This window comes from Acinetobacter sp. YH12151 (assembly GCF_013418355.1).
Classification (GTDB): Bacteria; Pseudomonadota; Gammaproteobacteria; order Pseudomonadales; family Moraxellaceae; genus Acinetobacter; species Acinetobacter pseudolwoffii.
This window is the reverse complement of sequence record NZ_VPCG01000026.1, coordinates 1-47,852: the sequence shown is the minus strand read 5'-3', so window position 1 is coordinate 47,852 and position 47,852 is coordinate 1. Positions and strand designations below refer to the sequence as shown.

Genomic DNA, 47,852 nt, shown 5'->3' with positions numbered 1-47,852 from the left:
CTCGGTTAATTAAGGCTCGGTTATAGGATGACCAATTGGTTGTACGGTAGATTTTAGAGGCAGGCTTATTCATTTTGAAATTATATTGCTGAATAAGCTTTTGATGCTAGGTTTGTGCAACAAAGCCCTTGGCTTACCATTTTTTACATTGAATTAATCTGTAACAGGTTATAGGTTGGAGAATTCTGAAAAATGCGTAGAGTAGATATTAAGTCGAAACTCTATCGGCTTTTAATTAATTTAAAGCAAATAGTAAGGAGTTACACCATGGCTAATAATCAACAGCAAGACCAACAGAAACAGCAACAACAGCAAAACCAACAAGGTACGCAAGATCAACAGCGTCAGCAAAACAACCAGCAAAACCCAAACCAGCAACAAAATAACCAGCAGCAACAACAGCCGCAGGGACAGAATAACTAACAACAGCGCGATCAGCAACAACAACAGCAGCCACAGCGTAATCAGCAAAAAAACCAGCAATCTCAACAAGATCTGGAATAATCAACAGAACTAGCAGCCATAATAGAATTAACTAGCAGCGTGGGTATGATTCATAAGATCTGCCAAAACTGTAGCGTTAATTCTGTTTAAGCTGTACGTTCATAAAAAAACCGCCTGAATCAGGCAGTTTTTTTAGGGTAAAAATTTGGTTATAGACGTTAATCAGTATGAATTAACACTGGATATTGGCTTTCTGCTTATAAAAGCTTAAGGCATTGTCTAAATCTGTAAGCAGTCCTTTTTCTGTATATTCCTGAGGCATAAGTTTTAATAAAGCCGGCATATAACGAGTTTTATATTCTTTAGGATATTGTTCACAGAGTATGCGTGTTCTTTCTTCTGGACTAATACTGGAAGAATCTAGTTTGTCCAGATAAGCACTGAGTTGATTATCTGATTGTTCAAATTGGGCTTTGAGGGCTTGATCAGGTTCCGCTGAACTGTCGGCTTGCTGCTTTTGGCAGCCACTTATTGTCAGACTTATCAATAAAGTAATCAGTATACGATTTATCATGATGTCAAAATCTTGTTATTTGTCATATCAAAAATTATAGAGAGAAATAGCCAAAAAGAAAGCAGTCATCTACCAACTTTAGAAGAAGTCAAAAATTCCTGATATTCACATACAGTACAGCAACAGGGAATTTTATCCTAAAAAATGAACAAATTTATTGTTATGCATATTGATCTAAAGTGTCCATCTGTTTTCTCTTAAGCATAAAATTTAACGAATAAAATATATTTTGCCTAAATTAAAGCCATTCAATTAAGAAAAGTAACGCTTATTGCACATTTAGAAACATAGCCTCTATATATCACACACAGATTGACTGCTGGGCCAGTGATATCTTGGCTTCATTCCAAGAACTTAATGAAAATAATTAGAAAATCAGCACATTATAAAGCCTGCTTAATTTAGGAGAGTTAAGCAGGCTTTTTCTTGTTTATAAACACGGATTGCTCAATGAGAGCTTTTTACTTTAATTATTCTCTTTCACATAAGTTTTCATATACAACATAAAGCCTGAAAATTCTCTCAAGAGTGAAACATGAATAGATGGTATTTATATATCTCTTTTTATAAAAAGACAGGGCAAAGCTATGATGAGATGTATATGTGCATTTGGCATGGGCGTGATGGTAGGTTGTTGTTTTAAATCTTGCAAAGAAAAAATGTGTCATATGATGGGCAATGATCATTGTAAGAAGGATCAAAAGACTAAAAGTGAAGAGCCTGCACGAACTTAAATGCCAAAAACTTAACTTTGCTTGAATTGTGAAATGTATTCAGGCGGTTAAGTTATTACTCAGGTCGTGATCCGATTATTCCGTATCGAGTTATTGAGTCTTAAAATCAATACAAGCTTAATCACTGATTAAGCTTGTTACATTCAGGAGAAAAGCATGATCCAGTTTATATTTTGTTTATTTGGCCTTCATGGTGCGACTGAAATCAATTACACCTGTGATCATGAAGAGGTGAAAGAGTGTCGTGATTGCTTGAAAGATATTGAATAATGTTCCAATTCACCGGATGTATTAATGAAGCTCAATCCCCGTTCAATCATCACTTGGCGGGGGGGTTGTTTGTGGGTGAAATTTTTATAATAAAAATCCAAGATAACGATTGAACTCAACTGGATTTAAATGATACGGGTCACAATCTATACTTTATAAGATTATGATTTAAATAGGATTACATGACGATAAATGATTAAAATTGAGAACTAAAATAGCCGGATAAGAATATATTGCAAAATGCGATAATTTATATATACTAGAAATATAGCAAAATGCGATAAAATATATGCATGTGATCACCCACGCTCGAATTCTTGAAGCAACGCAAAAGTGGCCACAGGCTGGAACGGCATTAGATGGTTGGTATCGACTGATGAAGGCCAATCATCCTAAGGATTTTGCTGAAATGAAGAGACTCTTTCCCGCAGTAGATAAGGTTGGAAAGTTTCATGTATTCGATATCGGTGGAAACAAGCTTCGGCTGATTGCTGTGGTGATGTATCAGGCAAAACGCGTTTATATTCGCCATGTCTTGTCTCACCATGAATATGATAAAGGTCATTGGAAGGAAGGTTAGAATGAATGCAATGATTAAACAGGCCGTTGATCACTGGCGTTATGTTGCACCATTGCTCAGCAAGCCGGAAAATGAGGATGACTTTCATACACTAACTGAAGCCCTAGATGAGCTTTTGGACATTGTCGGTGATGATGAATCACATCCTTTAATGGGGCTTATTCATCAACTGGGTGATCTGGTTTCGGCGTATGAGCATGAACATCTACCCATGCCAGAAGGTGATGGACGAACGGCCTTGGCCTTGTTGATGGAGCAACACGGGCTTAGTCAAGCAGACTTGTCTGATGTCGCGACACAATCAGTAATTTCAGAAATATTGAATGGCAAACGTCAGCTGAATATCCGTCATATCAAGGCCTTGTCTGAGCGCTTTGATGTATCGGCAGATACTTTCTTTTAATCGATGCCCGCCTAAGCTGATATTTCCATGCTGTGCTGTCTAATCAGGTAGCGCTGCTCATTTGATTATTTAAATTTCAAGTGTCGTGAAAGGTGAGAGCGCCTCCAGAAAAGTTTGCTTTTCTAAAAAGTGAATGTGAAACATAAATAATATTGATGTTTAGGATCAGATGTCATATTTATTTCTTAATGGATCGATAAAGGAGATACACATGACCAATAAATCAGAGCAAGAATCAAATCCGCAAAAAGAATCTAATGATGATAAAGGCAATCAGGATTCGTATAAGGGCGTGAAGCCAGAGAAAAAACCCAATGCAGAACCGGAAAATCCATTGAGAGAACAAAAATAGCTCTTTCACATTTTAAAAGCCCTAACTTGCTTTAGGGCTTTTAGTTTTTCGACAACCGGTGATCTCTGGGTTTCGCTCTAAACTCATCTCTCATTTCAAAGAAAAACTCATGAGCTTGTTCATGATCGCAGCATAACCAATCATGGCGTGATTCTTCAGGAATTACAATAATCGAGCGCTTCTCGTCATCTGGATGGTGGAACTGTTTCATCAATAGGTGTTGATCGGAATTTATAGTCAGCATCGAAAAGGACCTGATTTTTTCACCCTCAATGAGCACATCATCATAAATGGCTGCAACGGTAAAAGGGTTGCCATCTTCACGTGAAATACCAAACCAGTGCGGTTTTCCATCGATATATTTAGGTTCATAGAAAGTATCCACGGGCACTAAAGCAAACTGGTTATTTTTCCAGGCATGTCGAAAACTTGGCTTGGACGCTATTGTTTCAGTTCGGGCATTGTAAGTATGTCGACCATATTTTAATTCTTTCGCCCAAAAGGGAATCAGTCCGAAACGTGCAATATCTAACTCAAACCCCTCAGCACCTCGCATCATGATAGGAGCAGGTGCTAAGGGGTAAACATGTGATTTCATGTTCAATTCAAGTTGTTCTGCATGAAGATCTAATAAAGAGAGCTGACTTTTTGAGGGGAATTCATAGTTTGAACACATGACCGACCTCTTTGCTTAGCATTCTGATCTGCGATAACAATTAAACTATAAGAATGATGACCTCAAAACAATTCGAAATCGTAAATGTAGTTGGGTCTGGAAACGGAATTTTTATGGTGAATATGAATGTAATTTTTCGCCAATGGATGAAAAATAATCTTCGATAAAATGAGCGCCCAGATTCCATTGCTATAGTTTTATTTCCAGTTTTGCCTCCTTTGCCTGAAGGAGCTATCTTTTGCGGAGAAAGGTCATGCTGCATTTTATCTTTTGTTTATTCGGTCTTCATGGTGTCACAGAAATCGAATGCCAAGCGGATGGTAAAGAAGTGAAAGTATGTCGTGACTGCTTGAAAGAAGAAAGGGTTACATAAACGGTAAGAAAAGCTTAAACATTCTTATCACTATTAATTCAGAATAGGCATTCACAATAAAACTCATAATTTTAGAGAATACAGAATGCCTAGAAATAATTATTTACCCGCTCTAGAACAAGTTTATGAGTTTTTAAAAGAACGTCCTAGCTTTAAAGAGAAAAGTGAGTTTGATAAGTCAGTAGAGTATTTTAGAACGCTGCACGAAGGAGAGCCTCAGGAATTTAGAGTCCAAGCATTCCATAACATTAGTGGTAAATTTGGAAATAAAGAAATACTGAGCATAAGTTCTGCACCTAAATTTACGGATAAAAACAGCTTCCTTAATTGGGTTGATATGCACATCAACAATTAGACTTTGACGTTCAAACAGCTTATCTAATGGTCAGCTTTGTTATTTTCTACCCATACATTAATTAACATGGAGTACAAAAAACACTCTAAATTGGGTTGGAAAACTACACATTTGAATGCTAATTTTTGTATTCAAATCTGACAGTTAATGAGGTGAGCAATGAAGTTGTTGACTTTGTTTGGTGTAGGCGTAGCCGCAAGCTATTGTTATAAATCTATGAAAAATGGCAAGCTCGCTCTTTCCAGACCAAATTTTGATGAAAGTGTAAAACAATTTGTACTGCAAGAATTCGCAGCTTGTAAGAATTAGATCTATTGGATTAAAGAGCTCATCATAGGATGGGCTTTTTTATTTCTCAGGCTTTTATGGAAAATGTTTATCTTTTGAATGCAAAAAGCCTATCAGGGAGATAGGCTTCTTTTATTAATTCAACATAATATTATGAGTTTTTCTTATCCGCCTGATTTTTTTGATCATTTTGCTCTTTGGTTATAGGAGCTGGCTCTCCTTGATTCGGTTTTTGCTCTTGCTCATTTGGCTTGGGTTTGTTCTCAGTCGCATTATTAGAAAATTGATTGAAAGACGCTTTTTGAGCAGTATTTGTATTAACTAACATAAGTTTCTCAATTTTAATTGTCGAAGATTCGACCTGCCTAAAATGGCATATTAAAAGCACTTACAATGAGATGATTTAGAGATGCGAGTGTAGCGATATGTAGGATTTCGAGATTTATATCTTATTCATATTTCGGCATATTTTTGAATTATGGTGCAGGTAGATGATTTGTCTACTAAAGTGCGAAGTCAATGGAATTATCGGATATTGCTTCGATACCTAAACTCCACAATGAGTATTTTAGTTCTAAAAATAGGCCTCTTAAATAGAGGATTGAAGATTTTAAATCAGTGGCTTAGCTATTTGGAGAGAAGATTTAAAGCGTGTTTTTATTTCAAAAGTATTCAATATTCCCGTAACTTTGCTTTATTAAGTATCAAAGGTGAATTGAAATAACTCCTTCTTAAAAATATTCCCATTTTTATCCGAGGTTGCTCTATAAAAATAGATTCATGTTTTACGCATTGTAAATGCCTTTCAATATTGATTTTTTACTTTAGCCACATTTAGCCATAAACTTACGAAAATTTCGTGCCTTAGGGTGCACTCTACAAATTTTTTTAAAATATATTTTCTGTGGATTTGTAGACCTTTGAACAGCAAGTAAGGGCAATTCAATGCAATATGACGCAACTATTAGTATTTATAAGCCATTGAAGATGCAAGGGAATACAATTTAATGCAAGCACTTGCAATCAGTACCAGACTGGGAGGATTCTATTTTTTCTACTATGCGATTGTGGGCGCATTCATGCCGTTCTGGAGTCTGTATCTGGAAGATCAAGGCTTTAACTATCAGGAAATCGGTATTTTATCTTCTATTGCGATTCTCACTCGGTTTTTTGCGCCTTTTATTTGGGGCTGGATTGCAGATAAATCTGGTAAGCGCATGTTGCTGGTACGGATTGCCACCTGGATGGAAGCCTGTATCTGGTTGATGATGTTTATCATTCCTAACAGCTTTCAGTCAGTGGCTTTACTGATGCTGATTTTCAGCTTTTTTCAAAATGCGATTTTGGCACAATTTGAAGGCGTGACTCTATTCTGGCTCGGGGAAAAAAGAGCAGAACTTTATGGAAAAGTCCGGAAATGGGGTTCGGTTGGATTTATTATCGGTGTATTCGGCTTGGGCGCCATCTTTGAAATTATCAGCATTAGCATGCTTCCAGTTTTATTGCTGTGTATTTCATTTCTGGCTTTTCTCTGGTCTTTTAGCATTAAAGAACCTACGGCGGCGCCTACTACACAGAAAAAGCTGGAAGCCCTCTGGCCGATTTTCAAGCGCCCGGTTGTATACAGTTTTTTTCTGATTGAACTGATCATGCTGTTTTCACATGCGCCGTTTTATAGTTTTTATAGTAATTATCTTAGTCAGGCGGGATTTAGTAGCAGTCAGATCGGATTGCTTTGGTCCATTGGGGTTATTGCCGAAATTATTATGTTTGCTTATGCTACCTTCTTTCTGACACGCTGGTCATGGCGTCATTTGGTGATACTTTGCCTGTTGATGACTGGCTTAAGATGGCTGATTGTAGGCGTATTTCCATCTGCATTTGTGGCACAATTTTTTGCCCAAACGATTCATGCCTTGAGTTTTGGTTTATTTCACATGATCGCCATGCGGGTTATTTTCCAGAACTTCTCTGCTGCACAGCAAGGCCGTGGACAGGCTTTATATAGCACCATGTGGGGCTTAGGCGTAGCAAGTGGCAGCATTCTGGCCGGCTATTATTGGGATAAAATTGGCGGAGAAACCATCTTTATGTTTGCCGCCGCATCGACTTTGTTTGGTTTGTTATTGATTTTTGGGTTGCCCAATACAGTTGAGCAATCAAAGATATCTTCATGATGTCTCTGATGCTTAAAATTTAGATCCGAATTTTGGCGTACTGATGAACCCAAGGCTGTGCCTGTTCCAGTTGAGCAGCTAATTGCAATAGCAGGTCTTCACGGGCAAAGGGTGCAATAAACTGCGAACCGAGCGGCAGGTTTTGTTCATTCCAGTACAACGGCACTGACATGGCTGGAAGCCCGGTAATATTGGCAAGTTGAGTAAAAGGTACCCATTTCAGGTTTTCTTTGACAATCTGATCGACCAGTTTACCTTGTGCCAGCAGATGGGCCTTACCTACACCCAATAAAGCCTTTAAAATTGGCTTCTGCCATGCAGGTGTTTTGACTTCGCCATTTTTCGGTGCGACGGTTGCGGTTGCAGGCGTCAGATACAGATCATAATCATCAAAGAAATGATTCATCTGGGTCACGTACTGGCCCCAGTTATTCAGGTTCTGGATATAATCAAGTGCGCTGGTTTTAGCTCCAAAAGCCGCCAGTGCTAAAGAGTCCAGTTCAAAATCCTTCGCTTTAGACGGGTAGCCTTTCTGGATTTCATCCAGCATAAATGAAAACTGGCTAAACCAGGTGGTAATAAAATCCTTGGCCAGTTGCATGCCATCGATGGCCGGACGGTCTTCAACCACCTCATGTCCCAAAGATTCCAGCAGTTTGGCCGTCTGTTCGATGGCTTTCACAGCATCCGGAGAGACAGGCGTGCCAATGGTAGAATGGGGATTAAAGGCAATTTTCAGTTTTTTCGGTGGTTGCTGAATCACATCCAGATAATGATGCTGTGGACGCTGAATCTTAAATAGCGAGCTGTGATCTTCACCATGCGTGGCATCCAGCATTGCAGCACTGTCCCGCACTGTTTTAGTCAGGACATGCTGAATCGCTGCACCATGCATGGCCTCACTCATTTGCGGCCCCCAGGGGGTACGGCCACGACTTGGTTTTAGACCAAACAGCCCGCAATATGAAGCGGGGATACGTATCGAACCGCCGCCATCGCCTGCACCCGCAATTGGTACAATGCCGGCAGCCACAGCAGAAGCCGAGCCACCCGATGAGCCGCCGCTATTATGTTGTAAATTCCATGGATTTTTACAGCTACCCCAGGCATCTGGTTCGGTAATCCCTTTAATGCCAAATTCAGGCGTATTGGTACGGCCAAAAGTGACAATTCCAGCTTTTTCCCAACGATTGACAATCTCGGCATTGGTTTCGGCAATATAACCGATCCGTTTTAAGCCCTGACAGCCATAAGAGGTTGGATAACCTGCATATTCCTGAAACAGGTCTTTGACCAGAAAAGGCACACCGGCAAAAGGTCCGGATAAATTCTGCTGGGTCCGTTTTAATGCATGCTCATGCATGGGAATAATAATAGCATTCAGTTCGGGATTGGCAATTGAGCTACGCTCTAAGGCAGCGGATAAAAGTTCACTGGAATGTACCTGTTTATTGGCGACCAGTTCAGCCAATCCTAAACCGTCATATTGTAGATATTCTTCTAATTTCATTGCCATTCCCTAGCGTTAATGCTGTTCAAGGTTGTAGATGATTTTAGTTTAAGATGCAAGCACCACCTGATTACGTCCACGATGTTTGGCCTGATATAAGGCCTGATCTGCAATATTGATCAGGTTTTGCAGGTCTTGTGATTGTGGTTCATTTTGATGGGTAATCCCTACACTCACGGTAATGTAGAGGTCTGAACCATCTGATTGATGCATCGGGGTTTTTTCTACACGTTTACGTATGCGTTCTGCAATATCCTGAGCTTCAAAAGGCTCGGTGTTCCAGAGTAACAGCACAAATTCTTCGCCACCAATCCGTGCAAACAGATCTTGAGCACGCAAATTGTTACGTACAATCTGCGCAAAGTGTTGTAAGACTTTATCACCGACATGATGGCCAAAATGATCGTTCAAGCGTTTGAAATAATCGATATCCAGCATGATGACTGAAAATTCCATCGTCTTGGCATATTGCAGTAAATATTCACCCTTCTGAAAGAAAAAATGACGATTCATGGTACGCGTTAGACTGTCGTGATTGGCCAGATACAAGACCCGTTTAAACAGCTCATTGCGGTTTTGGCTGATAATACACAGTATGAGCGGAGATAAGGCCAGCATAAACAGCCCGATCCGGAGCGAAATATAAATCGTAGAGTCTGCCAGGATGGTGTGATTGGTGGCATAAAACTGGGTCAGGCTGTAATAGGTCAGGATAATCACAAAGGCATTGATGATGGTCATGGTAAACAGGCGATAGGTCAATGCAGCCCAAATCAGTGCAGCCAGAGGGTAGAGCATTGCGCCGGGGCCTGCAAAAATATTGGTAATGATGATACAGGCCACGACTGAAGATGCAGGTAAAAAATAGCTGAAGTAATTACGTTTTTGGCGACGGTTTTTAAATAAGTACTGCATGTCTTTTATTCTTGGGAATGCCAAGATTAAAGGGAGAAACACAATATAATTCACCATTTCACCGGTCCACCACAGACCAAAATCAATCCATAAATTTTCTTTGGTCATGAATGAATTGGGTAGATTCGGCAAGGTGAGAACTGCAAAAGCCGCACTGGCCAGACAGCCGGCAAAAGCGAAGATGCCAAATAAATGAACGAAGGTATAACCGGTATTATAGTATTTGTAATTAATCTTGAAATATCGAATAAAGAATATCGAAACAATAGTGCTGATCAGATTAGACAGGGTAAGAAACAGGCTTTGTAATAGGCTGTTTCCGGTGACCAGATCTGCAAACATAAAAGCACTGAATGCACCAAGCCAACCTCCCATATTGTTTAAATGTGGAAAGCGTAAGAACAGGGCTAACAAGGCAGCATTGGCCGGCCACAATAAGGCCAGGTACTCAATCGGTCTGGTTGCGATCCCAATAAAACAACAGACTAAAACAGCGAAAACACTGACAAAATAAGCATAGGTTTCATGATTTAACTGTTGTTCTGTTATTCGAGCTAATTGCAAATTTAAAATCCTATTCAAATTTCTAAGTGTGAATGATCACTTTGTTCAGTAACTAAGTTTGACCCAAAATATAATTTTATTGTTTGATTAATCTGTTATTAATACGAACTATTAAGATTCTTATATACGAAATATATACAAAAAAAGTCAGAAAAGAAATCCATGTTTTTAAACAATGTGATAAATAATTTCTGACTCTGTATTGAAATTGCGTTAGAGCGGGACACGATCCCAAAAAATATGATAATTTAGAATCAATTGTTAACAAGATGCCGGTAAATATGAAAAAAATATGTCTTAGCCTTATCTTACTCATGAGCTCACCTTGGCTAATGGCGACAGAAAATAAAAAACCAGCGAATGTTCCTGCTAAAGCTGCTGAAATCCCAAATACATTTACCGTGAAAACCCGTCCGGAAATTGTCGGATTGTGGGGAATGGAAATCCCGAATAATAAAAAATGTATCGAATATTATAATTTTAAAGGCAATAATAATGTGGTGATTAAAAGTGGCGATGAGTGGACGTCAGGGCTGTATGACTATCAGCCGGCACAGGATCCTTCGCAGCAGATTCCAGCGCTAATTCTGCAAGTAAAATATGACAATAATGAAAAAGACTGTTCAGGCAATCAGATGGATCAGTCTGGTGAAATTTCGCAGTATTTTGTGAAATGGCAAAACCCTTATACTATTAACTTCTGCGCCAATGAAAAAGCCGAGCAATGTTTTGCCGTGCTCAGACGCGTATTGCCTTAAATTGCAAATAATAAAAAAACCGCTGAATGACAGCGGTTTTTTTATGAGCTTTGATTTAAGCTTTGTCTTCAGCGCTTTCAAGCTGCTTTAACAAATGTTTTTCCAGATAATGAATATCCATTGCCTGTTTGCAGAAATTTTTATCCTGAAGGATTAAATCTTTGTGCAAAGGAATATTGGTTTTAACGCCAGTCAAAATCATTTCTTCCAAGGCATTTCTCATGCGAGAAATAGACGTCTCACGGTCCTTGCCATGCGAAATCAGTTTGGCGATCATCGAGTCATAATACGGCGGAATGCTATAGCCTGGGTAGATGTGCGAGTCTAAGCGGATACCTGCGCCGCCTGGTGCATAGAAGCTCTCAATCTTGCCGGGTGAAGGCAAGAAGGTTGATGGATCTTCTGCGTTAATACGGCATTCAATCGCATGTCCTAAAACCTTGACATCTTCTTGCTGAATATCGAGACCTAAGCCACCAGCAATACGCAATTGCTGTTCGATAATATCAATACCGGTCACCATTTCAGTTACCGGATGTTCAACCTGAACACGCGTATTCATTTCAATGAAGAAGAATCCATCATCTTCAAACAGGAATTCGAATGTACCTGCACCACGATATTGCATCAATTTACAGGCATTGACACAGGCTTCTAGAATATCGGCACGTGCTTGCTCTGGTAAGTTCGGTGCTGGCGCTTCTTCCAGTACTTTTTGATGGCGACGCTGTAGCGAGCAGTCACGATCATAGAGATGAATCGCATGACCATTACCATCAGCCAGTACCTGTACTTCAACGTGACGTGGTTTTTGCAGGAAACGCTCCATATAGACCGTATCATCACCAAACCACATTTCCGCATCACGCTGTGCAGCCTGAACAGATTCCAGCAGGGTATCGACATTTTCGACGATACGCATACCACGACCACCACCACCAGAAGCAGCTTTGACAATCAGCGGGAAACCGATCTCTTTCGCTTCAGCGAGTGCATTGTGAATGGTTACGGCATGGTCGCAGCCCGGTACAGTTGGTACACCCGCTTTTTTCATGGCAATAATGGCAGAAACCTTGTTCCCCATTAAGCGAATATGTTCTGGACGTGGACCGATAAAGATAAAACCAGAATTTTCTACGATTTCTGCAAATTCAGCATTTTCAGCGAGAAAACCATAACCAGGATGGATGGCATCTGCGCCAGTAATTTCAGCAGCTGTAATAATCGCAGGAATATTCAGATAGCTGTCACTGCTCGCACCCGGACCGATACACACGGCTTCATCACAGAAACGCAAATGCATCAGGTCTTTGTCTGCGTCAGAATAGACACCTACGGTTTTGATCCCTAAAGTTCTGCAAGCCCGGGTGATGCGTAAAGCAATTTCACCACGGTTTGCAATTAAAACTTTTTGCAACATTATAAATCCCCGGGGTGATTAAGCGCGGTAGCGGAAAAGTGGTTGGCCGAATTGAATCACTTCACCATTTTTCACTAGAATTTCTTCGATCACACCACTTTGAGTTGCTTCAATCGGGTTCATGATTTTCATGGCTTCGATAATACCTAAGGTATCACCCGCAGAAACGGTTTGACCCACTTTGACAAATGTCGCTTCGCCTGGGCTTGGTGCAGAGTAAAACACCCCAACCATTGGAGAGGTTTCAACAGCACCGCGCGGAGACTTCGCCGCAGGTACTTCAGCTGCAGGTGCAGGCATTGCAGGAACAGCCGCTGCAACCACTGGATTACGACGAGTTAATGCAATCGATTGATCGCCTTCTTTAACTTCGATCGCCTGTAAGTCAGATTCAATCATCAAGTCGATGAGTTTCTTGATTTTACGGATATCCATGAGACAGTATTCCTAATTAAGATTTTGTAGAAGATTGTATTTTTTCAATGACATAGTCGAGCGCAGCAGCATAGCCTTTTGCACCCAGACCACAGATCACGCCGATGGCTTTATCGGACAAGTACGAATGATGTCGAAATGCCTCGCGTGCATGGACGTTTGACAAATGGACTTCAATAAAAGGAATGGCGACACCAAGCAGGGCATCGCGAATCGCAACAGAGCTATGTGTCAATGCTGCCGGATTGATAATTATATATTGCACGCCGTCGAGTTGGGCTTGATGAATTCGGTCAACGATTGCGCCTTCCCAGTTGCTTTGGAAGGTATCGAGCTGTAATGTGGCCTGTTGAGCCTGAGCAGTCAGTTGCTGATTAATATCGCCAAGCGTAAGATGACCATAAACTTCTGGTTCGCGCTTTCCAAGCAAATTTAAATTCGGTCCATGAATAACCAAAATGGTCGAACTCATCCAGCATGCTCCAATTAAAAAGTATCGAGGTTTGTTTGCAAGATAGCTGCAAACTCTGCTTATTATTGCATGATTTTCTACATGACTATTTATAATTTCTTTGAATTGACGTAGAAAGCATATCCTAAACAGTGGCGCTATAATGAAAACTTTGCAGAGATTTGGCAATGTTAAAAAATTACAATTCGCAGGGTATTCAGATTGTTTTCATTGTAAACCCAATTGGCAAAAACAGTTAATATCCTTTATGTAACTGTATCTTCATGTTAAGGATCAGCTCTGCTGTTTGATCATATTTTAATCTTGCAAAAATTCATGTCTGGCCTAAACGATTAGGACATTCAATCGAGAGATCCTTGACTTGCGTGAGAGGATGACTAGCCTAACTTTGCCTTTAACCGTGCTTCCCTTAATGTCAAAATCTCATCTTGAAAAGATGGAGAAATACTTAAAAAGGCAAGATAAGACAATATGTTAATAAGCTTATTTTAATATTTTAGTCTGTGTTTTTATATGCATTTTATTACAAAATACCAGATAAAAATGAGTTACTTCAATTTAGAGATCAGTTTTATGTTCTGTTTCTAAATTTATAAAGCTGACTAAGAAACAGACATCGAATTTAAAGAGATTTATAGCGAAGGGTTTGGAAAAATTTAGATTGTCGATATCTTGATGAAATGACGAATATGTTCATTTCAAAGCATTCTAAATCGCTAGGCACAGGCGCATCTGATATCTAGATAGTGGCAAAAACGCATATCTTTGTTGGTATTTTGCACGTCACTCTCTTTGTAAAAAATCTCAGAAACAGCTTGTAGTCATGCATATGGAGCAGAGGTATGGGGCAAAAACATTAACTTCTTGAGCGAATATTTATATACTAAGGCGATCAGACTTGAGCCAGAAGTATTATGACACCTGCATGTAAACTCTTAAAAACTCAAAAAATTGAATATAGTATTCATGAATATGAACATGATGCCAATGCGAAAAGCTTTGGTTTAGAGGCTGCAGAAAAATTAGGATTACAAGTCGAAGAAGTTTTTAAAACGCTATTGGTAACGGATGAAAAACAGTATTTTGTTGCCGTGTTACCAGTCAATCATCAGCTTAATCTAAAAAAAGTAGCGGCAGCTTGTGGTTGTAAGAAACTGCAAATGGCAGATCCGAAACATGCAGAACGTTTAACCGGTTATCTGGTCGGTGGAATCAGTCCAATCGGACAAAAGAAGCGTTTAAAAACAGTCATTGATGTATCAGCAGAAAAGCTCAATAAAATATATGTGAGTGGCGGTAAAAGAGGCTTGGATATCGGACTGAAACCGGCTGATCTTGCCAAAGTGCTGAATGCACAGTTTGTCGATGTGCTGGATGTATAAGGTCAAATTCCCCTGAAGATTTATATGAATAGCGTTTGAAGTGATCTTTTTTTGGTCGGAAAAATCAGCAAATCATTTTATACCTTTGTATATTAGGTCACGAATAAGCACAGCGGAAATGTGCGCAATAAAGAATTAAAAATAATAAAAATGATTATGCGGAGCATAAAGGATGAAAGTTCAAAATAAAAAATGGCCACGATTCTATCTGACCTTATCTGCAATGGCGATGCTGTCTGCGTTTCCGAGTGTACAGGCCGCTTCTGCGCCTTCAGCTGCACCTGTCAATTCACAGCAGGTTTTCTTTGTCGGAAACAACTGGGATGGCACAGTGACTGTGATTCGTCCATCGGGTGATTTTGGCAAAATTGGCGTCATTAACATGATTCCTGACCGTAAAGAGCGTCTCAAAGAAATTCATCTCAATCCAATCAAGCTGATTGCCTATACCTATATTCAGGCCACAGCGGGTGAAGGTAATGATCAGTTGGTAGATGATATGTACTCGACGCCAGATGGTCAGTCCATCGTGGCATCGCGTCCAAGTTTCGCCGATGTGGTCTCTATTAATATCAAAACAGGCAAGATGAACTGGCGTACACCAGTTGAAGGTTTTCGCGCCGATCACATGGCGGTTTCGCCAGATGGTCAACGCGTGGCGGTGTCAGCATCTTCAGGCAATGTGGTACATGTCCTGGATATTCACACTGGCAAAGAGTTAGGGCGTTTTGCTACGGGTGATAAACCGCATGAAAATATCTACTTCGATGATGGTAACAAAATCCTGAACTCCGCGATTGGCAATGTTGAAACGTCAATGGATGCACAGTGGCAGGATTTCACCAAAGGAAAACGCTACATTAGTATCGCGGATGCCAATACCCATCAAGTGCTGAGAAAAATTGATTTCAGACCTGCACTCGATGCATTTGGTCGCAAGGATTTATCCAATTCAGTTCGCCCAATGGTATTTAGCAAGGATGAAACGAAACTTTATGCCCAGGTTTCATTCTTTAATGGTCTGATTGAATACGATCTGAATCAGAACAAGATTAGCCGGATCGGACAGCTCCCTGGTAGTGATAGTATCCCGAAAGACCGGACAAAATGGGTCAATGATTCGCGTCATCATGGTTTGTCAATCAGTGCTGATGGTGAAAAGCTCTGTGTTGCAGGAACCATGGATGATTATGCCACGATTGTAAATCGTAAGACGCTGACTGCCGGCAAACTGATTCCTGCCGGCAAACCCTATTGGGCAACGCGTAGTCCAGATGGTAAAAGCTGTGTGATTTCCGAAAGTGAAACCGATGTGGTGACCGTGATTGATTTTGCCACAGGGGATAAAGTGCTCAGTGTACCAGTTGGGAATCATCCACAACGTGTTCGGATCGGCTATGCACCAATAGACTGGTCAACGCCGTAGTCGAGCAACGATATAGGCAGCGTTTTGATAAGAGCTGTCTTTATTGGGTTGAGGAGATCAAGATGAAAGATAAGACCGTTCTTTTATATCTCATCATCGGATTACTCTTGTTCGGCATTTTGGTGGCTATTGCTTACCAGATACGACAAGACATCTATCGGACTGATTTTGCCAATCAAGTCCAAGCCCATCGTGATCAGGTTGCCCGACTTGAAAAATCACCCAGCTATATGTCTCTGAGTTTTAAGAGCAATAGCCAAAATACACAGGCTGAACCAAATAATGTAGCTACAAAGCAAAGCCTATTGTTAAAGCAACAACAACAGTTATATCTAGACTTTGCTCAAATCATCAGTGCTTTAGGTCAGGGGCAACAACCAGATCCTAGACAGGTCAGTTTGCTGGTTAGTCTACAGCAGACGCTGGTAGAAGCTAAACTGGTGACTCGAGACGAGGCGAAAGCACAAATTGAGTTTCTGCTGAAAGTTCTGCCAGAAATGGATCATGAATTGCATCGGGCTTTGCGAACCTTAGAACAAACCCGAAGTTGACGAATTCAAGCCACGAATATCTTTTATTATTTTAGATGTGAAAATTGCTTTCATAAAAAAGCCCAAATGAGAATTCAGGCATTTAGATATAAGTATTGAAGACAGCGTACTTTTATAAACAATTTGCAGGCTTGGGTACGCCGGCCAAACGGCTTAAATGCCGCGCGACCAGACCCGTATTAAACTTTTCCTGAAGCATGGCATTGTTGATGTCAGCACTAACCGTTTTCATTAGGAATTTAATTAAGGGACGTGTGGCCGGTGAATGGCCAAACTGCTGATAGAACTGACGCACTGCTTGCAGAATTTCAAAATGCCACGGGGTTAAGTTCAGTTCCAGGTTATTGGCCAGGACTTGCGCGACTTCTTCATTCCAAATGGTGTAATCGATCAGATGACCATCTTGATCCAGTTCTAAATTCATATTTAACTCATTGATTATTTCATTGAAATACAGCGATTAAACCCGAGGTAAAGATCTGCAAAATCGGCAAAATCGAGAAGCTTGACCTGATCCGACAAAGGCTGTGTCAAAAGCTCTGCATCATTTTCCAGCATGTAAATTTGCGGCAAATTTTGTAGAAATGAATGCTCCAGCTGTAATACGGCTTCACCCATCAGTACGACTTGATCACCGAGGGTATAAATTTGAGCGAGTTGTTCCAGAGTCTGCGCCGTTGCCGCATAGTTCGATTGGATCAGATAAAGTGTGTGATTTGACATTTTATATATCCTTTATTCCTTACCAATACAGCACATGATCAAAGCCTTGAATAAACGCTGGGCTTAGCTCAATAAATTCAATCTCTTGTTCGTTCTGAGCCACAAAGGGCGAGTTCTGGTTTTTCTGTTCAATCAGAATTGGAGTGAGGTCATAAAACTCAAAACTGTCGACCATATTCGAGGCCAGTTTAAAGGCATGTTGTAACTGATCAAACTGCAGTTCTGAGCGTAGAAGACTAAGGCCCGCACCTTGTAGCAGAACTTTCACTTCCGCACCAAATGTCGCCAAAACCATGGTCGCAGACAGGCTTTCATGCACTTGCAGGCTGGTCAGATTGGCTTGGGTTAATATAACAAGTACAGATTTCACACAAGATTCCTTGGAAAAGCAACACATTCTAAAAAATGGAACATCTAGAATTGAATCAGACGTTGTGAGGATTGAACAGCATCGGCAAGTTCACCTAAACCGACCAATTCAAAGGCATCCGCCAGATTATGCTGCTGAATATTGTGACGTTGAGCATTGTCCTGATCTGTAATCCCTCGCGCCAGTGCTGCACTTACACAGACTGGGAGGCGAATATTGAGTGCTTGCCAGGCATGTGTAAGATGACGTTGATCGTCGGGCACCCATTGCAGTGCATTTGCGACCGACACGCCGTCCTGATAAAAGAATACGCGGAATTCTTGGTTTTTGTTGTGTAATGCCTGCGCCAAACCAAGGGCATGCCAGGCATAAATAGAAGTTGGTGCGGAGGTAACAAGAATTAAGGTGCTCATCGAAATTCACTACAGGCTTGATCAATAGCAACAGCTTGATCTGGGCTTCATCAGAAAGTAGGTAGTATACAATGATTTTAGTGACGGGTGGATTAGGCTTTTTAGGCTCACATATTGCTTTAAGTCTGTTAGCACAAGGATTAGAGGTCATTGTGGTCGATAATTTGGCCAATGCCAATTTGCAGACGCTGGAGCGACTTGAATATATTTCCGGGATGTATGTGCCTTTTATCAAAATTGATATTCGCAATACGCCTGCATTAAACAAAGTATTTGAACAGCATTCGATTCAGGCTGTAGTACATGCTGCCAGTTTTAAGTCGCTAGAAGAATCAGTATTAAAACCCCTTGAATATTATAATGATAATGTCAGCTGTATTATGAGCTTAATGCGCGCCATGCAACGTACCGGCGTACGGCATCTGGTGCATTTATCCAGTCTGGCAGTCTATGGACAATCCGGTACGGATCTCAATGAAGATCTACCTTTTAACTATACTTATCCCAATCCCTATATTAAATCGCAACAGATGGTTGAGGAAATTATTCGGGATACTGTCAAAACAGATAACGAGTGGCGCATTGCGATCCTGCGTTTGTCTAATATCGCCGGTGCCTTTGAACACGGTGTGCTGGGGGAAGCAGTGCCACCTTTACCGAAAAATATTGTGCCTTTGGCGATGCAGGTCGCTGCACAGCAACGTGAATATTTGGAATTACGCCGTCAGGCCCATACTGCGGATGGCACAGTAGAACGCAGTTTTCTGCATGTCGCAGATTGTTGTGATGCGGTGATCAAGTCCTTGCAATGGCTGTCACAACAGCAGGAATTAAAATGTGAAGCTTTTAATATTGCCGGTGAATTGATTTCCATACAGGATTTACTGGATCAACTGGCTGAAGTGACTCAGTCTGTAATTAGAACAGTCGATGCCTTGCCTTATCCTCATGCAGAGCTTGACCAGCTAGGCGCGAATATTGAAAAGGCACAGCAGATTTTGCATTGGCAACCGCAGCGTTCACTGAAAAAGATGCTTGAGGATGAATGGCTATTTTATCAAAATATACTGAGAGGACAGTAAATGAGATAAGTAAAAAATATTTGATAATAATTATCATTTACATATTTAATATAATCGATTACTTTTAATTAATCTAGCAAAGTATCGTGATAGATGCTTTTAAAATCAGCGATATGTAAAAAATTGAGGTTGAACATGCAAACACGTATTGAACATGACACCATGGGCGAAGTGGCCGTACCGAGTGAGGCTTTATGGGGCGCTCAGACCCAGCGTAGCTTGCAAAACTTCAAGATCGGCAATGAACGCTTGCCACGAGCAATGATTGGTGCAATGGGACTGGTAAAAAAAGCTGCAGCCTTGACCAATGCTAAACTGGATCAGATTCCTCAAGAGCTGTCGGGCTATATTGTGGATGCAGCAGATGAGGTGATTAGCGGGCAGTGGGATAGCCAGTTTCCACTGGTGGTCTGGCAAACCGGTTCAGGCACGCAAAGTAATATGAACTGTAATGAGGTGATAGCCAATATTGCCAATCAAAAATTGGGCAATCATTTAGGTGCGCAAAAACCGGTTCATCCAAATGATCATGTCAACCGTGCCCAATCGACCAATGACTCTTTCCCGACTGCGATTCATGTCGCAGCGAGTTTGCAGATTAATCAACTTCTTATTCCAGCGCTTACCCGTCTACGCGATACCTTGCATGCAAAATCTTTAGCCTTTGCCGATATTGTCAAAATTGGCCGGACGCATTTACAGGATGCGACACCTTTAACCCTAGGTCAGGAATTTAGTGGTTATGTATCCCAACTTGATCATGGCTTGATTCGCTTACAGCAAGCTTTACTGGGTTTGTATGAGTTGCCATTGGGCGGGACGGCTGTTGGTACAGGTCTAAATGCCCATCCTGATTATGCAGTTCAGGCCGCAGAAACACTGGAGAAGCTGACAGGTCTACCATTTGTCACTGCTCCGAATAAATTTGAAGCTTTGGCCGGCCGTGATGCTGCGGTATTTGCTTCAGGCGCATTAAAAACCCTTGCAGTCAGCCTAAATAAAATTGCCAACGATATTCGTTGGTTAGCCAGTGGGCCTCGTTGTGGATTTGGTGAACTGCGTATTCCTGAAAATGAGCCAGGTTCAAGCATTATGCCGGGTAAGGTCAATCCGACGCAAAGTGAAGCCATGACCATGGTGGTGGCGCAAGTGCTTGGAAATGACACCACGATTAATGTGGCAGGTGCATCGGGTAACTTTGAGCTGAATGTGTTTATGCCTGTGATTGCCTATAACTTACTGCAATCCATCCAGCTTTTGGGCGATGCCTGTAATAGTTTCAATGATCACTGCGCCGTAGGTATTGAGCCGAACCGTGACAAGATTGATCATTTCTTGCATGACTCATTAATGCTGGTCACTGCATTAAACCCGGTGATTGGTTACGAGAATGCAGCCAAGGTTGCCAAAACTGCCTATAAAGAAGCTAAAACCTTAAAGCAGGTGGCTGTTGAACTTGGTTTAGTCACGGCTGAACAGTTTGATGAGGTGGTACGTCCTGAACAGATGGTCTCACCAAATGTAAAATAAAGCGTTTAAGGCTTTTATTTTCAATCTTTCAGCCTGTTTTATCATGGAATCGTCAGCAGTGGTTTTTATCTCAGGCAGAGTTGCGTACAATAGATCTCGATGAGATTAACCACTGATGATTGTTTTATGCTTGATATTTATTTAACAGATGTTCAAAGAAAGGTGCAATTCAAGGATTATCCAGGTGAGCATCCTGTTAAATTTATTCTGAATTTTAAAAAGATTTTTCCAAGTGTCATGGAACTTCTTTTGCCGGTGCTTCCAGATGATGAAAATCTGGAAGAAATGTCTTGGGAGTCGGCCAGCGGTGACTTTGAGACTTTCCAAATGTTGTTAACCGGTTGGGGCATTATTGAACTGCGTTTAAAGGCGATTAGCCAGTTTAAAGATAAAGCATTTGCGGATCGTTTGGTTAAACAAGCCCAGCAAAAGCGTAAGGACTATCAAAAGCAGCAGTCAAAACTAAGTACAGTTGAACTGGACTATCTGTTTATGCACGAAATGCATGCACTGATCGATGCAGAACTGGTTGAACTAGGTGAGAAATTCTATTTACCGACACTACGTGAGCTGTGGAAAAGTAAAGTATCAGCTCAAGTTTTGAATGCAAAATTTTAATTTAAGTTTATAGTTTTCATTGCTAAAAATTAGTCCTCCATTCTTGGGGGATTAATTTTATCTGTAGCCTAAGCTTTCCTTCATGATCGGAGATGCTTGGAAATAGCCTAAGCTATATTATTAGATTCTCTTTAACAGGGATCTTCAAAAAATAAACCTTATAAAAATAATGATTCCTAGAATTTCGCCCGAGAACAGAGCAAGATAGCCCACTATTTATCCTAAAGTATTTTCATTGGGCAGTAATTTTAACCTTTGTTTAAAAAATAGGTGAAAAGAATCAGTTTTAGCTAAAAAATATATAAAAATATCAAGCAAATAGCCTAGTAATTCTGTCTATTATTTTTTAAGGTATATAAGCTTTATTTTTAGATAAGCTAAAAGTTTAATTGATTAGCTATGCTTCACAAAAATAACTAAAGGTTCCAATTTTCCCGAAGATATATCCCAGGATTTTTAAAAATGTCGAATCAGTTTTTAGATTTAATTACTAAACGCCGTACTATTTATGCCATTGGCAAGAATATTGAACAATCTCCTGAACGTTTAACTGATTTAATTCAAACTGCAATTAAACAAAGTCCATCTGCTTTTAATTCTCAGTCTTCACGCGCCGTCATTTTATTCAACACAGAACATGAAAAGTTTTGGGGCATCGTTGCAGATAAATTAAAAAGTTATGCAAAAGATGAAGCAAGTGCAGCAAAAACCACTGCTAAAATGGCCAGCTTTGCTGCTGGTGTAGGTACGGTATTATTCTTTGAAGATCAAACAGTGGTACAAGCGTTGCAGGAGCAATTCCCGTCTTATGCGGATAACTTCCCTGTCTGGGCAGAGCATTCTACTGCGATTGCGCAATTTGCCACATGGACAGCATTACATACTGAAGGCCTAGGTGCATCTTTACAGCATTATAATCCGATCGTAGATGAGCAGGTGCATGCTGAGTGGGACATTCCAGCCAACTGGAAGCTTCGCGCACAGCTGGTCTTTGGTTCAATCGAAGGCGAAACACATGCCAAAGATTATCTTGCGGACGAAGAGCGTTTTAAAATTTTCAAATAAGCCTGAAATTCATATCTGCGCTTAAACAATTTTAAGCGCAGATATTTTAACATCTCGACGAAATCCTCATCAGCATTGCTAAAATTCAGTTAAAATAGCGTGCTAATGCAAATAAATGAGTAATATCGAATGTCGAAAAACACGCAAAATCTATCACCTTTACAAGAACTGATCGCAGAGCAAAAGTTACTTTGTGAAGAAGTAGGCTCAGCTTATGTTGAAGTCACGGGTGATGATGTTGTTGCTGTGGCCGTACATACCTTAAAGCAGGATCCGATAGTTGGTATTCGTAAAAAGCCTGAGACAGCGGAAAATATCAGCTGGTATATTTATGGCGGAGAACCTTCAAGTGAAGATGCTTTTGAAACGATGACCGTACGTGAATTACAGGATATCGCACCAGAAGTATTACCATATCTGGCTCTGGAAACAGGTTTTCGTTTCATGATTGATGCCGATGATTATGAAGATGTCTGGAAAGAAGAAATCTAAATGCTAAAAAAATCATCTTTCATTTGTGCAGGATTGTTATTCTTACTGAATAGCATGGTCTTTGCAGAACCACTTTCACAAAGTGCGTATGACCAGTTTATTTCAGAACAGACTAAAATCGTCAATGAAACCAAGCACATTTTAGATGAAGATGATCCAAAGGCCGATGCCAAAACCCAACGTCAGGCTTTTTGTAATCGACTGAAAGCCTATCAGGACATTCAAAAAGTTTCTGAAGAAAATAACAGTCTGGATATGGCGCCCATGATGGCTATGGTCGCCAAAAGTTTTCTTGATCGACAGGATCAGAGCCTGAGTAAATCAGGAATGACCACCACCTTATTCTGTAAAAATAGGGATGTTGAATAGGGCGAGTGGTACTTCTTCTCATCACGCATTAATGAAAATAAAGAGAATATTATTATTTTAATCTTGGCTGGATTTTGACCAAAAAATATCATCTTAAATAAGATGCATCTATCTGTAGGGTTTTTTGTAAAGTTAAACTAAAGTATAAGCATGATTGTTACTCATTATCCCGGGGATATATCCGGGAAATAAGAAAATTGATAACTATAATTTAACAATTAAACTTTAATATTTTTCTAAGCTTTGTCGAGAGATCTTTTAATACTGCATAATATTGTTGCTTGATCATGTCACACATAAGCATTATAGAAATGACTTCATAACGAATAGCGTGAATTTTGTCTTCATACATAAATGAATGGTACTCCAAGCAGGGTAGTGAAGTTATATCTTATATTTATGCTACAAAACTAATCCTGTTATATTTATAAAATAGCCTAAGCAAATTTTTATTTTAAAAATTTGGCAATTGATTAATTTTCAATATCAACCCACTATTAACAATTAAATCAAGAAATCACGGAATTCTCAAATGATCCTTAACTATCAATTACACCATCATGAAACTTCAACAGTATCTCCAATGATCTTTATTCATGGTTTATTTGGTAGTTTGAGTAATTTAGGAGTATTGGCTCGACATTTTTCTGAACAGAGAACCGTGATCCAAATTGATGTGCGTAATCATGGTCTTTCTGGTCATAGCTCTGATATTAACTATCAGCTCATGGCAGAAGATGTATTGGAAACTTTATCCAGTTTAAATGTTCATAAGTTTGTCGTTGTTGGACATTCTATGGGTGGGAAAATTGCTATGAAACTGGCAGATTTAGCTCGTGAACAGACTGAAAAACTCGTCGTCCTTGATATTACACCGATCCAATATCATGAAAATCATCATGCTGAAATTTTTCAAGCCTTATTTGCAGTACAGCAAGAAAATGTTGCTTCACGACTGGAAGCAGCAAAAATTATGCGTAAATATATTCATGAAGAAATGGTGATTCAATTTTTATTAAAATCCTTTAATAAAGGGCAGTGGCTGTTTAATGTTCAGGCTTTATTTGATCATTATCCAGATATTATGGCTTGGGAAAAGGTCGAAAAAATTAATCGGCCAGCCTTATTTCTGCGTGGTGGTGATTCTTTTTATATCTCAAAACCAGAACATTTTGCAGCAATTAATGAACAGTTTTCTCAGGCAAAAATTGAAGTCATTGAAAATACCGGTCATTGGCTACATGGTGAAAAACCAGATGAAGTCATTAAGCACATGCAAGCCTTTGTTAATTAAGTAATATTTAAGGATGTAATGTATGTACCTGTAATTGCCCTTCATGGATCAGTTGATGTGCCATCTCAGCAGTTTTCTTTAAACCGGGCATACGATATTCAGTATGTCCGAAATCTTTAATGGATTTCCAGCGGCCGCCCCAGGTCAAACCTACCGATTCAGCGACCTGACCATATAACTCATAACCGCGCATGGCCCAGGGATCACGTTCTGTAATGACTACTTTGCCATGCCGTTTAAAGGCAATATCTGCAGCCAATCCAAATTGATGATAACTCTGAAAGCCTTTGGCTTTGGTAATATTACTATCGGCTGCCAACGAATTTTGCCGTTCCGGACTCCGATAGCCTTCAAGTAAAACCAGCTCATAATCATGCTGTTCTTTCATGATTTTAAATACCATCAGTAAACGTTGCTTAAATCGTGGATTCATCTTATGCCATTTACGGTCTGCTGTACTGATATCTGAATGCGTATGCATTGCTGGTCTATAAATATCTTCAAGATTTGAATTAAAGCTTTGTGCTGAAATAGCCGGATGATCTGGAAAATGCTCTTGTTGAAGGGCTTCTATAATGAGGCGGTCAGCAACTTCAGGCGGAGCTGTCAACATTTGCCCATCCAAAAGAGCATAAATTTGTGGATCAACTTTCCTTAAATATTCAGATTCAAATTTTCTGGCAGTTAAGGGCTGGGTAAAAGCGAGTAGCAAAATACTGCCAAATAATATTAATCCGGTAATCAAAATCCACCACTGCTGCACATACCAATGAGAATGCAGATGTTCAGGCGAGGCCGCCCGATAAAATTTACGTGAAAAATGTATTGCTTGAGTCAATTGCTGTTTGCTTTGCGGAATAAATCTGAGAAAAACACCCTGTATCCTTCGTCTAAATTCATAGGACAGCAGGGCGAACATTACCAAGCTCATTAGGGTGAAGCTACTCAATATGATAAAAATCATAAGTGAAATACTTGATCTAGTTCAGATTCCAACCCAGTCTTTTCTTAAGCGATATAAATTGTACAACGGCGCAATTCTTTGCAAAGATTGCATTCAATTTTTCTGAAGTAAATACTTTTAAGTTTTTATTTTTATGAGCTTTCATGGTATTGATCTGAAAAATTTAATTAGGGTAAATGAATCGTAATATAAGCTTGCTCAGCAGGAGCGCTAATCAGATTCTGATATTGAGCAAAAATAGTTGTTTGTTCTGTCGATAAAGCATATTTAAAAGCGACAAAGCTGAATACTGCAAATAAAAACAGGAAAATTAGAATCCAGAAAAATGGTAATTCTCGATGAATTATATGTCTGATTTGATCGGGAAGTGCGGAAAAAGGAGAGAAGGCCGTTTTCTTAACTTTGAGATAATCAATCTGATCTCCGACTCGAGCCACCAAACTATTCAAATGTTCAATCGATTCAATCCGGTATTTTCCCTGAAAGCCTAATAATAGACAGTAATGATAAACCTCTAATACTGCCAGTCGATCCTTGTCTTTATGACGGATGTTTTCCAGATATTCAAAGAACTGATAGCCAGCCAGTTGTGAACCAAACAGACTTAATTGCAACGGGCTCAACATCCAGGAATTCTGCAAATCAAAAAAGCGCTCATCCTGTTGTGTGACAATCGTTTCGTCCAGTAAAGCACAATAGGCATATTTGGTATCTTGAATATCTTCAGCTAAAAATTGTACCTTACGTGCCTGGCTTTCAAATTGGCTGAGCATCTGCAAAACTTTCTCACGGAATAATTCTATATCAGCAGGTATATAGTGATTTTTTATAAGAAAAACGATATAGAAACCATCATGCAGTAAATCTAGCAAACTTGCCCTGTATAAGATATTGGTTTCGATAGCTTGTCTTGCTATATCGCCGATTCCGTTCTGATCCTCTTCAAACAGTGAAGAAGGATTATTTGTGATTGTATTCATTTGAATATTCATCCATTCATAACCGCAATGAGTTCAATCGCAATATCCTGAAACCCATTCGGGATATAAACACAAATTGCTTCTGAATCCAGCATGCGCTGATACAGTTCATTATTTGGTTCGATCTCAAAATAATGAACACCGGATCGCACCGGAATTGCTGTAGGAACCTGCATAAGATGCTGCACTGGCACAGCAGGCAAAGCTGCAATTACGCGTTGTTCAACATCGATGGTACTGCCGACCTTGAAACGGACCGGAACATGCGCAATCAGATTATGCGCTGGCATTACGCTACTCGATACAGCCAGATATAACCTGGTATTTCGGCTGATTTTGTCTGTTTCCAGACTCCCAATCCAATAGGATGGACGTGTTTCTTTTAAACTGATACTGATATAGCGATTCGAGATAATCGTATCGAGTAAATCTCTGAGAATAATATCCAGCTGATTAAAGCTGTCGTAAAGTTGATGGTGTTGATACTGTGGCAGTTGATCAATCTCATAAGCAGTCGAGAAGGTGAGTAAAGATCCAGTAAGTCGTAGCAGTTCCACATATAGTCGTTCCGGATGAATTTGCGGATACTGCAAAATATGGTTCAAGCTTGCATGGGCTGTATTTAAGGCATTTACCAGCCAGAAAGAGACAATATCTCCCGAGCGAAATTCAATCAATTTCTGTTCATTTTCACGGTTATTGGATTGAATCGTCTTAATTTTGGCTCGAATGATATTTAAGCTTCGCTTTAAATTGTCTAGCAGATACTCACATGCCTGGATATGTAGAATGGGAGGAATAAACTTATGATTGAGAATAAAATTTCCTGAACTTTGTCTTTTGATTTGAGCAACCGGGATATATAAATAGCCATCCAGATGCTGTTGAGGTATTTGCCCGAGTTCAAATAGCTTAAATTCAGCACGACGGCGTAACAGGGTGATTTCTGCAGTCGTTGCATCGGTAAATAAGTCGTGGGTTGAAATTAACTGCGAGTGATAACGGCCAGCCTGAGTACTTTCGGCATGACTTACATTTTTTTTATTCGGTTGTAGCATCGGTAAAGCCAAATAAACCTGCATCTCTCCATGCAGGTTTAAAGCATCCAGTTGCACGGGTTCCGGTAATAAATCCTGTGCTGGTGCCTGATAAATTTCACCATCCTGCCAAATCATTTCAATTTTACTTAATGCCAGTATGTGCATATTGAACTGTGCTTCATCAAATTGGATGGATTGAATTCCATGAGCAAAAGGAAATGTCGCACGAATCATATGACTCAAACGTTGCTCATGATAAGCATCTTGTAATTGAAAATGTTGCGGTCTTAAAAATAGACCTTCGCCCCAAAGTACTTTTTCTGCTCTGAACATTTTAATATTTACCATTCATTCTTTGATTCATTATTGGTATGTACACCCAGTAATTCATGGACATGCTCTACAGGATTCTCATTTTTAATGACTTGAGCCAGCCATTCATGTAAGGGCAGCTGACTCCATTTAATTGTTTTTTGTAGCATATAGCTCACTGGGCTATGTGGTTCATTGATCTGAAAATACTGAGCAATCTCTTGTAATAACTGCATTGCCTGTTGACGATTGGCCAAATGGTTTTGGGCGTGGGGCTGAAATTTTTGCAGATTTGAATTTACATGTGAGATATTCATCACAACTGCTTCCGAAGTATGAGGTTGTGGTGAGTTCACCTGATCTAATATTATTTCGGAAGGTTGCGCAAATGTTTCGATTTTATAGATTCGCTTGATACTGGTGAATATTGCTTCGAGCTGAGAGTCTGTGGCTGCAAAACTTGGTGCATCCAGACCCAACAGTTGATCCAAAGTGGTTTTAAGTTTCTGCCACTCTGCCTGAATCTCCAAAAGATATTGATTATTTCGGCTCAGTATAGATTTGTCAGTATTTAGCAATAGTTGCTCAAAATATTCCAAGTCCTGAACAGGATCATTTTCAGAAGAATAATCCTGTTGTTTTAGTTGCATATTGCGCTGATGTAAAAGTGCTTCATATGTACTTAAACTATAAAAAGGTGCGGAGCTGACCAAAGGAATCTGTTTCATTAATATGGGGAACTGTGCAATCAAACCTTGCAACAAACCTAAACGCTGATCAAAATTATTCTCTTCAATAACAGGATGTATCTCTAACCAGTAGCGCCCCAGACTTTGTTGGCTTAGTTCTAATCCTCGAGCAATACCTTCAAAACCATATAGATGACTCCATGCCTGAATGAGCCAAGTATATAATCGAATATCCTTGGTTTTTTCGCACAATAATTCAATTATTTTGTCATTCACAAATTGCCAATCCGCTTGTTTGGGTTCAGCGATCCAGTCACCTTGATCCAATAGGGGATCATCCCAAGTTTTGGCTTTTTTAATCGCATGAAAATCATTTGAAAATGAACAATCCACACCACATGGCTGTTCAATGGAAATTCCTTGCAATAAATATTCAAATTTCAGTGTCATTTCTATACCCATTCTTATATTTATTTGTTTTTATTATTTAATCTGATCATACAACATCAGCTGTATTGCTTTTAAAACGAAATTTTTTAACTGTTTTAATTTTTGGATCTACACTGTAAAGGATTTCATCTTGCTGGACATCAATATGAATTAATTTAGGCAGCTTTTCTTCACTCATGGCCATGAGTATTTCTGTAGCCAAAGCAGGCAATATGGAAGCATTTAAAATATGATCAATATTACGTGCACCGCTATCAACTTCAGTACAGCGGCTGAGTAGTAGTTCAAGCACGTCTTCATTATAAGTAACTTGCATGGCATATTGCTGCTGGATGCGTTGGATAATCTTTGCTAGTTTATGCTGAATAATCCGGATTAACAGTTCATCGTGCAAAGGATAATAAGGCACGATCTGCATACGTCCTAGAAAGGCCGGTTTAAATTGCTGATATAAGCTTGGTTTTAATTGATCTATCAAAGTATTGGCATCTGGCCAGTTTTCCCTAGGTTGATTTAAACAAGCCTGCATCATGGCACTGGAACCCACATTCGACGTCAGCAGAATCGTAGTGTTTTTAAAATCGATTAGTCGGCCTTCGCCATCTTCCAGCATTCCTTTGTCAAAGACCTGATAAAATAACTCCTGCACATCAGTATGCGCTTTTTCGATTTCATCCAGTAAAACTACGCTATATGGATTACGGCGCACAGCTTCCGTCAATACGCCTCCTTGACCGTAGCCGACATAACCTGGAGGCGCACCCTTTAAGGAAGATACAGTATGAGCTTCCTGATATTCTGACATATTCACCGTAATCAGATGTGACTCACCACCATATAATTCCTGCGCCAAGGCGAGGGCAGTTTCAGTTTTTCCTACACCACTTGGGCCAACTAACAAAAACACAGCTTGCGGTTTGTTCGGATCATCCAGTTGAGCTTTAGACGTTTTAATGCCTTGTACCAGCTGTTGTAATGCATCATCCTGGCCCATGACACGTTGTGATAATTTATCTTGGAGCGTTAATACTTGCTGGATCTCATTATTCATCATTTTTCCTACCGGAATTCCAGTCCAGTCTGAAATGATTTGGTTAATGATAAGCGTGTTCACACCTTCAAAGACCAATGGATCTTGATCCTGAATCTGGGCTAAATGCCGGCGTAATGTTTTTATTTGATTCTGCTTCTCACTCTGTTCAGATTGAGCCTGTAAGGATTTGATTTGCTGAATTAGCTCCAGTTCTTGCTGCCATTGGCATCTCAGCTGTGAAATTTCCTGTTCTAAGTTGGAAATTTTTTCTGATAATTTAATTAAACGCTCTTGATGCATCAGGGCATCTTGATGCTCTTTGTGTAAAAGGCCATATTCCAGTTGAGAATTATGTAATTGTGCCTGTAACTGGTCTAACTTGACCGGTTGCGAATTTTGGCTCAAAGCCACCCGTGCTGCTGCCGTATCCAAAACACTAATGGCTTTATCTGGTAATTGCCGTCCACTGATATAACGATGCGAATTACGTACCGCAGCAATAATGGCTTCATCATCAATGTGCAGCTGAAAATGCTGAGTCATGACCGGAATCATGGCCCGTAACATGTCGATAGCCACTTCTTCAGTCGGTTCTTCTACTTTCACGACCTGGAAACGCCGACTAAGCGCAGCATCTTTTTCAAAATATTGTTTGTACTCAGCCCAAGTCGTCGCTGCAATGGTGCGTAGTTCACCACGTGCCAAAGCCGGTTTTAACAGATTGGCTGCATCATTCTGACCCGCTTGACCTCCAGCACCAATCAGGGTATGGGCTTCATCAATAAATAAGATAATAGGATAACGACAAGACTGAACTTCCTGAATGATTTGTTTGAGTCGATTTTCAAATTCACCTTTGACACTGGCACCCGCTTGTAATAATCCAAGATCCAACATATGCAGCTCTACATTTTTAAGTGGATCAGGCACTTGATGGGTGGTAATTTTAAGAGCCAGTCCTTCTACAACGGCAGTCTTTCCTACTCCTGGCTCGCCAGTAAGAATAGGATTGTTTTGGCGACGGCGCATCAGGATATCTAGCATCAAGCGGATTTCGAATTCACGACCAATCACTGGATCAATCTGGCCTAGGCGCGCTTTTTCAGTTAAATTTATTGTGTATTGATCGAGTGCTGGAGTTTTATTAAATTCTGGCTGTTGAACGGGTGAATTTTCTTGTATGTTGCTGCAATGAATATGATCTGGGCTTTCAATACTTTGCTTACAGTGCTCTAAAAATTGGTGCTTCATGCTATCAATTGGAAATAGCTCAAATAATGCAGAGGCACGAATCGCAACTTGATATAGATCCGGTGCAGTAAGCAAAGCAACCAGTAAATGTCCACTCCGGATCATCGGATTTTTTTCTGCTGAAGCCAAAAGCCAGGCTTGTTCTAATACACGAATAATTGATTTAGCAAAGATAGGAGTGCGAGAATTCCCTTTATTCAGTTGTTGAATACTCAGACGAAGCTCATTAATCAGATTATCTTCATCAATTTTATATTTTTTCAGCAAGAACTTTATATCATTTAATTCATTTTGTTGTAGCAATTCTAAGAAAAAATGCTCAATTTCGATTTCATAATTTTGATTTTTAATGCAGGAGTTCGCCGATTTTTCAAGGTAGAGGCGCGCATGTTCGGATAATTTTGTAATCAAAATTTTTAAATTACTCATATTTTTCTCTTTTCAATATATAGCCTGATATTTTGGGAATTTATAGCTATATGATTCTTATTATTAAGTTTAATTTTTATTTATTTAAGTTTATCTATAAGCTATCAAAATATTTTGACGCACTATTTTTGGCATATTCTACTCAAATCTAATAAAAAGTCTGCATTCATTGATCGGAATTTAGCAATTTTAGCAAATTACATAAATTTTTTAACTAAAACTCATTTTCGTATTGACTTTTTGTGATCATTTTTTGTTAAATCCACATCACGATTTTTAAATTATAAGAATAGAAAAATCATTTTTTAATATTCAAAAATAAAAAACAACAAAAAATGAGGCTCACTTTGAAAAACAATTTAAGTTTTATCGTATTGCTCATCTCAGGAATGGCACAGCTATGTTTTGCTCAAACCCACGCTGCAGAATTAAATCGATCATGTATCAAGGCCTATCCACAGGCAAAAGATGCTACTGATTTAGCACTGATCGGTTTATATCAGCAGCTGTGCGACAAATCGGCGAAGAAAAATATTCCGCTACAGCATCAACTCAATACCCAAATCGCCAAGCGCTATGTCGAACTAGGATATAACCTGAAGGCATTGAATTTAATCGAGCAATTACATCAGCAGAATTACCATCATCAGGATTTGACTGATCTTGGTTTTTTGGCCGGTATTGGAATCTCTGCCGGAAGTTTAGAGCAGATGCGTAGTACAGAAGTTCGTGCTTTAAACGAATTTACCTATCCGCAAGCCAAATCACTGACTGAACATATTTATCTGGCACAACCCGCACCGAAATTTTCTGAATCTTCATCCCATACAGCGTTGAATTCGAAATCAAAACAGATAAAAACCAAGGCAAATACTACGCTAAAACAAAATGTTAATCTAAAGAAAAATAAAACATCGAGTAATAATACGAAAGTGAATACAGCAGCCATGAACAATAAGAAACCAGAAAATATAAGCACTCAAACCCATGGCCTCACTACCAATCCATTTGGATCATTAAAAAATAATTAACAAGGAAAATCATGATGGCTAAGCGTGAAAGTGTACAAAAAAAATTACAACGCATTCGGCCGCCGCGTGTGCAATTGACCTACGATGTCGAAGTCGGGGATGGCCGTGAAGTCAAAGAGTTGCCATTTGTGGTCGGGGTGTTGGGAGACTTTTCAGCAGCCTCTGAACTGAAAAGCAGCAAGCTTAAAGATAAAAAATTTATCAATGTAGACCTCGAAAATATTGATGAGGTAATGCAGTCCTTAGCACCCCGTGCCAGTTTTCAGGTGGACAATAGTTTGACCGAAGAGGGCGGAAAAATTTCGGTAGATCTGATGTTCCATGCTATGGATGATTTCCTGCCGGAACAGGTAGTACAACAGGTTGAACCTTTGCGAAAACTGGTTGAAGCAAGAGAACGTTTAACTGATTTACGCAATAAGATTTCCAATAATGAACGCCTGGAAGATTTGCTGGATGAAGTTTTAAAAAATACCGACCAAATTCAGAAAATGAGTGTGGAGGCAGACAGTGAATCATTCTAATGCTGCAATTGTCCCAGATGTATCTATTCAGGAATACTCGGTTCTGGATTCTATCGTTGAACGTAGTCGAATTGCCCGTACCGAAGAGGAACATGAACGTGCTAAAAGCCTGATTGGTGAATTGGCCAAGGAGGTTATGGCCGGTACGATTATAGTCTCTGAAAATATGACACTGGCTTTAGATAAACGTATTGCAGAAATTGATGCCTTAATTTCGACTCAGCTCAGTAAGGTTATGCATCACGAACAGTTTCAAAAAATCGAATCTACTTGGCGTGGACTATACTATTTTTGTCAGGAAACGCCATCACATTCTTTAATCAAGATTCGCATGCTGAATACCACTAAAAAAGAACTGGTTAAAGATTTTCAGAGTGCAACTGACTTTGATCAAAGTACATTATTTAAAAAAATATATGAAGAAGAATATGGTTCTTTTGGTGGAGCGCCTTATGCCACTTTAATTGGCGATTTTGAATTTGATCGCACACCGTCAGACCTGTATCTGCTAGAGCAGATTTCACATGTGGCAGCCGCCGCACATGCACCATTTATCTCTGCGGCAAGTCCTTCAATGTTTGGACTGGAAGCTTTTACCGACATCGATCGTCCACGCGATGTGTCCAAAATCTTTGAAACAGCTGAATATGTACAATGGCGTTCATTCAGAGAAAGTGACGATGCCCGTTATATGGCATTGACCATTCCGCGAGTATTAGGCCGTTTACCTTATCATCCGAAAGAAGGTACTGCGACAGCAGGCTTTAACTACGTGGAAGATGTTTCCGGTAAAAATCACAATGAATACCTCTGGATGAATGCTGCTTATGCCCTGGGTACACGGTTAACCAATGCCTTTGACATGCATGGCTGGTGTGCGGCAATTCGTGGTGTTGAAGGTGGCGGTCTGGTCGAAGGTCTACCAGTACATACATTTAAAACCAATGATGGGGAAGTCATTTTTAAATGTCCGACGGAAATTGCCATTACAGATCGTCGTGAAAAAGAACTCAGTGATCTTGGATTTATTCCGTTGGTACATTGTAAAAATACGGATTATGCTGCCTTTTTCGGCGCTCAATCTACACAAAAACCAAAGAAATATGCAAATGACCTGGCCAATGCCAATTCTGCATTATCAAGTCAAATTCAATATATTATGGCAGTTTCACGTATCGCCCATTATTTAAAAGCCATGATGCGTGACAAGGTGGGAAGCTTTGCATCAGCAGGAAATGTCGAAGCATTTCTAAATGATTGGCTGTCTCAATATGTACTCTTGGATGACGGCGCTTCACAGGAAGCCAAAGCACAGTACCCACTACGTGAGGCTTCTATCAAAGTTGTAGAAAATCCGGCAAAACCTGGACACTACAAGTCTGTGGTCTTTTTGAGACCACACTTTCAGCTAGACGAGTTGTCTGTCTCTTTGCGACTGGTCACTGAGCTGCCGCAGTCAAGCAATTAAAGCTGTTGGCAAAATTATAATAACGTTTATAACAATAGGAAAATTATTAAAAATGAAAGATATTTACGTCCAATTTCGAGGCAAATATAAAGTCGATGGTGAATCTCGTGATTCAGAACATAAAAGCTGGTTAGAAGTGAACTCTTGGTCTCACAATATTCGCCAGCCAAAATCGGCAACCTCTTCCAGTGTAGGTGGTCATACTGCAGAACGGGTTGAACATTCTGACATGATTTTTATGAAAGATCTGGATGCAACCAGCCCAAAACTTTGGGAAGCATGTTCAGCAGGTTATACCTTTGATGAAGTACAAATCGATTTTTATCGAGCGAATGGCGATAAACGCATTAAATATCTACAAATTAAATTAAAACATGTGTTGGTTTCACAAGTGACTCCAGTAGTGAATCAAGAAGGTGTTCCAACAGAAGCTTTTGGTCTGAAATATGCAGCAGTTGAATGGACTTATAATCAACAGGATATTAATGGCACGCAAAAAGGTGCAGTGACCAAGAAATGGTCATTGGCAAATAACACTGCATCTTATGCAGCATAATTTGCTCCTTTAGAGGCTGATCCTGATCAGCCTCTCTCAGAATATTTAAAATAATAAATAAAATTAGAAAATAACAATATGAATTTGGATCAGCTCCATCCTTACGGATTTAGAACAACATTATTTGACCGTCTCTTGCCTCAGAACCTAATGAGTGTACAAGGGCTTTCTTTGCAGGCCTTAAGAGAATCAGTCGCTACTGATCTGGAAGATCTATTAAATAGCCGCATGGCTAATCTGGAGGGCAGGGTTGATCGCTATGATCAGGTCAAAGGTTCCATTCTTCAATTTGGCATTATAGATTTTGTCGGTCTTTCAACGGCGAATCCACTGGATCGGGACAAAATCTGCCGTTCTATTGAGCAGTCTATTCATGTTCATGAACTACGTTTAAAACAAGTTAATGTAGAGATGCTGGTCGATGAGCAGAATATGGGGAGCTTGTGTTTGAGTATCCAAGCTTATTTAAATATTTATCCACTCTATGAGCCGGTGATTTTTGATGCTTTTCTCAACCCCACAACACAACAATACGTGATTTTGCCTAGAACATCAGCAGGTGTGCTGTGATTGAAGAATTATTACCGTATTATGAAAAACAATTACAGGAATTTGGACAACAATCACGAGAATTTGCCAAAAAATATCCGAAAATTGCTCAACGTCTTGCTCTCAATCAGGAGCAAATTGATGACCCGCATATTGAACGATTGATTCAGGCATTTTCACTCATTTCCGCCCGCATTGATAAAAAGTTACATGACAGCTACGAGGTATTCACTCGCTCTATTTTTGAGGTGATGTTTCCGCAGTATCTGAAACCTTTTCCAGCATGTTCAGTGGTCAGTTTTGAGGATTGCAATAAAATCCGACAGCTTAAAAGTAGCCAGCAGATTCCTAAAAAAACTGTACTAAAATCAAAAAGTACCCGTGGAGTACAATGCGAATATCGTACGGTAAAACAGGTTGAACTATTACCCATCGGATTAAAATCGCTCAGTTTTAAAACACATGCTTCGGCACATATTCATTTAAATCAGAACGCAACTCTAATCTTTGGTTTCGAGATTTTTAACCAGCAGCAACGACTGCTAGACCAACAAAAACTGCCGATTTATCTTGATGCAATTTCCAATCTCCCCTTGCAAGTACTGGATTGTATTTTTAAACCCGAGACCCGTTTTTCTATAAACACACAGACCCAAAAGATTGATATTGAAAATCCATTTGAGTTGCAGGGTTTTACTGAGACAGAAAGTGTATTACCAATCGATCAGCATACTCACCATGCTTATCGTTTATTAATTGAGTATTTTTGCTTTCCGGAGAAATTTAATTTTCTTGATTTGAATCTGAATTTTCTAAAAAACCTGAATATAGAAACTACAGAATTTGAATTAAAGATTCACTTTAAAATGAATCTGAATGATCAGGCAATGATCCGAAACTATTCAGAATTAAATAGCGCCAATTTCAAATTATTTGCAACTCCCATAGTGAATTTGTTCCCTAAACAGGCTGAACCACAGAAAATTGATCATCAACGCCTTGAATATTCACTCATAAGTGATATCCATCATCCTGAATATTTTCAGGTCTATGCAATCACTGAGATGAATATATTACGAGAAAAAAATGAAAAAAATCAGATGATTTTTTCAGTCTTACCTTTTTTTGCTATGAGTCATTATCATCAGGCAGATGGGCAGTTTTATTATCATCTACTCCCTGAGGACAATAATAACCGTACAGGACTAAAATATTCCATTATTTCAAAATCTTTAGAACCGCATCAAATTTCATCAGACTTTGTCAGTATCCAGTTACTATGCTGTAATCGGGATCTGCCTTATGAAAGTTACCATAAAGATCAAAACACCTTATCTTTAAATGACAGTAGCTTGATGCGGAAGGCGACCTTAGTCAAAAGACCTAATTTACCCTATTATTTTGATCAAAAACTGCAGGAACAGTGGCGGATTATTTCGCACTTATCATTAAATAATCTATCTTTAATGCAAGGGGATGCGGTCAGCTATATTAAAGAATTACTTGAACTTTATAACTTGCCACAATCCAAAGAAAATCGCCTCATTATTAACTCAATTCAGACTGTACAATTTTCCCTGACGCAGAAACTGCGTGAGCATAAACCGTTTCCACTATTTGTACGTGGTGTCAAAGTTGAAATTCAAATTGATACCGAAATATTTCGGGGAGCTAGTCTCTATATATTTGTGCAGGTTTTAAATCATCTCTTTAATTTAAAGGTTCAGATGAATAGTTATGTAGACATGCACGTTATTGATTCAAAATCAAAACAGGAGTTATACCAATGCGTACAGCAGATTGGTGGCAAAAGGCTTCTGTAGTTGACCGGCTTTATCAGCAACCGACCAGCTTTGAATTTATTCAAGCCACGCGATTATTAAGGCATGCGCCTGAACAGAAAAACGAGCAGGAATGGAGTAAAGCCTTTCAATTTATCAGTTCACTGAATCTTAATTTTCCAGTCTCTGAAATTGAATCCCTACAAACTCAAGATAAGAAAGTGCAGATGACCAATTTAATTGTTGGGCTAACTGGTATTCTGGGAGAATTGCCTTATATCTATACGGATAAAATTAAACAGGGCACACGGGCACAACGAGAAGAAAGCTTGCATTTTCTGGGATTATTCAATCATAAGCTTACTGCACAATATGTCGATGCCTGTCTGAATTATCACTTAGCCTTACGCTATGAAATTGAGCAGGAAAATCATTATCTGAACCTGCTACATGCTTTGAGTGGCTATATGAGTCAGCAGCATGAACAGCAGAATATAGATGATTATTTTGCTGAATTTTCAGGTTTGATGCAGGGTCAAAATAATACACATTATGCCTTAAACAGCGTCCTGTCCTGTATCTTTAAGTTTAACTTTCAGATCAATGAGTTCATTCCAGAAACCTTTCAGCTTAATGAACAGCAAAGAAGCTGTTTGGGAGAATCACGACCGGTTCGGCTGGGAATCAATAGTTTTTGTGGCGAAAGACTTGAGCAAATTGATGAAAAAATTGAAATTGAAATTGAAATCGGCCCATTAAAACGTGAAGACTATCTGAATTTTTTATCTGAAGGGATCCATAGTGTCAAATTAAAAAAGATTCTTCAAATCTGGTGTAGCCCAACCTTATTGGTAGATCTCCGGCTGATTCTAGAAAAAGATGAATTATGTTCAGTCCAGCTCGGACAAGCGAATCCTATGGGTTTGGCAAAAGGGGCGGTATTGCTGGCCAATCAGGCGACACATAATACGCAAACTTGTTATAGCCTGATAGGAAGCCTGTCATTCAGACTTTTGTAGGCTTATTTGTGCTTACGAGTGGTCTTGTCATTTATTACTGGAGAGACATTCAGTACGATCCATCCAATATAGAGTTGACATTGTATTTCGGTATTTTACCTTTACTACTTTGCCTGCTGTTATTTACACCTTATTTGATCTATAAAGCGCTAAAAAAGTATCAGCAAAGAAAACAAAAGCAGCAGGATCAAGCAAATTCATTGGCTCAAATACGGCAGCAAGATTCTGAAAATACAAAAGAAACCTTAAAGCCGATTGAAGATTACCCCCTTAATATTTTTTCAGCTGCGGCTTGGCACAGTTTTGGTAAAAATGCAGAAATTTTAGAGAAAATGATGCAGTTTAGTAGTCCAGAATTAGACCCCAAATTGCTGAATTATTTTGGTCTGCCGCTATTGGCATATCGTATTCATGCCATAGATTCATTGCTCGAAAAAGACCAGACTGAGCAAGGAATAATGACAAGCTTAGGTGGACGGCGGATTCAACACCTCATTCAAAATCAACTGGAGCAGCATCAGGAAAGCCTGAGCTTAATATCCAGACAGTTAAAACATTCTGCATTATTTTATGATCAGGAGCTGGCTTATCAATATCGAATGCATCCGGGATGGACACACGAAAATTACCAAGAAGATGAGAGTCATATTACACCTCTTATTACCGTACCAGTCGTTCGCTTAAATCGACTGAATCTTCATATTTTGTTAGCCGATCATTTGATTGATGATTGGAATGAAATATATCAGGAACAACTCTTAAGCCAGATTGAGCAGCAATATTCAATAATTCCTGCTCAGATTCATCTCCAGTTGCATTTCTTGCCAGCTGATCGTGCTTATTCCAACTGGTTGAATTTAATACAAGAAAGCGCAGGGCAATCCCATGAGGCCAGTCTTATTATCGTGGCAGATTCTGAAATTGATCAGGACTATCTCAATGATCAACTTTGGCAAAATGAACACTATATTGCGTCAGAATATGCTGCCAGCTGGTGTCTAGCTGCGCCTGAGTTAGAAATTGAAGGAATGATCCCGTTGCAAAGCCTGCAAGTAGCTAAGCATGTCACGCATTTGCAGGAATATCTGGCTCAGCATCAAGTTGATCTCTCTACTCAGCTAGAATGGCCTCAACCTTTTTTAGTCGTATTGGATGAAGTCACGCATTCCAAAAAAATGAAGAAAATACAAAAAAGTTTCGAAAATATTGACTTCGAACCAGATCATGTTGTTTATCCTAAAATTTATTTGGGGCATACGCAGCATTTAGCCACCGTTTTTGCTGCGATGTTGTCAGCACATCTAGTAGACAATGTCATTACAATAACCTATGGCCTACAACAAGAATCTACCTATTTATATTTTACCAATACAAAAAATGATCAACTCAATCAAAGCACATTAGTCGCTTAATTATTTATAAAAATTAAAATAAGAGATAACCGTGAATACACTATTTTATACCGTCTTGGGCTATGTCTGGCAGTACATTGGTAATCCTAAAGCGATGATGGCCTTATCTTTTTTAGTGGTCATTATTTCCATGAAGAATACGGTCGCTGATCGAGTCTTCTGGATTTTACTGTTGGTCTATGCTGCTATTTTAATAGGTTGGGGGATTTATGCATTTATCCAGCGTTATCGGTCTGCTAAACAGGACGAAAAAATTGCAACGGCCTTAGCTCAAAATACCGAGGCTGAAAGCAAGAATAATAAAGCAGAACTTCAGTTAATCAGTCAACAGGTCAAAGAGTCCATCCAGCTGATTCGTAAATCTAAACTGGGCGATTGCAAGGCTAATGCTGCACTCTATGAACTGCCTTGGTATATGGTGATTGGTCATCCTGAAGCAGGGAAAAGTTCTGCCATTTATCATTCAGGTCTACGCTTTCCATTTGAAGCAACCCATCAGAAAATGCGATCTGCCGGGCTCAATGGAACTCGAAACTGTAACTGGTTTTTTTCAACACAGGGTGTGTTGCTGGATACCGCTGGGCGGTATTCAGTCTATCCTGAAGACCATCCGGAATGGCTGGGATTTTTGAATATTCTCAAGAAAAATCGTGCTAAAGCACCAGTGAATGGATTGATTGTGATGGTCAGTGTGGCCGAACTGGTCAACCAAAGTCCGGAGAAGTCTATGCAACTGGCCAAAAGTCTGCGGGCGCGTATACAGGATCTGACCGAACGTCTAGAGGTATTTGCTCCGGTTTATCTGGTATTTTCCAAGATGGATCTGATTGCCGGATTCACGGGGTTTTTTGATTGTTATCATGAGCAGGAATTTGATCAGGTTTGGGGTGCCACCTTGGCCTATGAACCAGCTTCCAGTGAAAATGCTGTTCAGTTGTTTGAAAAGCATTTCAGTATTTTATATGACGGACTCAAAAATGTAAGTACGACCCACTTAACCCGTCGTCATTCGCAGCAGATATCACCCAGCGTGATGACCTTTCCTTTGGAATTTAAGAGTCTTAAACCAGTATTCAAGACCTTTATTGCAACCTTGTTTCAGGAAAATCCTTACCAATTTAAACCGGTTTTTCGTGGCTTTTATTTTACCAGTGCCTTACAGGAAGGCCAGATTGAAAGTCCAATGACAAAACAGATTGCTAAGGATTTTCATCTGATTCGCAGTGATGATGAAATTGCGCTATCCACTCCATCAACATCCCAGCATCAAGGTTATTTCCTGAAAAGCCTATTTTCTGAGGTCATCCTTAAAGATAAGCATCTGGTAAAGCAGCATATTAATCCTGCACGAAAACGTCAGCGCTTTATGGCTTTTACCGGGGCTTTACTCACAGTATCAATTGTACTGAGTATGTGGATATGGTCTTATCGGAATAACCAGCAGTTAATGGCTGAGGTTCAGGCTGACCTGAATAAGGTGGTGCTGATGCAGCAACAGTCAGGAACTGAACTGGCCACACAAATGGATGCATTATTAATCCTGCAAGCGCATTTACAACAGTTGGATCAATTTGATCAAAGGCTTCCATTCAAGTATCGTTTTGGTCTGTATCAAGGGCATCAGATCCGGGAAAAACTGCAAGCTGAATATTTGAAAGGAATTGAGCAATTAATCTTGCAGCCTACCCAGCAGAGTATTGCGGAATATCTACAACGGATAAAACAGCATTCGGCGACTTTAAAAGAAAATCATATCAATGTACAAGTTCAGCCGGTTGCACAAGTTCAACAACTGGCCTTAGCGCCATCAGACCAAAATCCACAAGATGCCTATAATGCGCTTAAGACTTATTTGATGTTGAGCAACCGCCAATATATAGATTCAAGTCATTTGAGTGACCAGCTGACACGGTTCTGGCGAAACTGGCTTGATCAGCATCAGGGGCAACAGCCACGTACCGAAATGTTGCAAAAGGCCGAACAATTACTCAGCTATGCCATGACTTTGACAGGTTCAAGTTCATTTCCTCTGCTTAATCCTGATACTGTTCTGGTGGAACAGACCCGTCAGGTTTTGTCAGCACTGACGACAGGCGTATCCGCACGTGACCGTGTGTATAACGAAATTAAAATGCGGGCTTCGGTACGTTTTCCAGCCTTAACCATCAAGCAGATGGTAGGGGAAAGTGCTCAAACAATAATGTTGGGAAGTTATGCCTTACCCGGTTTTTATAGCTATCAAGCCTGGAATGATTATGTACAACATGCCATAGATACGGCAGCTCAAAGCTCAACCGAAAGCAAAGACTGGGTATTGAATACCATCCAATCAGATGACCTGAGTTTCAGTGGGAGTCCGGAACAAATTCGACGCCAGCTGACTGAAATGTATAAAAAAGAATATATCAGTGAATGGCGTAAATTTTTAAATGCAATTCATTATGCCAAGACAACCGATTTTAATCAGCATACCCGTCAGATTGATATTCTGGGTGAGCCAGAAAACTCACCCATCCGCAAGGTCATTCAACGTGTAGCACAAGAAACCAGCTGGGATAATCCTATGGTGCAAGCTGAATTGGCAGTTCCACAAAAAGGTTTTATTGCCTGGTTTAAACGTAAAGTATTGCAACGTGATGATGTGAAACTGGCACAGAATTCTGCATCACATTTATCTCATGGCGTGATTTCTAAAGATTTTCAGTTGTTTTATCAGATTGTACGCTCGCGAGACGATCTGCAGAACCGGTCGCTGCTAGATGAGTATATGCAGTCCATGGCCAAGGTTCGAAGCCGTTTCAATGATTTAAAAAGTTCTGGCGATATTGGTCCTGCCAGCATGATCTTAGTCAAACAAACCATTGATGAGCAGAACTCTATCTTTAATATCACACAGAAATTTGTCGATGAAAAAATGTCGGTGGGAAGCAATGAGCTGGATCAACAGCTGATTAAAAAATTATTGAGTGTGCCGCTGACACGTTCCTTTGAAAGCCTGATGATTCCGGCCCAGGCTGAAATGAATAAATTATGGCAGATACAGGCCTATCAACCATTTAGTGGAAATTTGGCACAAAAATATCCGTTTAGCAGTCAGGCCAGTTTGCAGGCAAGCTCTCAGGAAATTAATCAGATTTTTGGTGAAAATGGCAGTATTGCACGTTTTGTCAAAGAGCATCTGGATCCTCTGGTGATCCGTCGCGGCTATAGTCTGACTTCAAAAACCTGGCAAGATTTAGGCATTAGTCTAAATCCTGCCTTTATTGCAAGTTTTCAGAATTATGTCGCACCGGTACATGGTCTGGCGACTGGAGAGTTAAACCATACCAATTCAAAAACCGTGAACCTCAATCAATCTAATTTTCAGTTTTATCCCTTAGAACAGTCTCACTTACTAGCGTATACCATTGATATTGATGGACAAAGAATGCTATTTGAAAATGGTGTTCAACAATGGGTGAATTTTATCTGGCCAAATCCTGGCACCATTCCGGGCGCGCGAATCACAGTAATCGATCTGGAAGGGAAGACCCATACCATATTTGATGAACCAGGTGAATATGGCATCAACCGCATGATTGATAATGCACAACGTACTCAAAAAGGCAATATTTTTGAAATGGTGTGGCGCAGCAAAGATTATCCTGAACTATTTGTGAAGACCCATTTCCGGCTGGTGAGTGGTAATAATTCAAGTTCTATCGGAGGTCAGCCAAATTATAGCAATTTGCAACTGGTAGATCAGATCGTCTCGAATAAATCGGTACGTGTGGTCGCTGCACAGCGTACTGCGGTGTCTGGACAAATAAATCAAACATCTATGCTTCCGGTAGGAAAAACAGGAGCGACGACGCCATGATCTTTTTAATCCAAAATAAATAAATAAATGTCAGATGAGCTTAACTCACGATATTAAACTATAAAAAACACATGGGGTAGAAACCTGAAATGAAAATAAAAAAAACCTGCTTAAAATTGAATTATATAAATAAAATCATAATTTTATTATCTATATGTTTAGGCGGCGGCGTACAGGCCCAATCCATTATTGTTGAAGGTGTTGTACCGAATGACAGCACACAACAGGAAATTTTGAATAAACTCTATGCAACTTATGGCCAGAAAAATGTGATAAATCGCATTCAGATCCGTCAAGTGACAGCACCAATTGGATGGTCGAATGCGGTAAATAAGGTGATTAATGATGATCTTAAAAAGGTAAAACAAGGTAAATTAACGGTCAAAGGGTCTAATATTCAGTTGATTGGTAAGGTTTTGAATCTTCATGAAATGGATATCACTACTAAAAAGTTTCAAGGTTTAATACCAGCAAATTATCATTTAAATGCACAGCTCACTGTAAATCAGGCAGAACAGCAGATTATTGATGCGGTATTAAAGAATCGCATTGTTGAGTTTGAATCTGGTAGTGCGGTACTGGCAGCGTCCGGTGCAAAGATTCTGGATGAAATGGTCATAGCTTTAAATAAGGTGAGCGGAAAGAAGGTACGGATTATTGGACATACTGATAGTTCCGGTGATGCCAACAAAAATATAGTACTGAGTCAACAGCGCGCAGAAGCCGTAAAGAATTATTTAATCAGTAAAAATATAGCAGCTGAAAATTTAAGTGTTGATGGTTTAGGATCAACTCAACCTATAGCTGATAATTTAACAGCTGAAGGTCGTAAGAAAAATCGCAGGATTGAATTTGAAGTGCTTTAAAGCTTAGGTTGCTTGAGCAACATATCTATTTGTGGCTTACAGACTGTGTTATTCACCAATTAAAATGTCTATGCGATAAACCATTTAAAATGTCCTGTTTTTAACTGCAAGAGTCAAGCACAGGATTTAAATTTCTTTGTTCAATAACAGCTTTCTGAGCTTTACGACTCGGCATACTTTTCTTGGCCCGGGAACGTTTATTCTGTTTCTCTAACTCTTCATGTTGTTGCTGGATATGCGCCAGGACTGAACCTAACCGTTTATTCTCAACAATCTTATTTTGCTGTAGCCCAGCCAATTTATTGAAGATGCTGTAGTTGAGCTTTCGGCCCTCATGCATGAGGGCCACAGTGCCATCCGGGTACTCCAGAAATGAAATGTATTGTCCAACTAATTTCTGGTTCAATTCAGTCGGTTCAAGCAGATAAATACACTTGTCATAGGTAATCGTCAGGTTCTTCGTGACCTTACGCGGTTCCTGCCAGGTAAAAATATCATCCAGTTCAAGATCAGATTCGGTTAATGGTCGATGTAAATTCTTTGAGTTTCGCGCACATTTGGCGAACTTCTGATTGAACTGCTCAATAAAGCAGGGCAACCATGCATTGGCCTCAGCAATCGAACAGATGCCTTCCAGGCGCATCTCCTTGATCAGACGGTCCTGAAGGGTTCTATTGGCACGTTCTACGCGGCCTTTGGCTTGTGGGGAGTTGGCGAAGATAATATCAATGTTTAACTCATTCAGGATCCGCCCAAATTGCGTGATCTTGCTGTCCTGACTGGATTTCTGATTGACTCGGAATACCGAGTGTTTATCGCTATAAAAGGCCAAGGGCTTGCCGTATTGCTCAATGTAGGCTCGGGTTGAAAGCATATAGTCAAAGGTCGTTTCAGCCTCACAAAAGCGCAGATGCAACAGCTTGCCGGTAGCATCATCGATATAAACCAGCAAACAGCATTTGGTGGCTCTTCCTTCAAACCAGTCATGATATGAGCCATCAATCTGGATCAGTTCACCGAAGCAATCCCGGTTATAGCGGGGCTGGTATGGGCGTTTTAGACGTTTGAATCGAGGAATCCACAGGTCATTGGCCGTCATCCAGCGCCGAACTGTTTCTATCGGGATATTCAGATCAAACATGCTACTGAGCTTCTCATGGGCCAAGGTGGGTCCAAATCCAAGCAGATGTTCAGAAATGATGGAAAGACATTTTGATTTTAATAAATCATCATGGCGACGATGACCTGGTTGACCACGACTGGCATGCGCCAGACCTGAAACACCGTCTTGATTGAGCTTCTGCAATAACCGGGTTATTTGACGGGTGGAAAGATTCAGGATTTCAGCAGCACGGACCTGGGTAATACGATGATCTCGAACGTCTTGCAGAACTGCAAGACGTTGAATTTCTTTATCAGACATAGTGATCAGCATCTATATTTATATCCAGTCCATGATGGTGAAAACCATCATAAACCAGACATTTTTATTGGTGAGAATATAGACACTTTGAATGGTGAGTAACAGACTGATTTCGTATAATGTATATTATGTTAAATCCGATACACCTAACAATAACTTCATAAATATCTCACTCTCACCTTAATTCAATAACTTAAAGCACTATTCGTTGTTATTAAAAATATGATATGTTGAACTAAACTTTAATTCATAAACTTCATCATGTTTGAACTAAAAACAATTCGATTAACTAAAAATGGTTCGACTAAAAAACAATTAATATTATTGTTTGATCTGGATTCGTACTGTCCTTGTCTATACCCAATGTTGTTCTCAATGAAAGTTTTACGCTTTCAAAGTCTATCCACACAGTCTGCAGATCTGATCGCATTAAAACTCTGGTACAGTTTTTGGTTCGACAAATATTCAACATCTTTCTGTGAGTCTTTCTTTTCTTCAGCTTATAATTTCGAAATTATTCAAAATGAAATTGATAACTTTATAATTTATTTGGAAAATAATAATCAATTTAATAATGTTCTTAGATTGAGAAGTAACAAGGACATTAATTATGACACACTGGCTATTCGTATCAGTTCCTTATTAAAATTTTATAAGTTCTTGATCGATGAATATTTAACATTACATTCACAGCCAAATCTCACTAGAAATGAAATTAATCGAATTAAAATAAATCTAGATAATTATATTAAACATAAGAAAAAAATAATTAAAAGCTTTTCTAGAACAAATAAAACGATTAAAAGTGAGATTAACTATGCTTTCAAGAGTTTGACAGCTGAAATGCTCAAGGCTTTATATCAAGTTATAGCTCCTAGTAAATCAACGCTTGTTAATTCTTTAAACCCATTTAAACTACATGAGGCCCAAATTAGAAATTTTCTAATTGTTCATTTAATGCTTAACTATGGGCTTAGAGTTGGTGAATTAATGTTGTTGACTGTTAATTCTATTAAAAAATCAATTCAGGGGAATTTTTATAGCCTGATTGTGGCAAATACAGAAGATGAGTTTGATAATCGACAAAGAAAGCCCAATATTAAAAATGTTCATTCGTATCGAGTTCTTGAGTTACAGGAGCGAGACTATCAATTTCTGAATATTTATATAAGTCAGATCAGAAAAAAAATCCATCAGAAATTTTATTTACTTCCTTAAAGCCGCCCTACTCTGCATTAAGCTATTCTAGTATTAGTAAGTTTTTTGACAAAATTAATGAAGTTTTAAGAAGCACTGTGCCTGAATATTTTGATGATAGAGCTTATGATTCAATTGAGAAATTAACTCCTCATGTATGTCGTCACACGTGGGCATATATGATGTTAAGTTATTCTTTTAAAAAATATGAAAATGAAGACAAACTAAGATATCCTGCACATGATGTTATACATGGTGCTTTGGATAAAGCAAAGGAAGGGCGAATTCAAACATGAGGTGCGACAGTTTGAAAAGTCTTATGATAATCAACAAGCTGAGCAAATTTCTCTAATGGTGTAAGCCAATCTAACGCTTTTCTAGGACGAGTATTCAGTGACATGGCA

The 47,852-nt window shown here is 39.5% G+C and carries 47 protein-coding genes and 1 pseudogene; 29 read left to right on the top strand and 19 right to left on the bottom strand.

The window, feature by feature from the left end:
- Window positions 1-267: 267 nt before the first annotated feature.
- On the top strand, window positions 268-423 hold the full coding sequence (locus FTU82_RS10515; RefSeq protein ID WP_257221966.1) for a hypothetical protein: 156 nt from the start codon (window positions 268-270) through the stop codon (window positions 421-423).
- Between the two features lie 253 nt (window positions 424-676).
- On the opposite strand, the gene FTU82_RS10510 is transcribed toward FTU82_RS10515, so the two are convergent.
- Window positions 677-1,018, bottom strand: a complete 342-nt coding sequence (locus tag FTU82_RS10510) for a hypothetical protein (protein WP_005096809.1) — start codon at window positions 1,016-1,018, stop codon at window positions 677-679.
- Window positions 1,019-2,311: 1,293 nt separating this feature from the next.
- Between FTU82_RS10510 and FTU82_RS10505 the strand changes: the two genes are divergently transcribed.
- The 3 genes from FTU82_RS10505 (at window position 2,312) to FTU82_RS10495 (ending at window position 3,357) form a co-directional block, all read left to right on the top strand.
- Window positions 2,312-2,602 (top strand): type II toxin-antitoxin system HigB family toxin, encoded by a 291-nt coding sequence (locus FTU82_RS10505; RefSeq protein WP_100328667.1) that lies wholly within the window; start codon window positions 2,312-2,314, stop codon window positions 2,600-2,602.
- 1 nt (window position 2,603) lies between these two features.
- A complete protein-coding gene (locus FTU82_RS10500) occupies window positions 2,604-3,005 on the top strand; it encodes a type II toxin-antitoxin system HigA family antitoxin (RefSeq protein ID WP_005096813.1) in 402 nt (133 codons plus the stop codon).
- Window positions 3,006-3,216: 211 nt separating this feature from the next.
- Window positions 3,217-3,357, top strand: coding sequence for a hypothetical protein (locus FTU82_RS10495; RefSeq protein ID WP_005096816.1), 141 nt, complete (start codon window positions 3,217-3,219; stop codon window positions 3,355-3,357).
- A 40-nt stretch (window positions 3,358-3,397) separates the two neighbouring features.
- Here the strand turns inward: FTU82_RS10495 and FTU82_RS10490 are convergent, their stop codons facing one another.
- Window positions 3,398-4,033 carry an SOS response-associated peptidase gene (locus FTU82_RS10490; protein WP_074382826.1) on the bottom strand — a complete coding sequence of 212 codons (636 nt, stop codon included), beginning with the start codon at window positions 4,031-4,033 and terminating at the stop codon, window positions 3,398-3,400.
- A gap of 458 nt (window positions 4,034-4,491) precedes the next feature.
- Between FTU82_RS10490 and FTU82_RS10485 the strand changes: the two genes are divergently transcribed.
- Window positions 4,492-4,761: a hypothetical protein gene (locus tag FTU82_RS10485; RefSeq protein ID WP_100328666.1), complete on the top strand. Its 270-nt coding sequence runs from the start codon at window positions 4,492-4,494 to the stop codon at window positions 4,759-4,761.
- A gap of 439 nt (window positions 4,762-5,200) precedes the next feature.
- On the opposite strand, the gene FTU82_RS10480 is transcribed toward FTU82_RS10485, so the two are convergent.
- Window positions 5,201-5,377: a hypothetical protein gene (locus FTU82_RS10480; RefSeq protein ID WP_005096822.1), complete on the bottom strand. Its 177-nt coding sequence runs from the start codon at window positions 5,375-5,377 to the stop codon at window positions 5,201-5,203.
- A 679-nt stretch (window positions 5,378-6,056) separates the two neighbouring features.
- On the opposite strand from FTU82_RS10480, the gene FTU82_RS10475 reads away from it, so the two are divergent.
- The gene (locus FTU82_RS10475; protein ID WP_180040006.1) at window positions 6,057-7,226 is read left to right on the top strand and encodes an MFS transporter; all 1,170 of its coding nucleotides are present in this window, start codon (window positions 6,057-6,059) and stop codon (window positions 7,224-7,226) included.
- Window positions 7,227-7,245: 19 nt separating this feature from the next.
- On the opposite strand, the gene FTU82_RS10470 is transcribed toward FTU82_RS10475, so the two are convergent.
- Both FTU82_RS10470 and FTU82_RS10465 read right to left on the bottom strand, forming a co-directional pair.
- Window positions 7,246-8,736 carry an amidase gene (locus tag FTU82_RS10470; RefSeq protein ID WP_159515793.1) on the bottom strand — a complete coding sequence of 497 codons (1,491 nt, stop codon included), beginning with the start codon at window positions 8,734-8,736 and terminating at the stop codon, window positions 7,246-7,248.
- Window positions 8,737-8,784: 48 nt separating this feature from the next.
- The gene (locus FTU82_RS10465; protein ID WP_074382822.1) at window positions 8,785-10,215 is read right to left on the bottom strand and encodes a diguanylate cyclase; all 1,431 of its coding nucleotides are present in this window, start codon (window positions 10,213-10,215) and stop codon (window positions 8,785-8,787) included.
- Between the two features lie 314 nt (window positions 10,216-10,529).
- Between FTU82_RS10465 and FTU82_RS10460 the strand changes: the two genes are divergently transcribed.
- Complete coding sequence (locus tag FTU82_RS10460) at window positions 10,530-10,973, top strand: hypothetical protein (protein WP_171248492.1); 444 nt, start codon at window positions 10,530-10,532, stop codon at window positions 10,971-10,973.
- Window positions 10,974-11,028: 55 nt separating this feature from the next.
- On the opposite strand, the gene accC is transcribed toward FTU82_RS10460, so the two are convergent.
- Genes accC through aroQ form a run of 3 tightly spaced genes read right to left on the bottom strand, consistent with a single transcriptional unit; the run spans window position 11,029 to window position 13,300 of the window.
- Entirely contained in the window at window positions 11,029-12,393 is a 1,365-nt protein-coding gene (gene accC / locus FTU82_RS10455) for an acetyl-CoA carboxylase biotin carboxylase subunit (RefSeq protein ID WP_180040004.1), read from the bottom strand.
- A gap of 18 nt (window positions 12,394-12,411) precedes the next feature.
- Window positions 12,412-12,828, bottom strand: coding sequence for an acetyl-CoA carboxylase biotin carboxyl carrier protein (gene accB / locus FTU82_RS10450; protein WP_005096830.1), 417 nt, complete (start codon window positions 12,826-12,828; stop codon window positions 12,412-12,414).
- Between the two features lie 16 nt (window positions 12,829-12,844).
- Window positions 12,845-13,300 carry a type II 3-dehydroquinate dehydratase gene (gene aroQ / locus FTU82_RS10445; protein ID WP_180040002.1) on the bottom strand — a complete coding sequence of 152 codons (456 nt, stop codon included), beginning with the start codon at window positions 13,298-13,300 and terminating at the stop codon, window positions 12,845-12,847.
- 914 nt (window positions 13,301-14,214) lie between these two features.
- Between aroQ and ybaK the strand changes: the two genes are divergently transcribed.
- The 3 genes from ybaK (at window position 14,215) to FTU82_RS10430 (ending at window position 16,659) form a co-directional block, all read left to right on the top strand.
- The gene (ybaK, locus tag FTU82_RS10440) at window positions 14,215-14,682 is read left to right on the top strand and encodes a Cys-tRNA(Pro) deacylase (protein WP_074382819.1); all 468 of its coding nucleotides are present in this window, start codon (window positions 14,215-14,217) and stop codon (window positions 14,680-14,682) included.
- A gap of 172 nt (window positions 14,683-14,854) precedes the next feature.
- Entirely contained in the window at window positions 14,855-16,108 is a 1,254-nt protein-coding gene (locus FTU82_RS10435) for a YncE family protein (protein ID WP_180101317.1), read from the top strand.
- A 62-nt stretch (window positions 16,109-16,170) separates the two neighbouring features.
- Entirely contained in the window at window positions 16,171-16,659 is a 489-nt protein-coding gene (locus tag FTU82_RS10430; protein WP_005096834.1) for a hypothetical protein, read from the top strand.
- Between the two features lie 112 nt (window positions 16,660-16,771).
- On the opposite strand, the gene FTU82_RS10425 is transcribed toward FTU82_RS10430, so the two are convergent.
- The 4 genes from FTU82_RS10425 to tusD are packed head-to-tail and all read right to left on the bottom strand — an operon-like array spanning window position 16,772 to window position 18,165.
- Entirely contained in the window at window positions 16,772-17,083 is a 312-nt protein-coding gene (locus FTU82_RS10425; protein WP_005096835.1) for a TusE/DsrC/DsvC family sulfur relay protein, read from the bottom strand.
- A 14-nt stretch (window positions 17,084-17,097) separates the two neighbouring features.
- A complete protein-coding gene (locus FTU82_RS10420; protein ID WP_180101316.1) occupies window positions 17,098-17,382 on the bottom strand; it encodes a DsrH/TusB family sulfur metabolism protein in 285 nt (94 codons plus the stop codon).
- Window positions 17,383-17,401: 19 nt separating this feature from the next.
- A complete protein-coding gene (locus FTU82_RS10415) occupies window positions 17,402-17,752 on the bottom strand; it encodes a hypothetical protein (protein WP_074382816.1) in 351 nt (116 codons plus the stop codon).
- A 44-nt stretch (window positions 17,753-17,796) separates the two neighbouring features.
- The gene (gene tusD / locus FTU82_RS10410) at window positions 17,797-18,165 is read right to left on the bottom strand and encodes a sulfurtransferase complex subunit TusD (RefSeq protein WP_005096839.1); all 369 of its coding nucleotides are present in this window, start codon (window positions 18,163-18,165) and stop codon (window positions 17,797-17,799) included.
- 71 nt (window positions 18,166-18,236) lie between these two features.
- Here tusD and FTU82_RS10405 point away from each other — a divergent pair, with 71 nt between their 5' ends.
- From FTU82_RS10405 to FTU82_RS10375, 7 genes are all read left to right on the top strand, one after another.
- Window positions 18,237-19,247, top strand: coding sequence for an NAD-dependent epimerase/dehydratase family protein (locus FTU82_RS10405; RefSeq protein ID WP_180101315.1), 1,011 nt, complete (start codon window positions 18,237-18,239; stop codon window positions 19,245-19,247).
- A 135-nt stretch (window positions 19,248-19,382) separates the two neighbouring features.
- The gene (gene fumC / locus FTU82_RS10400) at window positions 19,383-20,777 is read left to right on the top strand and encodes a class II fumarate hydratase (protein ID WP_005171036.1); all 1,395 of its coding nucleotides are present in this window, start codon (window positions 19,383-19,385) and stop codon (window positions 20,775-20,777) included.
- 126 nt (window positions 20,778-20,903) lie between these two features.
- Complete coding sequence (locus FTU82_RS10395; RefSeq protein WP_180101314.1) at window positions 20,904-21,395, top strand: hypothetical protein; 492 nt, start codon at window positions 20,904-20,906, stop codon at window positions 21,393-21,395.
- 462 nt (window positions 21,396-21,857) lie between these two features.
- Window positions 21,858-22,460 carry a nitroreductase family protein gene (locus FTU82_RS10390; RefSeq protein WP_005171034.1) on the top strand — a complete coding sequence of 201 codons (603 nt, stop codon included), beginning with the start codon at window positions 21,858-21,860 and terminating at the stop codon, window positions 22,458-22,460.
- Between the two features lie 129 nt (window positions 22,461-22,589).
- A complete protein-coding gene (locus FTU82_RS10385; protein ID WP_005171032.1) occupies window positions 22,590-22,952 on the top strand; it encodes a hypothetical protein in 363 nt (120 codons plus the stop codon).
- Entirely contained in the window at window positions 22,953-23,321 is a 369-nt protein-coding gene (locus tag FTU82_RS10380; protein ID WP_005096846.1) for a hypothetical protein, read from the top strand.
- Between the two features lie 532 nt (window positions 23,322-23,853).
- Entirely contained in the window at window positions 23,854-24,615 is a 762-nt protein-coding gene (locus tag FTU82_RS10375; RefSeq protein ID WP_180101313.1) for an alpha/beta fold hydrolase, read from the top strand.
- Window positions 24,616-24,622: 7 nt separating this feature from the next.
- Here the strand turns inward: FTU82_RS10375 and FTU82_RS10370 are convergent, their stop codons facing one another.
- The 5 genes from FTU82_RS10370 to tssH all read right to left on the bottom strand — a co-directional run bounded on the left by FTU82_RS10370 (window position 24,623) and on the right by tssH (window position 31,763).
- Window positions 24,623-25,579 (bottom strand): M15 family metallopeptidase, encoded by a 957-nt coding sequence (locus FTU82_RS10370; RefSeq protein ID WP_180101312.1) that lies wholly within the window; start codon window positions 25,577-25,579, stop codon window positions 24,623-24,625.
- Between the two features lie 167 nt (window positions 25,580-25,746).
- The gene (locus tag FTU82_RS10365) at window positions 25,747-26,559 is read right to left on the bottom strand and encodes a DotU family type IV/VI secretion system protein (RefSeq protein ID WP_180101319.1); all 813 of its coding nucleotides are present in this window, start codon (window positions 26,557-26,559) and stop codon (window positions 25,747-25,749) included.
- 8 nt (window positions 26,560-26,567) lie between these two features.
- Entirely contained in the window at window positions 26,568-27,932 is a 1,365-nt protein-coding gene (gene tssK / locus FTU82_RS10360) for a type VI secretion system baseplate subunit TssK (protein WP_180101311.1), read from the bottom strand.
- An 8-nt stretch (window positions 27,933-27,940) separates the two neighbouring features.
- Window positions 27,941-29,050: a type VI secretion system protein TssA gene (gene tssA / locus FTU82_RS10355; RefSeq protein WP_180101310.1), complete on the bottom strand. Its 1,110-nt coding sequence runs from the start codon at window positions 29,048-29,050 to the stop codon at window positions 27,941-27,943.
- A gap of 46 nt (window positions 29,051-29,096) precedes the next feature.
- Entirely contained in the window at window positions 29,097-31,763 is a 2,667-nt protein-coding gene (gene tssH / locus FTU82_RS10350) for a type VI secretion system ATPase TssH (RefSeq protein WP_180101309.1), read from the bottom strand.
- A 347-nt stretch (window positions 31,764-32,110) separates the two neighbouring features.
- Here tssH and FTU82_RS10345 point away from each other — a divergent pair, with 347 nt between their 5' ends.
- The 10 genes from FTU82_RS10345 (at window position 32,111) to FTU82_RS10300 (ending at window position 44,828) form a co-directional block, all read left to right on the top strand.
- Window positions 32,111-32,794 carry a hypothetical protein gene (locus FTU82_RS10345; RefSeq protein ID WP_180101308.1) on the top strand — a complete coding sequence of 228 codons (684 nt, stop codon included), beginning with the start codon at window positions 32,111-32,113 and terminating at the stop codon, window positions 32,792-32,794.
- A 14-nt stretch (window positions 32,795-32,808) separates the two neighbouring features.
- On the top strand, window positions 32,809-33,318 hold the full coding sequence (tssB, locus tag FTU82_RS10340) for a type VI secretion system contractile sheath small subunit (protein WP_034608519.1): 510 nt from the start codon (window positions 32,809-32,811) through the stop codon (window positions 33,316-33,318).
- On the top strand, window positions 33,305-34,786 hold the full coding sequence (tssC, locus tag FTU82_RS10335; protein WP_005096859.1) for a type VI secretion system contractile sheath large subunit: 1,482 nt from the start codon (window positions 33,305-33,307) through the stop codon (window positions 34,784-34,786). The genes tssB and tssC overlap by 14 nt, the downstream gene beginning before the upstream one ends.
- Before the next feature lie 52 nt (window positions 34,787-34,838).
- Window positions 34,839-35,342, top strand: a complete 504-nt coding sequence (locus FTU82_RS10330; RefSeq protein ID WP_005096861.1) for a type VI secretion system tube protein Hcp — start codon at window positions 34,839-34,841, stop codon at window positions 35,340-35,342.
- A 78-nt stretch (window positions 35,343-35,420) separates the two neighbouring features.
- Window positions 35,421-35,912 (top strand): type VI secretion system baseplate subunit TssE, encoded by a 492-nt coding sequence (gene tssE, locus FTU82_RS10325; RefSeq protein WP_005096862.1) that lies wholly within the window; start codon window positions 35,421-35,423, stop codon window positions 35,910-35,912.
- On the top strand, window positions 35,909-37,714 hold the full coding sequence (gene tssF / locus FTU82_RS10320) for a type VI secretion system baseplate subunit TssF (RefSeq protein ID WP_005096863.1): 1,806 nt from the start codon (window positions 35,909-35,911) through the stop codon (window positions 37,712-37,714). Before tssE ends, tssF begins: the two co-directional genes overlap by 4 nt.
- Complete coding sequence (tssG, locus tag FTU82_RS10315) at window positions 37,678-38,691, top strand: type VI secretion system baseplate subunit TssG (RefSeq protein WP_180101307.1); 1,014 nt, start codon at window positions 37,678-37,680, stop codon at window positions 38,689-38,691. Before tssF ends, tssG begins: the two co-directional genes overlap by 37 nt.
- Before the next feature lie 200 nt (window positions 38,692-38,891).
- Window positions 38,892-40,103: a hypothetical protein gene (locus tag FTU82_RS10310; RefSeq protein ID WP_257221964.1), complete on the top strand. Its 1,212-nt coding sequence runs from the start codon at window positions 38,892-38,894 to the stop codon at window positions 40,101-40,103.
- 31 nt (window positions 40,104-40,134) lie between these two features.
- A complete protein-coding gene (gene tssM / locus FTU82_RS10305) occupies window positions 40,135-43,962 on the top strand; it encodes a type VI secretion system membrane subunit TssM (protein ID WP_180101306.1) in 3,828 nt (1,275 codons plus the stop codon).
- Window positions 43,963-44,051: 89 nt separating this feature from the next.
- Complete coding sequence (locus FTU82_RS10300) at window positions 44,052-44,828, top strand: OmpA family protein (protein WP_074382802.1); 777 nt, start codon at window positions 44,052-44,054, stop codon at window positions 44,826-44,828.
- 100 nt (window positions 44,829-44,928) lie between these two features.
- Here FTU82_RS10300 and FTU82_RS10295 read toward each other — a convergent pair whose 3' ends face one another.
- Entirely contained in the window at window positions 44,929-46,263 is a 1,335-nt protein-coding gene (locus FTU82_RS10295) for an ISNCY family transposase (protein ID WP_150993717.1), read from the bottom strand.
- Window positions 46,264-46,626: 363 nt separating this feature from the next.
- Here FTU82_RS10295 and FTU82_RS10290 point away from each other — a divergent pair, with 363 nt between their 5' ends.
- The gene (locus FTU82_RS10290) at window positions 46,627-47,469 is read left to right on the top strand and encodes a site-specific integrase (protein ID WP_257221963.1); all 843 of its coding nucleotides are present in this window, start codon (window positions 46,627-46,629) and stop codon (window positions 47,467-47,469) included.
- A 77-nt stretch (window positions 47,470-47,546) separates the two neighbouring features.
- A complete protein-coding gene (locus tag FTU82_RS10285; protein ID WP_180101305.1) occupies window positions 47,547-47,744 on the top strand; it encodes a hypothetical protein in 198 nt (65 codons plus the stop codon).
- Here FTU82_RS10285 and FTU82_RS10280 read toward each other — a convergent pair.
- Window positions 47,735-47,852: pseudogene (locus tag FTU82_RS10280) on the bottom strand (IS30 family transposase); the annotation flags it as partial. The gene FTU82_RS10285 and the pseudogene FTU82_RS10280 sit on opposite strands and share 10 nt — an antisense overlap.

Coding starts and splice junctions, on each gene's coding strand:
- tssB (WP_034608519.1), top strand. CDS start 32,809: ATGGCTAAGCGTGAAAGTGTACAAAAAAAATTACAACGCATTCGGCCG.
- FTU82_RS10510 (WP_005096809.1), bottom strand. CDS start 1,018: ATGATAAATCGTATACTGATTACTTTATTGATAAGTCTGACAATAAGT.
- FTU82_RS10435 (WP_180101317.1), top strand. CDS start 14,855: ATGAAAGTTCAAAATAAAAAATGGCCACGATTCTATCTGACCTTATCT.
- FTU82_RS10485 (WP_100328666.1), top strand. CDS start 4,492: ATGCCTAGAAATAATTATTTACCCGCTCTAGAACAAGTTTATGAGTTT.
- FTU82_RS10420 (WP_180101316.1), bottom strand. CDS start 17,382: ATGTCAAATCACACACTTTATCTGATCCAATCGAACTATGCGGCAACG.
- FTU82_RS10395 (WP_180101314.1), top strand. CDS start 20,904: ATGCTTGATATTTATTTAACAGATGTTCAAAGAAAGGTGCAATTCAAG.
- tssH (WP_180101309.1), bottom strand. CDS start 31,763: ATGAGTAATTTAAAAATTTTGATTACAAAATTATCCGAACATGCGCGC.
- FTU82_RS10430 (WP_005096834.1), top strand. CDS start 16,171: ATGAAAGATAAGACCGTTCTTTTATATCTCATCATCGGATTACTCTTG.
- FTU82_RS10515 (WP_257221966.1), top strand. CDS start 268: ATGGCTAATAATCAACAGCAAGACCAACAGAAACAGCAACAACAGCAA.
- FTU82_RS10380 (WP_005096846.1), top strand. CDS start 22,953: ATGCTAAAAAAATCATCTTTCATTTGTGCAGGATTGTTATTCTTACTG.
- FTU82_RS10365 (WP_180101319.1), bottom strand. CDS start 26,559: ATGAATACAATCACAAATAATCCTTCTTCACTGTTTGAAGAGGATCAG.
- accB (WP_005096830.1), bottom strand. CDS start 12,828: ATGGATATCCGTAAAATCAAGAAACTCATCGACTTGATGATTGAATCT.
- FTU82_RS10375 (WP_180101313.1), top strand. CDS start 23,854: ATGATCCTTAACTATCAATTACACCATCATGAAACTTCAACAGTATCT.
- FTU82_RS10290 (WP_257221963.1), top strand. CDS start 46,627: ATGAAAGTTTTACGCTTTCAAAGTCTATCCACACAGTCTGCAGATCTG.
- FTU82_RS10405 (WP_180101315.1), top strand. CDS start 18,237: ATGATTTTAGTGACGGGTGGATTAGGCTTTTTAGGCTCACATATTGCT.
- FTU82_RS10500 (WP_005096813.1), top strand. CDS start 2,604: ATGAATGCAATGATTAAACAGGCCGTTGATCACTGGCGTTATGTTGCA.
- FTU82_RS10370 (WP_180101312.1), bottom strand. CDS start 25,579: ATGATTTTTATCATATTGAGTAGCTTCACCCTAATGAGCTTGGTAATG.
- FTU82_RS10330 (WP_005096861.1), top strand. CDS start 34,839: ATGAAAGATATTTACGTCCAATTTCGAGGCAAATATAAAGTCGATGGT.
- tssK (WP_180101311.1), bottom strand. CDS start 27,932: ATGTTCAGAGCAGAAAAAGTACTTTGGGGCGAAGGTCTATTTTTAAGA.
- tssE (WP_005096862.1), top strand. CDS start 35,421: ATGAATTTGGATCAGCTCCATCCTTACGGATTTAGAACAACATTATTT.
- FTU82_RS10295 (WP_150993717.1), bottom strand. CDS start 46,263: ATGCTGATCACTATGTCTGATAAAGAAATTCAACGTCTTGCAGTTCTG.
- FTU82_RS10390 (WP_005171034.1), top strand. CDS start 21,858: ATGTCGAATCAGTTTTTAGATTTAATTACTAAACGCCGTACTATTTAT.
- ybaK (WP_074382819.1), top strand. CDS start 14,215: ATGACACCTGCATGTAAACTCTTAAAAACTCAAAAAATTGAATATAGT.
- FTU82_RS10495 (WP_005096816.1), top strand. CDS start 3,217: ATGACCAATAAATCAGAGCAAGAATCAAATCCGCAAAAAGAATCTAAT.
- FTU82_RS10460 (WP_171248492.1), top strand. CDS start 10,530: ATGAGCTCACCTTGGCTAATGGCGACAGAAAATAAAAAACCAGCGAAT.
- fumC (WP_005171036.1), top strand. CDS start 19,383: ATGCAAACACGTATTGAACATGACACCATGGGCGAAGTGGCCGTACCG.
- accC (WP_180040004.1), bottom strand. CDS start 12,393: ATGTTGCAAAAAGTTTTAATTGCAAACCGTGGTGAAATTGCTTTACGC.
- FTU82_RS10480 (WP_005096822.1), bottom strand. CDS start 5,377: ATGTTAGTTAATACAAATACTGCTCAAAAAGCGTCTTTCAATCAATTT.
- tssA (WP_180101310.1), bottom strand. CDS start 29,050: ATGACACTGAAATTTGAATATTTATTGCAAGGAATTTCCATTGAACAG.
- FTU82_RS10475 (WP_180040006.1), top strand. CDS start 6,057: ATGCAAGCACTTGCAATCAGTACCAGACTGGGAGGATTCTATTTTTTC.
- FTU82_RS10490 (WP_074382826.1), bottom strand. CDS start 4,033: ATGTGTTCAAACTATGAATTCCCCTCAAAAAGTCAGCTCTCTTTATTA.
- FTU82_RS10300 (WP_074382802.1), top strand. CDS start 44,052: ATGAAAATAAAAAAAACCTGCTTAAAATTGAATTATATAAATAAAATC.
- tusD (WP_005096839.1), bottom strand. CDS start 18,165: ATGAGCACCTTAATTCTTGTTACCTCCGCACCAACTTCTATTTATGCC.
- FTU82_RS10470 (WP_159515793.1), bottom strand. CDS start 8,736: ATGAAATTAGAAGAATATCTACAATATGACGGTTTAGGATTGGCTGAA.
- FTU82_RS10505 (WP_100328667.1), top strand. CDS start 2,312: ATGCATGTGATCACCCACGCTCGAATTCTTGAAGCAACGCAAAAGTGG.
- FTU82_RS10385 (WP_005171032.1), top strand. CDS start 22,590: ATGTCGAAAAACACGCAAAATCTATCACCTTTACAAGAACTGATCGCA.
- aroQ (WP_180040002.1), bottom strand. CDS start 13,300: ATGAGTTCGACCATTTTGGTTATTCATGGACCGAATTTAAATTTGCTT.
- FTU82_RS10425 (WP_005096835.1), bottom strand. CDS start 17,083: ATGAATTTAGAACTGGATCAAGATGGTCATCTGATCGATTACACCATT.
- tssG (WP_180101307.1), top strand. CDS start 37,678: ATGCGTACAGCAGATTGGTGGCAAAAGGCTTCTGTAGTTGACCGGCTT.